General features: G+C 63.3%; 40 protein-coding genes, 1 tRNA gene and 1 pseudogene. 19 read left to right on the top strand and 23 right to left on the bottom strand.

From position 1 onward, the window contains the following. The 12 genes and pseudogenes from B0E41_RS26425 to B0E41_RS03010 all read right to left on the bottom strand — a co-directional run. Nucleotides 1–14,041 (bottom strand): tandem-95 repeat protein (locus tag B0E41_RS26425; protein ID WP_253194572.1); only part of this gene is annotated, 14,041 nt, incomplete at its 3' end. A gap of 60 nt (nucleotides 14,042–14,101) precedes the next feature. Then, nucleotides 14,102–14,218 (bottom strand): annotated as a pseudogene (locus B0E41_RS27795) (ESPR-type extended signal peptide-containing protein); the annotation flags it as partial. Between the two features lie 216 nt (nucleotides 14,219–14,434). Next, on the bottom strand, nucleotides 14,435–14,923 hold the full coding sequence (nudB, locus tag B0E41_RS03055) for a dihydroneopterin triphosphate diphosphatase (protein WP_077328695.1): 489 nt from the start codon (nucleotides 14,921–14,923) through the stop codon (nucleotides 14,435–14,437). 66 nt (nucleotides 14,924–14,989) lie between these two features. Then, a complete protein-coding gene (gene aspS, locus B0E41_RS03050) occupies nucleotides 14,990–16,792 on the bottom strand; it encodes an aspartate--tRNA ligase (RefSeq protein WP_077328693.1) in 1,803 nt (600 codons plus the stop codon). Nucleotides 16,793–16,838: 46 nt separating this feature from the next. Further along, nucleotides 16,839–17,519 carry a DUF502 domain-containing protein gene (locus B0E41_RS03045; RefSeq protein WP_077328691.1) on the bottom strand — a complete coding sequence of 227 codons (681 nt, stop codon included), beginning with the start codon at nucleotides 17,517–17,519 and terminating at the stop codon, nucleotides 16,839–16,841. An 11-nt stretch (nucleotides 17,520–17,530) separates the two neighbouring features. After that, nucleotides 17,531–17,875: an FmdB family zinc ribbon protein gene (locus B0E41_RS03040; protein ID WP_077328689.1), complete on the bottom strand. Its 345-nt coding sequence runs from the start codon at nucleotides 17,873–17,875 to the stop codon at nucleotides 17,531–17,533. Nucleotides 17,876–18,048: 173 nt separating this feature from the next. After that, nucleotides 18,049–19,614: a ubiquinone biosynthesis regulatory protein kinase UbiB gene (ubiB, locus tag B0E41_RS03035; RefSeq protein WP_077328687.1), complete on the bottom strand. Its 1,566-nt coding sequence runs from the start codon at nucleotides 19,612–19,614 to the stop codon at nucleotides 18,049–18,051. Next, the gene (locus tag B0E41_RS03030) at nucleotides 19,611–20,192 is read right to left on the bottom strand and encodes a hypothetical protein (RefSeq protein WP_077328685.1); all 582 of its coding nucleotides are present in this window, start codon (nucleotides 20,190–20,192) and stop codon (nucleotides 19,611–19,613) included. The genes ubiB and B0E41_RS03030 overlap by 4 nt, the downstream gene beginning before the upstream one ends. 84 nt (nucleotides 20,193–20,276) lie before the next feature. Next, a complete protein-coding gene (locus B0E41_RS03025) occupies nucleotides 20,277–21,221 on the bottom strand; it encodes a Tim44-like domain-containing protein (RefSeq protein ID WP_077328684.1) in 945 nt (314 codons plus the stop codon). Nucleotides 21,222–21,249: 28 nt separating this feature from the next. Continuing rightward, nucleotides 21,250–21,981, bottom strand: coding sequence for a bifunctional demethylmenaquinone methyltransferase/2-methoxy-6-polyprenyl-1,4-benzoquinol methylase UbiE (ubiE, locus tag B0E41_RS03020; protein WP_077328682.1), 732 nt, complete (start codon nucleotides 21,979–21,981; stop codon nucleotides 21,250–21,252). A gap of 9 nt (nucleotides 21,982–21,990) precedes the next feature. Continuing rightward, a complete protein-coding gene (locus B0E41_RS03015; protein WP_077328680.1) occupies nucleotides 21,991–22,410 on the bottom strand; it encodes a DUF971 domain-containing protein in 420 nt (139 codons plus the stop codon). Nucleotides 22,411–22,437: 27 nt separating this feature from the next. Next, complete coding sequence (locus B0E41_RS03010; protein ID WP_077328678.1) at nucleotides 22,438–26,331, bottom strand: FAD/FMN-binding oxidoreductase; 3,894 nt, start codon at nucleotides 26,329–26,331, stop codon at nucleotides 22,438–22,440. Nucleotides 26,332–26,507: 176 nt separating this feature from the next. Between B0E41_RS03010 and ugpB the strand changes: the two genes are divergently transcribed. The 5 genes from ugpB to ugpQ all read left to right on the top strand — a co-directional run bounded on the left by ugpB (nucleotide 26,508) and on the right by ugpQ (nucleotide 31,625). Then, complete coding sequence (gene ugpB, locus B0E41_RS03005) at nucleotides 26,508–27,824, top strand: sn-glycerol-3-phosphate ABC transporter substrate-binding protein UgpB (RefSeq protein WP_077328676.1); 1,317 nt, start codon at nucleotides 26,508–26,510, stop codon at nucleotides 27,822–27,824. A 17-nt stretch (nucleotides 27,825–27,841) separates the two neighbouring features. Next, nucleotides 27,842–28,729, top strand: coding sequence for a sn-glycerol-3-phosphate ABC transporter permease UgpA (ugpA, locus tag B0E41_RS03000; protein WP_077328674.1), 888 nt, complete (start codon nucleotides 27,842–27,844; stop codon nucleotides 28,727–28,729). A gap of 146 nt (nucleotides 28,730–28,875) precedes the next feature. Then, nucleotides 28,876–29,727 carry a sn-glycerol-3-phosphate ABC transporter permease UgpE gene (gene ugpE / locus B0E41_RS02995; RefSeq protein WP_077328672.1) on the top strand — a complete coding sequence of 284 codons (852 nt, stop codon included), beginning with the start codon at nucleotides 28,876–28,878 and terminating at the stop codon, nucleotides 29,725–29,727. A gap of 31 nt (nucleotides 29,728–29,758) precedes the next feature. Beyond that, nucleotides 29,759–30,775: a sn-glycerol-3-phosphate ABC transporter ATP-binding protein UgpC gene (gene ugpC / locus B0E41_RS02990; protein ID WP_077328669.1), complete on the top strand. Its 1,017-nt coding sequence runs from the start codon at nucleotides 29,759–29,761 to the stop codon at nucleotides 30,773–30,775. A 64-nt stretch (nucleotides 30,776–30,839) separates the two neighbouring features. After that, nucleotides 30,840–31,625, top strand: coding sequence for a glycerophosphodiester phosphodiesterase (ugpQ, locus tag B0E41_RS02985; RefSeq protein WP_077328705.1), 786 nt, complete (start codon nucleotides 30,840–30,842; stop codon nucleotides 31,623–31,625). A 20-nt stretch (nucleotides 31,626–31,645) separates the two neighbouring features. Here the strand turns inward: ugpQ and B0E41_RS02980 are convergent, their stop codons facing one another. Further along, nucleotides 31,646–31,915 carry a hypothetical protein gene (locus B0E41_RS02980; protein WP_077328667.1) on the bottom strand — a complete coding sequence of 90 codons (270 nt, stop codon included), beginning with the start codon at nucleotides 31,913–31,915 and terminating at the stop codon, nucleotides 31,646–31,648. Between the two features lie 50 nt (nucleotides 31,916–31,965). Between B0E41_RS02980 and hemA the strand changes: the two genes are divergently transcribed. The 5 genes from hemA to B0E41_RS02955 all read left to right on the top strand — a co-directional run bounded on the left by hemA (nucleotide 31,966) and on the right by B0E41_RS02955 (nucleotide 36,917). After that, nucleotides 31,966–33,240: a glutamyl-tRNA reductase gene (hemA, locus tag B0E41_RS02975; RefSeq protein WP_077328665.1), complete on the top strand. Its 1,275-nt coding sequence runs from the start codon at nucleotides 31,966–31,968 to the stop codon at nucleotides 33,238–33,240. Between the two features lie 87 nt (nucleotides 33,241–33,327). Further along, on the top strand, nucleotides 33,328–34,422 hold the full coding sequence (gene prfA / locus B0E41_RS02970) for a peptide chain release factor 1 (RefSeq protein WP_077328663.1): 1,095 nt from the start codon (nucleotides 33,328–33,330) through the stop codon (nucleotides 34,420–34,422). 94 nt (nucleotides 34,423–34,516) lie between these two features. Next, complete coding sequence (gene prmC, locus B0E41_RS02965) at nucleotides 34,517–35,344, top strand: peptide chain release factor N(5)-glutamine methyltransferase (RefSeq protein WP_077328661.1); 828 nt, start codon at nucleotides 34,517–34,519, stop codon at nucleotides 35,342–35,344. A gap of 52 nt (nucleotides 35,345–35,396) precedes the next feature. Continuing rightward, the gene (gene grxD, locus B0E41_RS02960) at nucleotides 35,397–35,720 is read left to right on the top strand and encodes a Grx4 family monothiol glutaredoxin (protein WP_077328659.1); all 324 of its coding nucleotides are present in this window, start codon (nucleotides 35,397–35,399) and stop codon (nucleotides 35,718–35,720) included. Between the two features lie 192 nt (nucleotides 35,721–35,912). After that, nucleotides 35,913–36,917 (top strand): AAA family ATPase, encoded by a 1,005-nt coding sequence (locus B0E41_RS02955; protein ID WP_077328703.1) that lies wholly within the window; start codon nucleotides 35,913–35,915, stop codon nucleotides 36,915–36,917. An 8-nt stretch (nucleotides 36,918–36,925) separates the two neighbouring features. Here B0E41_RS02955 and B0E41_RS02950 read toward each other — a convergent pair whose 3' ends face one another. Together B0E41_RS02950 and B0E41_RS02945 are read right to left on the bottom strand one after the other, a co-directional pair. Next, a complete protein-coding gene (locus B0E41_RS02950) occupies nucleotides 36,926–37,567 on the bottom strand; it encodes a lytic transglycosylase domain-containing protein (protein WP_077328701.1) in 642 nt (213 codons plus the stop codon). 23 nt (nucleotides 37,568–37,590) lie between these two features. Next, nucleotides 37,591–39,336 carry a proline--tRNA ligase gene (locus B0E41_RS02945; protein ID WP_077328656.1) on the bottom strand — a complete coding sequence of 582 codons (1,746 nt, stop codon included), beginning with the start codon at nucleotides 39,334–39,336 and terminating at the stop codon, nucleotides 37,591–37,593. A gap of 186 nt (nucleotides 39,337–39,522) precedes the next feature. Here B0E41_RS02945 and B0E41_RS02940 point away from each other — a divergent pair, with 186 nt between their 5' ends. Beyond that, the gene (locus tag B0E41_RS02940) at nucleotides 39,523–40,170 is read left to right on the top strand and encodes an RNA pyrophosphohydrolase (protein ID WP_077328654.1); all 648 of its coding nucleotides are present in this window, start codon (nucleotides 39,523–39,525) and stop codon (nucleotides 40,168–40,170) included. Nucleotides 40,171–40,183: 13 nt separating this feature from the next. Here the strand turns inward: B0E41_RS02940 and proB are convergent, their stop codons facing one another. From proB to rplU, 4 genes are all read right to left on the bottom strand, one after another. Then, nucleotides 40,184–41,347: a glutamate 5-kinase gene (gene proB / locus B0E41_RS02935; RefSeq protein ID WP_077328652.1), complete on the bottom strand. Its 1,164-nt coding sequence runs from the start codon at nucleotides 41,345–41,347 to the stop codon at nucleotides 40,184–40,186. 45 nt (nucleotides 41,348–41,392) lie between these two features. After that, the gene (cgtA, locus tag B0E41_RS02930; protein WP_077328650.1) at nucleotides 41,393–42,466 is read right to left on the bottom strand and encodes an Obg family GTPase CgtA; all 1,074 of its coding nucleotides are present in this window, start codon (nucleotides 42,464–42,466) and stop codon (nucleotides 41,393–41,395) included. A gap of 132 nt (nucleotides 42,467–42,598) precedes the next feature. Further along, a complete protein-coding gene (gene rpmA / locus B0E41_RS02925) occupies nucleotides 42,599–42,856 on the bottom strand; it encodes a 50S ribosomal protein L27 (protein ID WP_077328647.1) in 258 nt (85 codons plus the stop codon). A 13-nt stretch (nucleotides 42,857–42,869) separates the two neighbouring features. Continuing rightward, nucleotides 42,870–43,181, bottom strand: a complete 312-nt coding sequence (gene rplU / locus B0E41_RS02920) for a 50S ribosomal protein L21 (RefSeq protein WP_077328645.1) — start codon at nucleotides 43,179–43,181, stop codon at nucleotides 42,870–42,872. A 271-nt stretch (nucleotides 43,182–43,452) separates the two neighbouring features. On the opposite strand from rplU, the gene B0E41_RS02915 reads away from it, so the two are divergent. The 8 genes from B0E41_RS02915 to B0E41_RS02880 all read left to right on the top strand — a co-directional run bounded on the left by B0E41_RS02915 (nucleotide 43,453) and on the right by B0E41_RS02880 (nucleotide 50,105). After that, nucleotides 43,453–44,382, top strand: a complete 930-nt coding sequence (locus B0E41_RS02915; RefSeq protein WP_253194576.1) for a polyprenyl synthetase family protein — start codon at nucleotides 43,453–43,455, stop codon at nucleotides 44,380–44,382. A gap of 47 nt (nucleotides 44,383–44,429) precedes the next feature. Next, a tRNA-Pro gene (locus B0E41_RS02910) sits at nucleotides 44,430–44,506 on the top strand. 149 nt (nucleotides 44,507–44,655) lie between these two features. Beyond that, nucleotides 44,656–46,389, top strand: coding sequence for a type IV-A pilus assembly ATPase PilB (gene pilB / locus B0E41_RS02905; RefSeq protein ID WP_077328641.1), 1,734 nt, complete (start codon nucleotides 44,656–44,658; stop codon nucleotides 46,387–46,389). Nucleotides 46,390–46,420: 31 nt separating this feature from the next. Beyond that, nucleotides 46,421–47,638, top strand: a complete 1,218-nt coding sequence (locus B0E41_RS02900; protein ID WP_077328639.1) for a type II secretion system F family protein — start codon at nucleotides 46,421–46,423, stop codon at nucleotides 47,636–47,638. Continuing rightward, complete coding sequence (locus B0E41_RS02895) at nucleotides 47,638–48,495, top strand: A24 family peptidase (protein WP_143433633.1); 858 nt, start codon at nucleotides 47,638–47,640, stop codon at nucleotides 48,493–48,495. The genes B0E41_RS02900 and B0E41_RS02895 overlap by 1 nt, the downstream gene beginning before the upstream one ends. A 12-nt stretch (nucleotides 48,496–48,507) precedes the next feature. Then, nucleotides 48,508–49,098, top strand: a complete 591-nt coding sequence (coaE, locus tag B0E41_RS02890; protein ID WP_077328637.1) for a dephospho-CoA kinase — start codon at nucleotides 48,508–48,510, stop codon at nucleotides 49,096–49,098. Between the two features lie 45 nt (nucleotides 49,099–49,143). Then, nucleotides 49,144–49,899 carry a cell division protein ZapD gene (gene zapD, locus B0E41_RS02885; RefSeq protein WP_077328634.1) on the top strand — a complete coding sequence of 252 codons (756 nt, stop codon included), beginning with the start codon at nucleotides 49,144–49,146 and terminating at the stop codon, nucleotides 49,897–49,899. Between the two features lie 8 nt (nucleotides 49,900–49,907). Next, nucleotides 49,908–50,105, top strand: a complete 198-nt coding sequence (locus tag B0E41_RS02880; protein WP_077328632.1) for a DNA gyrase inhibitor YacG — start codon at nucleotides 49,908–49,910, stop codon at nucleotides 50,103–50,105. Between the two features lie 5 nt (nucleotides 50,106–50,110). Here B0E41_RS02880 and B0E41_RS02875 read toward each other — a convergent pair whose 3' ends face one another. The 4 genes from B0E41_RS02875 to secA form a co-directional block, all read right to left on the bottom strand. Continuing rightward, complete coding sequence (locus B0E41_RS02875) at nucleotides 50,111–50,602, bottom strand: NUDIX domain-containing protein (protein WP_363350135.1); 492 nt, start codon at nucleotides 50,600–50,602, stop codon at nucleotides 50,111–50,113. After that, complete coding sequence (locus B0E41_RS02870) at nucleotides 50,574–51,452, bottom strand: ATP-binding protein (RefSeq protein WP_077328697.1); 879 nt, start codon at nucleotides 51,450–51,452, stop codon at nucleotides 50,574–50,576. The genes B0E41_RS02875 and B0E41_RS02870 overlap by 29 nt, the downstream gene beginning before the upstream one ends. A 37-nt stretch (nucleotides 51,453–51,489) precedes the next feature. Next, on the bottom strand, nucleotides 51,490–52,737 hold the full coding sequence (argJ, locus tag B0E41_RS02865) for a bifunctional glutamate N-acetyltransferase/amino-acid acetyltransferase ArgJ (protein WP_077328630.1): 1,248 nt from the start codon (nucleotides 52,735–52,737) through the stop codon (nucleotides 51,490–51,492). A gap of 183 nt (nucleotides 52,738–52,920) precedes the next feature. After that, entirely contained in the window at nucleotides 52,921–55,665 is a 2,745-nt protein-coding gene (secA, locus tag B0E41_RS02860) for a preprotein translocase subunit SecA (RefSeq protein WP_077328628.1), read from the bottom strand. Nucleotides 55,666–56,006: the final 341 nt, after the last annotated feature.

Below are 56,006 nucleotides of genomic sequence, written 5' to 3'. Positions count from 1 at the left end.
GTGGCGGAGTGACCGGGACCGGTGTGCCCTCACGCGGTGGGGACGGATCTTCCGGAAGTGGCACGGGAGCGGGTGCAGGCGCAGGCGCGGGCGCCGGTGGCGGCGCCGGCTGGGGCGCGGGCGCCGGCGGGGGCACCGGTGTGCCCGCTTGCACCGTGATGTTCAGCGTGGCCGTGTCGGTCCCGCCGTTGCCGTCGCTCAAGGTGTACACCACCGCTGGCACCGCACCCACAAAGGTGGACACCGGGTCAAAGGTGTAGCTGCCGTTGGCATTGACCGTGAGCGTGCCCACGTTGGGGATGTTGAGCGGTGTGCCCGGCACCCCGATCAAACCGCCCACCGTGAAGCCGCTCACTGTCAACGTGTCGCCGTCGACGTCGCTGTCCACACCGTCTCCGGTGTTGTCCGTGATCAGGTTCCCGCTCACCGGCACGTCTTGCGTGGTCGTCTCCACGTTGTCCGTCGCCACCGGCGCATCGTTGACCGGGTCGATCAGGATGTGGATCGTGGCCGTGGAGGTCAGGCCGTCCGGGTCGGCGATGGTGTAGTCCACCGGGATCGGTGTCGTGGTGTTGTAGTTCGGATTCGGTGTGAACGTGAGCGTGCCGTTCGGGTTGAGCACCAGGGTGCCCACCGGCGTTCCGTTCGGATCGTTGATCACCACCGGCGTTCCCGTCACGATCGGGCTGCCGTTGATCTCCGTGATCGTCAGCGGCTGGCCTTCCGGATCGCTGTCGTTGGTCAGCGGGTTGAAGGTCACAGGCTGGTCTTCCAGACCCCGCACGTTGTCGTCCTGCGCCACCGGCGGATCGTTGGCCGCATCCACCAGGATGTTCAGCGCCGCCGAGTCACTGCCACCTTCACCGTCGCTGATGGTGTAGATCACCGGTGGGATCGCGCCCTCGAACCCGGGCACCGGGTCGAAGCTGTAGCTGCCGTCGCCACTGATCGTGAGCTCGCCCACGAAGGGAATGTTCACCGGTGTGCCCAGCACGCCCGGCACGCCGTTGACCGTGAAACCCGTGACGGTCAATGGGTCGCCATCGGGGTCGCTGTCCACACCACCCGCGGTGGTACCGTTGCCGTCGTCGGTCAGCAGGTTGCCGCTCACCGTCGTGTCGGGCGCCGTGATGGCGCTGTTGTCTTCCGCCACCGGCGCGTCGTTCACGCCCGTGAGCGTGATGGTCAGGGTCGTGGTGGCCGTCTGGCCGCTCGGGTCGGTCACGGTGTACGAGAACACGTCCGTCACCACTTCACCATCGGCCAGCGCCTGTGCCGCTGCCGTCGGGGTGTAGCTGTAGCTGCCGTCGGCGTTGAGCACCAGCGTGCCGTGGGTGCCCAGCACCGGCTGGCCCACGTCGCCTGCCACACCATCGACCGCGCTCACCGACAGGCTGTCGCCATTGGGGTCGCTGTCCACACCACCGGGGGTGCCGGTGCTCTGGATCACACCGTTGGCCGCCAGCACATTCAGCGGCGCCTCTTCGGTGGTCGCGTTGGTGTCGGCTTGTGCCACCGGCGCCAGGTTGGTCTGGCCGACGGTGACCGTCACCGTGGCCGTGGCCGTGGCGCCCGACGGGTCTTCCACCGTGTAGTCGAACGCCGCCGGGCCGGTGTAACCCGTCGTCGGGGTGAACACCAGCTCGCCGCCCACCAGCGACACCGTGCCGTTGGGCACGGGCACCGGCGCACCACCTTCGGTGATCGGCTGGCCTTGCACCTCGGTGACCGTCAGTGGATCGGCATCGGGGTCGCTGTCGTTGCTGAGCACGTCAATGCTCACGGGCGTGTTCAGCGGGGTGACCGTGGCATCGTCCGTGGCCACGGGGGGTTCGTTGACCGGGGTCACCTCCACCGTCACGGGCGCTTGCAGCTCGTTGCCCAGCCGGTCTTGCACCGTGTAGGTGAAGTCCACCGGGCCGTTGAAGCCCGGCTCTGGCGTGAACACCAGCACGTCGTCGGTCGGGTCGCCCGGCGTGCCGCCGTTGTTCAGGCTCACCTCGCCCACCGGCAGACCGGTGATCGGATCGTTCAGCACCACGGGCGTGCCCACCGCGATCGGCTGGCCGTTGATCTCCGTGATGGTCAGCGGTCCTTCGCTGCCCGGGGCGTCGTTGTTCAGCACGTCGATGGTCACCGGCGTGTCTTCGGGCGTCGTCGCGCTGTCGCCCACCAGCGAGGGTGTCTCGCTCAAGGGCTCCACCGTGAGGCTCAGGGTGGCCGTGTCGGTTGCGCCATCACCGTCGCTTAGCGTGTACACCATCGCAGGCACCGAACCCACAAAGGTGGGCAGCGGATCGAAGGTGTAGCTGCCGTCGGCGTTGACCGTGAGCGTGCCCACGTTGGTGATGTTCTGCGGCGTGCCCACCACGCCAGGCACACCCCCCACCGTGAAGCCGCTGACCGTCAACGGGTCGCCGTCGACGTCGCTGTCCACACCGTCTCCGGTGTTGTCCGTGATCAGGTTCCCGCTCACGGGCACATCCTGCGTGGTCGTCTCCACGTTGTCCGTCGCCACCGGCCCGGGGTTCACCGGGGTGATCGTGATCGTGCCGGTGAAGCTGCCACCGTTGCCGTCGTCCACCGTCACGGGAATGCTCACCGGGCCGGCGTTGTCCACTGGGGGTGTGCCGCCCAGCACGTGGGTCACCGGGTCGTACGTCACCCAGGCCGGTTGACCGGTCAGATCGGGTGTGAAGCTCAGCACGTCGCCCGTGTTCGGGTCCGTGAAGTAGCTGTCCAGGTCCACGGCCACCGGCACGTTGTCCACCGCCGGCACCAGGAGGTTGTTCGGGTCGCCCGGATCGATGCTTGGCGTGCCTGGCGTTGGGTCCGGATCGATCAGGATCGGTGGCAGGTTGGTCACATCCAAGGTGTGCGTCGCGCTGTCCGTGGCGCCGTCCTGGTCCACGATGCTGTAGTTGATCACCACCGGTCCACTCACGCCCGGGGCCGAGGTGAAGGTCCACACACCACCCACGTTGTTCAGTGTGCCCAGGGCCGGGTTGGCCAGCGTGGCCGTCGTCACCGTCAGTGGGTCCCCATCGGGGTCCGTGTCGTTCGCGAGCAGCGTCACCGCCGTGGCCACTTCCGAGGCCACCGCCTGCGTGTCGTTCACCGCATCCGGCCCGGGGTTCACCGGCGTGATCGTGATCGTGCCCGTGAAGCTGCCACCTTGGCCATCGTTCACCGTCACGGGAATGCTCACCGGACCGGCGTTGTCCACCGGGGGGGTGCCGCCCAGCACGTGGGTCACCGGGTCGTAGGTCACCCAGGCTGGTTGACCGGTCAGGTCTGGCGTGAAGCTCAGCACGTCGCCCGTGTTCGGGTCCGTGAAGTAGCTGTCCAGGTCCACGGCCACCGGCACGTTGTCCACCGCTGGAACCAAGAGGTTGTTCGGGTCGCCTGGATCGATGCTCGGGGTGCCCGGTGTTGGGTCCGGATCGATCAGCACTGGTGGTTGGTTCGCCACGTTGACCGTGTGCGTTGCGCTGTCTGTGGCGCCGTCCTGGTCCACGATGGTGTAGTTGATCACCACCGGTCCGGAGACCCCGGGTGCTGAGGTGAAGGTCCAGACGCCACCCACGTTGTTCAACGTGCCGAGGGCCGGGTTGGCCAGCGTGGCCGTCGTCACCGTCAGTGGGTCCCCATCGGGGTCCGTGTCATTGCCCAGCAGCGTCAATGCAGTTGGTGTTTCTGCGGCAGCGGCTTGCGTGTCGTTCACCGCGTCCGGCCCGGGGTTCACCGGCGTGATCGTGATCGTGCCCGTGAAGGTGCCACCTTGCCCGTCGTTCACCGTCACGGGGATGCTCACCGGACCGGCGTTGTCCACCGGCGGCGTGCCGCCCAGCACGTGGGTCACCGGGTCGTAGGTCACCCAGGCCGGTTGACCCGTCAGGTCCGGTGTGAAGCTCAGCACGTCGCCCGTGTTCGGGTCCGTGAAGTAGCTGTCCAGGTCCACGGCCACCGGCACGTTGTCCACGGCCGGCACCAAGAGGTTGTTCGGGTCGCCCGGGTCGATGCTTGGCGTGCCCGGTGTGGGGTCCGGATCGGTCAGCACTGGTGGCTGGTTCGCCACGGTGACCGTGTGCGTTGCGCTGTCTGTGGCGCCGTCCTGGTCCACGATGCTGTAGTTGATCACCACCGGTCCGGAGACACCCGGGGCCGAGGTGAAGGTCCACACACCGCCCACGTTGTTCAGCGTGCCCAGGGCGGGGTTGGCCAGCGTGGCCGTTGTCACCGTCAGCGGGTCCCCATCGGGGTCCGTGTCGTTCGCGAGCAGCGTCACCGCCGTGGCCACTTCCGGGGCCACCGCCTGCGTGTCGTTCACCGCGTCCGGTCCAGGGTTCACCGGCGTGATCGTGATCGTGCCGGTGAAGGTGCCACCTTGGCCGTCGTTCACGGTCACCGGCACCACCACAGGTGTGCCCGCGTTGTCCACGGGCGGCGTGCCGCCCAGCACATGGGTCACCGGGTCGTAGGTCACCCAGGCTGGCGCAGCGCTCAGATCGGGTGTGAACGTCAGCACGTCGCCCGTGTTCGGGTCCGTGAAGTAGCTGTCCAGGTCCACCGACACCGGCACGTTGTCCACCGCTGGAACCAAGAGGTTGTTCGGGTCGCCTGGATCAATGCTCGGCGTGCCCGGTGTTGGGTCCGGATCGGTCAGCACCGGTGGTTGGTTCGCCACGTTGACCGTGTGTGTTGCGCTGTCCGTGGCGCCGTCCTGGTCCACGATGCTGTAGTTGATCACCACCGGGCCACTCACGCCCGGGGCCGAGGTGAAGGTCCACACACCACCCACGTTGTTCAACGTGCCCAGCGCGGGGTTGGCCAGCGTGGCCGTTGTCACCGTCAGTGGGTCCCCATCGGGGTCCGTGTCGTTCGCGAGCAGCGTCACCGCCGTGGCCACTTCTGGCGCCACCGCCTGCGTGTCGGTCACCGCGTCCGGTCCGGGGTTCACCGGTGTGATCGTGATCGTGCCCGTGAAGCTGCCACCTTGGCCATCGTTCACCGTCACGGGAATGCTCACCGGACCGGCGTTGTCCACCGGCGGCGTGCCGCCCAGCACGTGGGTCACCGGGTTGTAGGTCACCCAGGCCGGTTGACCCGTCAGGTCCGGTGTGAAGCTCAACACATCACCCGTGTTCGGGTCCGTGAAGTAGCTGTCCAGGTCCACGGCCACCGGCACGTTGTCCACGGCCGGCACCAAGAGGTTGTTCGGGTCGCCTGGATCGATGCTCGGGGTGCCCGGTGTTGGGTCCGGATCGATCAGCACTGGTGGTTGGTTCGCCACGGTGATCGTGTGTGTTGCGCTGTCTGTGGCGCCGTCCTGGTCCACGATGGTGTAGTTGATCACCACCGTGCCACTCACCCCGGGGGCCGAGGTGAAGGTCCACACACCTCCGACGTTGCTCAGCGTGCCCAGCGCCGGGTTGGCCAGTGTGGCCGTCGTCACCGTCAGCGGATCCCCATCGGGGTCCGTGTCATTGCCCAGCAGCGTCAATGCAGTTGGTGTTTCTGCGGCAGCGGCTTGCGTGTCGTTCACCGCGTCCGGTCCAGGGTTCACCGGGGTGATCGTGATCGTGCCGGTGAAGCTGCCACCGTTGCCGTCGTCCACCGTCACGGGAATGCTCACCGGGCCGGCGTTGTCCACTGGGGGTGTGCCGCCCAGCACGTGGGTCACCGGGTTGTAGGTCACCCAGGCTGGCGCAGCGCTCAGATCGGGGGTGAACGTCAGCACGTCGCCCGTGTTCGGGTCCGTGAAGTAGCTGTCCAGGTCCACCGACACCGGCACGTTGTCCACCGCAGGTACCAGCAGGTTGTTCGGGTTGCCCGGATCAATGCTTGGCGTGCCCGGTGTTGGGTCCGGATCGATCAGCACTGGTGGTTGGTTCGCCACGTTGACCGTGTGTGTTGCGCTGTCTGTGGCGCCGTCCTGGTCCACGATGGTGTAGTTGATCACCACCGTGCCACTCACCCCGGGGGCCGAGGTGAAGGTCCACACACCACCCACGTTGTTCAGTGTGCCCAGGGCCGGATTGGCCAGCGTGGCCGTCGTCACCGTCAGCGGATCCCCATCGGGGTCCGTGTCATTGCCCAGCAGCGTCAATGCGGTTGGCGTTTCTGCGGCAGCGGCTTGCGTGTCGTTCACCGCGTCCGGCCCGGGGTTCACCGGCGTGATCGTGATCGTGCCTGTGAAGGTTCCACCTTGGCCGTCGTTCACCGTCACGGGCACCACCACGGGTGTGCCCGCGTTGTCCACCGGCGGCGTGCCGCCCAGCACATGGGTCACCGGGTCGTAGGTCACCCAGGCTGGTTGACCCGTCAGATCGGGTGTGAACGTCAGCACGTCGCCCGTGTTCGGGTCCGTGAAGTAGCTGTCCAGGTCCACCGACACCGGCACGTTGTCCACCGCCGGAACCAAGAGGTTGTTCGGGTCGCCCGGGTCGATGCTTGGCGTGCCCGGTGTCGGGTCCGGATCGGTCAGCACCGGTGGCTGGTTCGCCACGTTGACCGTGTGCGTTGCGCTGTCTGTGGCACCTGTGGGATCGCTGATCGTGTAGTTGATCACCACCGGGCCACTCACGCCCGGGGCCGAGGTGAAGGTCCACACGCCGCCCACGTTGTTCAGTGTGCCCAGGGCGGGGTTGGCCAGTGTGGCTGTTGTCACCGTCAGTGGTGAGTCACCATCCACATCAGAGTCGTTGGCCAGCAATGTCAATGCGGTTGGCGTTTCTGCGACGGCGGCTTGCGTGTCGTCAACCGCATCGGGTGGATCGTTCGCCGGCGCCATCGTCAGCGTGAGCGTGGAAGTGTCGGTACCGCCAGCGCCATCGCTCACCGTGTAGGTGACCACGGGAATGGCACCGGTGTAGTCGGTGGCCGGCGCAAAGTTGTACGAACCGTTGGCGTTGATCGTGAGCGCGCCAACACCCGCGATGGTCGCGGTCTGGCCCGCCGTCAGCGTGTTGCCATTCACCGTGAAGTCTGTGATCGTCAGCGGGTTGCCGTCAATGTCCGTGGCGTTGGCCAGCAGGTCTTGCGGCGAACCATCGACCACCGTCAGCGTGATGTCTTCCGTGACCGTGTTGGTCTCGTTGCCGTCCACTGGCGCGTCATTCACGGGCGCCATGCTCAACGTGAGCGTGGAGGTGTCCGTGCCGCCCTGCCCGTCACTGACCGTGTAGCTGGCCACCGGAATGGCACCGGTGTAGTTGGTTGCCGGCGCAAAGCTGTACGAGCCGTTGGCGTTGATCGTCAGGTTGCCCACGCCCGCGATGCTCGCGGTCTGGCCGGCTGTCAGCGTGTTGCCGTCGACCGTAAAGTCCGTGATCGTCGGCGGGTTGCCTTCGATGTCGCTGTAGTTGTTCAGCAGGTCGCCTTGTGCGCCTGGGGCGCCGTCGGCCACCGTCAGCGTGATGTCTTCCGTGACCGTGTTGGTCTCGTTGCCGTCCACCGGTGCGTCGTTGACGGGTGCCATGGTCAACGTGAGCGCGGAGGTGTCGGTGCCGCCCTGGCCGTCGCTCACCGTGTAGGTGGCCACCGGAATGGCACCGGTGTAGTTGACTACCGGCGCAAAGCTGTACGAGCCGTTGGCGTTGATCGTCAGGTTGCCCACACCCACGATGGTCGCGGTCTGGCCCGCCGTCAGCGTGTTGCCATTCACCGTGAAGTCCGTGATCGTCGGCGGGTTGCCTTCGATGTCGCTGTAGTTGTTGAGCAGGTCACCCTGCGGGCCGGCCGCACCGTCGACCACCGTCAGGGTGGTGTCTTCCGTGACCGTGTTGGTCTCGTTGCCGTCCACTGGCGCATCGTTGACGGGTGCCATCGTCAGCGTGAGCGTGGAGGTGTCGGTGCCGCCCTGGCCGTCGCTCACCGTGTAGCTGGCCACCGGAATGGCACCGGTGTAGTTGGTGGCCGGCGCAAAGCTGTAGCTGCCGTTGGCGTTGATCGTCAGGTTGCCCACGCCCACGATGGTCGCGGTCTGGCCCGCCGTCAGTGTGTTGCCGTTGACCGTGAAGTCCGTGATCGTCGGCGTGCCGCCTTCGATGTCGCTGTAGTTGTTGAGCAGGTCGCCCTGCGGTCCTGCCGCACCGTCGGCCACCGTCAGCGTGATGTCTTCCGTGACCGTGTTGGTCTCGTTGCCGTCCACTGGCGCATCGTTGACCGGAACCACATGGATGGTGGTGGTTGCGGTGTTTGAATTGAATGTACCGTCGTTGACGACGACCTCGACCATTCGATCTGTCACATCGGGTGTGTCAGAGGTGTTTTCGAAGCGCAGCGCTTCGAGCGCAGTCTCATACTGCGCCAGCGTTGCAGAGCCGGTCAACGTCACAGTGATTTGCCCGGGAACACTGGTGTCGATGCTGGCCGCAATACCTGCTGGCAAGCTGCCGCCCACCGACAGCACATCACCCGTCTGTGCGTTTGTCAGGACCACCGTGGCCGACTCAATGTGGGTATCGTCCACGTCTGTGACAGATGAGTCCAGATCGGCAATGGCGACCGCCGGGCCGTTTTCCGTGAAGGTGGTCACATAGTTCGGGTTGGAGCTGACCACCACCTCGTTGAGTGCAAAACCCGTCACTGCGAGATCATTGCCATCCCCAGCACCCGAGGCTGTGGACATGGCCAGCGTCACGCTGGTGGCTGCGCCCGAATTCCAGGTGCCTGAAAACTGCTCCCACACACCGGCCGTGAGGTAAGACAGCTGCCCGGAAGCGACCACGACGCCGTCAATGCGCAATTCAAATTGCGGGTCTGCGGACCCATCGCCGGTCGGACCTGCCCAGTCGTTCACATTGGTGGCCCACACGGAAAACTCGTAGTCGGTGTTGGGCTCCACCGTCAGCGTTTGCGACCAATAGACATCCCCTGCCGTGGGTGAGCCATTGATGTACATCATCTGACCTGTCGTGCTGCCAAACGGATCTGCAGTCACCAGGTCGGACCCGTTGGGCATCCAGTTCACACTGGCATCGCCAATGAAATACTGCCCTTCGTTAAACAAGACGAAGGATCCGCCGCCGGTCGTGTAAACGGACGAAAAGCCGGAATTTCCAGCCGCGAAGTCGCCATTCACCACCAGGTTGGAGCCCAAGGTCGTGCCCCCACCCAATGCACCGCTGGAGTCGTCGCCATCCAGGTCCAGCACTGGCGGGTCGTTGTCTGGAACCATGGTCAGTGTCAGCGTGGAGGTGTCTGTGCCTCCAGCACCGTCGCTCACCGTGTAGGTCGCCACCGGAATCGCACCGGTGTAGTTGGTGGTCGGCGCAAAGCTGTACGAGCCGTTGGCGTTGATCGTCAGGTTGCCCACACCCACGATGGTCGCGGTCTGGCCTGCCGTCAGCGTGTTGCCGTTCACCGTGAAGTCCGTGATCGTCGGCGTGCCGCCTTCGATGTCGCTGTAGTTGTTGAGCAGGTCGCCCTGCGGTCCTGCCGCACCATCGACCACCGTCAGTGTGATGTCTTCTGTGACCGTGTTGCTCTCATCGCCGTCCACCGGGGCGTCGTTGACGGGCGCCATCGTCAGCGTGAGCGTGGAGGTGTCGGTGCCGCCCTGGCCGTCGCTCACCGTGTAGCTGGCCACCGGAATCGCGCCGGTGTAGTTGGTGGCCGGCGCAAAGCTGTACGAGCCGTTGGCGTTGATCGTCAGGTCGCCCACACCCACGATGGTCGCGGTCTGGCCCGCCGTCAGCGTGTTGCCGTTCACCGTGAAGTCCGTGATCGTCAGCGGGTTGCCGTCCACGTCGGTGGCGTTGGCCAGCAGGTCTTGCGGCGAACCATCGGTCACCGTCAACAGCGTGTCTTCCTGTACCGTGTTGGTCTCGTTGCCGTCCACCGGTGCGTCGTTGACATCCCTGAACAACAAGTCGGTCGTCAACGGAACCGCATTGGAGCCATCGGCCGCCAACGCAGGAACACCGTCCAGATTGAAGGTGGTGCCCGTCAGGTTTTCGTCGTTGGTGTCGACGCCATCGTTGACATCGCTCCCTTCAAATGTGTCGAACAGGCCATCACCGTCTGTATCGGTGGTGCTGGTGACAGAGGTCGGGCCACCGTCTCCACGCTCGGCCACATCCGCCGTGCCGTCGGCGTCGCTGTCGGCGTCGAGATAGTCATCCGCGGTGTCACCGTCGGTGTCGACCGGGGTCAATCCCTCGCCAGCACCCGGTGCGCTTTCGTAAATGTCATCCAGCCCGTTGCTGTCGCTGTCGGTGCCCGAGGGAGCGATGTATCCCGCCGTGGTTTGTGCCTCGACGTTGTCGGTGATGCCATCATCATCCGCGTCGATGTCCCGCGAAGTGCCCAAAGGCACGGTGACCACCCCGAAAATCAGACCGTGTGGGTCGTTACCGGTGTAGGTCAGTGTGAAGCTGGAGATGTCCCCGGCGATCTCGTAAAAGGTGTAGCCGTTGGCCACGGTGGACAGATTGGAGCTGACGACGGTGCCCGTCATGCCCGGCGTGGTGGATTCCACGCCATCGAGCAGGGAATACTGGTTGGATCCAAAGACGTCTGCGTTGGCCAGGACGGTGAGGTTGGTGCTGGACGTGATGGTGGTGAACGCCGTTCCGCCGAACTCTTGGGCCAGTCCGGCGATGCCAATCACGAAGTGGTACTCGTGATCAGCGGTATCGAGGCTGTCGGCCGTCGCGCCGTAGTCGATCTCGATCACGCGCGGAATCGAGCCGATCAAGTCCAGGTACTGCGTCGGCATGGTCACGGAGGTGCCATACATTTCGACCGTCATCGAGGTGATCGGAGGTTGATATCCCTGCCACTGATTACCTCCTCCCACGTCCCCTGACAACACGGTGACGGTGACACCCCCATCCGGGAGGGTGGCCGCGCCTGCCGGGTCGAGCGGAAAGGTGTGGCTGAATGGCGCGTTTTCCAGCACGTCGGCCTGCACCGTGGTGGGAGACACCATGGCGACAAGGGGGGTCCCTGCCTCCACCGAATCGATGATGCCGTCGTCGTCGTCGTCGATGTCGTCGTCGTCGTTGACGCCGTCACTGTCGAAGTCGGGGACAACGGTGATGTTCAGAATGCCCGTGTCCGAGGCCGTGCCATCGGTCACCGTGTAGCCCACGCTGTCGGTGCCTGAGTAATTGGCCGGTGGTGTGTAGGTGTAGCTGCCATCCACTGCCATCACGATGGTGCCTCCTTGCACTGTCGTGAAGCTGCCCGGCACCACCGTCAGGGCGTCGCCGTCCATGTCGATGTCGTTGGCATCCAAATCGACCACCGAAGTGAACGGCGTGTCTTCGGTCACCGTGATGCTGTCATTGATCGCCACCGGCGCATCGTTCACCGGCGTGATCACCAGCGTCAGCGTGGAGGTGTCGGTCCCGCCGGCACCGTCGGACACGGTGTAGGTGGTCACAGGGATCGCACCGGCGTAGTTCAGCACGGGCACAAAGACGTAGCTGCCGTTGACATTGACCGTGAGAGTGCCCACGCCCGCGATGGTCGCGGTCTGACCGGCCGTCAGCGTATTGCCGTTGACCGTGAACTGTGTGATGGTCGGCGTGCCGCCATCCACATCGGTCACGTTGTTCAGCAAGTCGCCCGCCGCGCCATTGGCCACGGTCAGTGTCGTGTCTTCGATGACCGTGTTGGTCTCGTTGCCATCCACCGGGGGATCATTGACGGCCGAGACCGTGATGTTGACGGTGTCGGTGTCCTGGAGCCCCGCCACGTCGGTCGATCGGACGGTCAACACCGCCGGGCCAAAGTAGTTGGAGGTCGGCAGGTAATTGATCGAAGCCAGTGCAGCGTTGATCTGGGCAGCGGTGCCCGAGAGGGTGAGCGAGCCCGTGCCGTTCCCTCCCGAAGAGATGGTGGCGCCACCGGCCAGGTTCACATTGAGCGTGCCGTTGGTCACCGTCAGCTGGGTGGTGCTCAGATTGCCGTCGGGATCGTTGGCCGACACGCCGGTGATGGTCAGTGTGGTGTCTTCGGCAATGGTTTGTGCGCCAGGAACCACGTTCAGGGGTGGTCGGTTGTTCAACCCGAAGTCGAGGTTCAGATTGGTGGCCCCGATCAGCGTGATGTCGCCATTGGCATTGGTGGCACCGCCCGCCGTGGTGTAGACACGCCCGCCGCCCAACACGCCACCCGTGTCCGTGACTTGCACGATGTAGTTGCCGGGCAACACGCCCGTGAACATGTATTCGCCGTTGGCGTTCGTGGTGTCGATCGCCAGCTCGCGTTCACCGACATCCGCGATGCCGTTGTTGTTGACGTCGTCGACCAACCTCACGGTCACGCCGGCAATGCCAGTGTCGGTACCGTCAAACGTGCCGTTGGCATTGGTGTCGGTGAACACCCGGTCGCCCAGCGTGGCGGTGGGCGGCGTCCAGCTGGCCGCGTCGCTCAACGAACTAGCCAGCGCCGTGGTGCCGTTGGTGGTGATCGCCACCGGAGAGTCGATCAAGGCGCCGGTGACCGGGTTGTATTGCTGCACCGTGGTGCTGAGCAGGTACGTTCCACCCACCTGACTCTGAGCACCTTGGGAAGCGGTGGTGGCCACCGCGACGGTGTTGGTTGCGGTGACCGCCGTTCCGCCCGTGTTCAGGGTGTAGCGTGTCATGTTCACGGCCGTCTGGGCCGCGTTCAGCGTCGAACTTTGCAAGGTGTTGGTGGCCGAGTCATAGGCCAGGTCACCCCAGTCGTTGTTGGTGATGTTCAGCACCAGGGACGCACCTGACACCACCGAAAGACCGTTCGCAGACATGGTCAACCGGTAAATCGAGTCGTCCGTGACGGTGCCGAACCCATCACCACCACTGTTGTTCTCGATGCCGATGTACAGGAGCCCGTTGGCAAACGTGGCCGCGCCGCTGCCCACGCCAGTGGCACCCACCTGCACGCCGTTGTCGGTGAGGTTGGCGTCGATCAGGACGTGGGTGTTGGTGATGAAGTTGTAGGCGAACAGCGCCGTGTTGGCGGCGTTCGCCGTGTTGGACATGTAGTAGATCAGCCCGTTGGCCTGATCCACGGCCAACGAGTTCAGGCCGTCGGCGGCGGCGAGTGCAATGCCACCGACGGTGGCTGGGACCGTGGTCAGCGGCGTGGCCTTGCCGGTGGTGAGGTCGATGCTGTAGATGGTCATGCCCTGGACGCCCAGGACAGCGCCGGCGCCGTTGATGACCGCCGTGGTGAGCAGGCCCGCCATCTGGGAGACCGTGATCACAGCGGTCTCGATGGTGCCGCCCACCTGCGTCTCCAGCACCCAGTCACCGCCCAGCGCCTCTGCGCCGGTGTCGTCGTTGGACGCAGCGACATCGGCGCCCGTGGCTTCGGACAGCGCCTCGACAAAGGCCACGCCGGCATCGGTGGACGACACGTCGCACCCGTACAGCAGCAGGTCGGCATCGTCAGACAACGCGGCGCGGATGGCGGCCAGCTCGTCGGCGTGGTCGCCGGCCATGGAGGTCGCATCCAGTGTCGTGTTGCCCAACTCCAGGCGACCCGGGGTGCCGTGGCTGAGGATGTGAATCGCATCGATCCCTGTGCGGCCGTTCAGGATTTCAGCCATCTGCTCGACGCCATCACGGTTGGCGTCCAGCACATAGACCTCACCGGAGTGCCAGCTCAGGTCATCGGCGATGTCCGCCACCACGGCGTCTACAAAGATGATCTCGACACGTTCTTCGGATGCCTCCGCCGCCAAAGCCTCGGTGGTCGCTGCATCGGTTTCGGCAGGGTCCAGCTCAGGCGCTTCGGCTGTTTCGGGCGAATCGGCTTCGTCTGGTGAAGCCACAACCTCAACCGTCTCTTCCTCTGCAACGTCGGCATCCGCCACGTCATCCGCCCCCGCCACTGGCGCTGCACCGCCCTCCTCTTCGTCAGCAGAAGGGGTAGCAACCACCACGGTGGACGCAGGCGATGCAGCGGGCTCGGGAGCCTCAACCTCTGCCACAGGCTCGTCCGCCTGTGCATCGTCTGCCTCCAGTCGGTCCAGGTCTTCCAGCAAGGCGGTATCGCCCGGCGCCTTGTCTGTCTGGGTGTCGATCATGGTGGCAGGCATGGCGGCATCGAAAACGATGCGTTGCTCCAAAGCGATCTGGCTCGAATGGGCCCGCAATGGCGCCCTTCGTGACTTGCGTGCAGACGACACCTTTCGACCACTGGAGGTGGATGTCTCAGCTGCAGCCACATAAGTGCCGAGGGTTTCGTTCCAGATCGATTTGTATGACGTGTTCATGCTGGTGCGCAAAAATGTAATCGGATGTTTCCAGACACCCTCATTTGTTACCTAGGCTCAATCCCGTCGAGGGTACCAAAGCCTTAAGGTTCTATTGCCATTTTTCGAGACGAACCCAGCATATCTACACCTTTTTCGTAACTTGTCGCACAGTTTTGAAGCGCAGGCGTCGCAGCGAAAGGACACAATATTCCACCCATCAGCAACCGCCAAAGGTCAAAATCTCACGTCTTTCATGGGATGTGGTGCACCAAAAAAGGGCAGATTCAGAATGGCTTCGGCATTGGAAGGCGAAAAACACCGGTCGGCCGCTGCGGTCCATGGCAACCACACCTGTTCACGGTGTTCCCTCGGGTTCAGCTGCACGGGCAACGCCTGCGGCACACAAAGACCAAAGAGGTGCTCGGTGTTCTGTGCGACCCCTGGCGCATAGCGATGCCGCCATTGGGGATAGATGTCGTAGACATTCTCCAGCGCCCAGTCGCGCAACACATGGTGCGGCGCGTGGGCATCCAGGCCCGTTTCCTCGAAAACCTCCCGAACCGCTGTGACCTCGAAGGACTCGTTCACATGGTCCTTGGAGCCAGTCACAGACTGCCAGAACCCCGGGGCATCGGAGCGCTCGATCAGCAACACCTCCAGCGCCGAGGTGTGGATCACCACCAACACGGATTGCGGGATCTTGTGAGGCCGGATCGGTGTCATCGGGCAGGTCCAGGCAAAGAAAAAGGGCGCTGAATCAGCGCCCTTGCATTTTGAATCCGTCGGCGATCAGGCCGTCTTGGCCAGGTCCGTGTTGCGCAGGCGGATGTGCAGTTCGCGCAGCTGCTTCTCGTCGACAAGGCTGGGCGCCTGCGTCAGCAGACACTGAGCGCGTTGGGTCTTGGGGAAGGCGATCACGTCGCGGATCGAGTCGGCGCCGGTCATCAGCGTGACGATGCGGTCCAGACCGAAAGCCAGGCCACCGTGCGGCGGCGCGCCGTATTGCAGCGCGTCCAGCAGGAAGCCAAATTTGACTTGCGCTTCTTCGGGCGTGATCTTCAGCGCGTCAAACACCTTCTGCTGCACCGCCGCGGTGTGAATACGGACCGAGCCACCACCGATCTCCCAGCCGTTGAGCACCATGTCGTAGCCCTTGGCGATGCACTTCTCGGGCGCGGTGACCATCCAGTCTTCGTGGCCGTCTTTCGGCGCGGTGAAGGGGTGGTGCACGGCGGTCCAGCGGTCGGCTTCTTCGTCGTGTTCGAACATGGGGAAGTCCACCACCCACATCGGCGCCCAACGGGCTTCGAACAGGCCGTTTTTCTTGCCCAGTTCGCTGTGGCCGATCTTCAGGCGCAGCGCGCCGATGGCGTCGTTGACGATCTTTTCCTTGTCGGCGCCGAAGAAGATGATGTCGCCGTCTTGCGCGCCGGTGCGCTTGAGGATCTCGGCAATGGCTTTGTCGTGCAGGTTCTTGACGATGGGCGACTGCAGACCGTCTTTGCCCTTGGCCACTTCGTTGACCTTGATCCAGGCCAGGCCCTTGGCGCCGTAGATCTTGACGAACTCGGTGTAGGCGTCGATCTCGCTGCGGCTGATCTCGGCACCACCGCGCACGCACAGGGCGACCACACGGCCGTTCTTCATGGTGGCGGGCGCGCTGAAGACCTTGAAGTCCACGTCGGCCATCACGTCGGTCAGTTCGGTGAATTCGAGCTTGACGCGCAGGTCGGGCTTGTCGGAGCCGAAGCGAAACATGGCTTCGCTGTAGGCCATGATGGGGAACTCGCCCAGATCCACGCCCAGGGTGTTCTGGAACACCGTCTTGATCATGCCCTGGAACATGTCGCGGATGTCTTCCTCGGTCAGGAACGAGGTTTCGATATCGATCTGTGTGAACTCGGGCTGGCGGTCGGCGCGCAGGTCTTCGTCGCGGAAGCACTTGGTGATCTGGTAGTAGCGGTCGAAGCCCGCCACCATCAGCAACTGCTTGAACAGCTGGGGCGACTGCGGCAGCGCAAAGAAGTGACCGTCGTGCACGCGGCTGGGCACGAGGTAGTCGCGCGCACCTTCGGGCGTGCTCTTGGTCAGCATCGGCGTTTCGATGTCGATGAAGCCATTGGCGTCCAGAAACTTGCGCACTTCCATCGCCACGCGGTAGCGCAGCATCAGGTTGTTCTGCATGTAGGGGCGACGCAGGTCGAGCACGCGGTGCGTGAGGCGAGTCGTCTCGCTCAGGTTGTCGTCGTCCAGTTGGAACGGTGGCGTGACCGACGCGTTGAGCACCTTGAGCTCATGGCACAAGATTTCGATCTGGCCGCTCTTGAGCTTGTCGTTGGTCGTGCCCTCGGGGCGCGCGCGCACCAGGCCGGTGACCTGCACGCAGAACTCGTTGCGCACGTCTTCGGCGGTCTTGAACATCTCGGCGCGGTCGGGGTCGCAGACCACCTGTACGTAGCCTTCGCGGTCGCGCAGGTCGATGAAGATCACGCCACCGTGGTCACGGCGGCGGTTGACCCAGCCACAGAGTTGCACGGTTTGGCCCAGCAGGGCTTCGGTCACCAGACCGCAATAGTGGGAGCGCATGGCCATATCAATTCTTCTTTCAGCAGGTTCGCCGTGTGACACGGCGGGGTCATCAGGTCGGGGTCGAGGCGGTGCCGGGCGCCATCACTTTGGGAGGCAAGGTTTTCGGCGCACCGGGCGCGATCACACCCATGGAAACAATGTAGGTCAGCGCTTCATCCACGCTCATCTGCAGCTCCAGGCATTCGCTCCTGCGCACCACCACGAAATAGCCACCCGTGGGGTTGGGCGTGGTGGGCACAAACACGCTCAGGAACTCATCGTGATCGCTGGCGCTGCCTGGCTGGGCCTGCAGGTGCGCAAGCACTTCGCCATTGGGAGCACCGGTCTGAAATCCGATGGTCCACATGCCGGCGTGCGGCCACTGCACCAGCAAGGCCTTGCGAAAGGCATTGCCCTTCTCGGAAAACAGCGTGTCGGAAATCTGCTTCACGCCCGAGTAGATGGAGCGCACCACCGGAATGCGGTGCAGCAGCGCGTGCCACCAGTTGATCAGGCGGTTGCCGATGATGTTGGACGCCAGGGCACCGATGGACAACACCACCACCAGCGCAAAGATCACACCCAGACCAGGAATGTGGACCCCAAACAACTGGTCGGGCTGCCAGGTTTGCGGCAGGATGTGCAGCGTCTGGTCGAGCGTGCCCACCACCCAGTCCAGCACCCACAAGGTGATGATCAGGGGCACCAGAACCAGCAGGCCAGCGAGCAGCCATTTGCGCAAAGACAGCATGCGGGGCGCGCTCAGGTGGACGATGTCGGGGGTGGCGTGCTGGTGGCCGGGGCCGCTGCCGGCGCGGCAACCGCAGGCGCAGCGGCTGACGTGGCGGCGGGAGCTGCCGCTGCACCGTCGGTGCCGCCCGCGGCTTCACCACCCGCCACTGCGGGCGCGGGCGCGCCCGTGTTGCCACCACGGAAATCGGTCACGTACCAGCCCGAGCCCTTGAGCTGGAAGCCTGCAGCGGTAAGTTGTTTCTGGAAACTGGACTGACCGCAGGCCGGACAAACGGTCAACGGGTCGTCGGACATCTTCTGCAACACGTCCTTGGCATGGCCGCAGGACGCGCACTTGTAGGCATAAATCGGCATGGCGGAACCTGTAGGTGAGCCGGAAAATGGGCCGGCAATGCGCCCGGTGTCTGTCAATGCAGGCCGAACCGGGCCGGGCCCGACAGACGCTGTCTGTCAGGCGGTCGAACAAAACCTGACATTATAAATTGAGCCCTGCCCCTCTGAACGCAATGGCCGGGAACCCCGTGTCTTCACCAGATGCGCACGCGCACCAGCACTTGCATCAGGAGCAACCCCAGAAGGAACCCCACGCCCCCCCAGACAATGCCTTGCAGCAGCCGGTTGGTGCGGCGCTGCTCGATGAGCAGTGCATCCAGCTCCTGGCGCAGCTCGTGTGGCTTGTGCTGCAAAAAATCGTGCATCAGGCGGGGCAAGGCGGGGATCAGCTTGGCGTACTGCGGGGCCTCGGCCTTCAGCTGTTCCAGCAGCTTTTTGGGACCGATTTGCTCCAGCATCCACTTCTCTAGAAAGGGCTTGGCGGTGTTCCAGAGATCCAGTTCCGGGTCCAGTTCTCGCCCCAGTCCTTCGATGTTGAGCAGTGTTTTCTGTAGCAGCACCAATTGAGGCTGGATTTCCACGTGGAAGCGGCGCGAGGTCTGGAACAAGCGCATGAGCACCATGCCGAGCGAGATTTCCTTCAACGGCCGATCAAAATACGGCTCGCAAACCGCACGGATCGCCGACTCGAGTTCGTCCACCCGCGTGTCCGCCGGCACCCAGCCGCTCTCGATGTGCAGCTCGGCCACGCGCTTGTAGTCGCGCCGGAAAAAGGCGGTGAAGTTCTGCGCCAGGTATTCCTTGTCGAACTCGGTCAGCGTGCCAACGATGCCGAAATCCAGCGAGATGTAGCGCCCGAAGGTGGCCGGATCGACGCTGACCTGGATGTTGCCCGGGTGCATGTCGGCGTGGAAAAAGCCGTCCCGGAACACCTGGGTGAAAAAGATGGTGACACCGTCGCGTGCCAGCTTGGGGATGTCGACCCCTTGTTGACGCAACTCGTCCACCCGGTTGATGGGCAGGCCGTGCATGCGCTCCATCACCATCACTTCGGTGTGGCAATAGTCCCAGAACATTTCCGGGATCAACACCAGGTCCAGCCCGGCCATGTTGCGGCGCAACTGGGCGGCGTTGGCCGCCTCACGCAGCAGGTCGAGCTCATCGTGCAGGTATTTGTCGAACTCCGCCACCACCTCCAGCGGTTTCAGGCGCTTCCCGTCCGAAGAGAGCTTTTCAACCCAACCGGCCATCATGCGCATGAGGCCAATGTCCTTGTCGATCACCGGGCCCATGTGAGGCCGCAGCACCTTCACCGCCACCTCACGCCCGCCATGGCGGCCGTCGCGCAAGGTGGCAAAGTGCACCTGGGCGATGGAAGCGCTGGCCACCGGCACCTGCTCGAAGTGGGTAAACACCGCGTCCAGCGGTTTGCCGAAGGCGCGTTCGATGGTCGCCACCGCCACCGCGCTGGGGAACGGCGGCACCCGGTCTTGCAGGCGGGCCAGCTCGTCGGCGATGTCGGGCGGCAACAGGTCGCGCCGGGTGGACAGCACCTGGCCGAACTTCACGAAGATGGGCCCGAGCCGCTCGAGTGCCTCGCGCAACCGCTCGCCACGCGGTGCGTCCAGGTTGCGGCCAATGGAAACGATGCGCGTGATCAGCCGCAGCGCCGGCCGCTGGAAGCTGGAGAGCACCAGCTCGTCCAGCCCATAACGAAACACCACCCAGACGATAAAGACGCCGCGAAACAGGCGACTCATGCCGCGTGTCCGTCACCGTGCCCAGGAGCGTCCGCAGCAGGCCGGCGCCCGGCAAATCCCTTGACCGCCGAGGCCGCACTGCGCGCGAAACGAACCAGGGTGTGCGCCGCCGCATCACCGAGAAAACGCGAGAGGTCTTCCTCCACGTCCCAGCGCACGTTGTCGACCAGCCACGCCACTTCGGCGGCCAGTTGCACGTCACCCTGAATGTCCACGCCCGGCTTGTCGCCCGACAACACCCGTTGGGCCATGTCAAAAGGCGAGGACTGGGTCAGGGTGACATTCAGCTCAGGCTGTGCGGCCCCCGAGGGGCGCTCCAGCAGACCGGCGGCCGTGGCCGCGAGCGTCAGATGAAAGTCGCCCCACTGCACCTTGACCGGCTTCCCCTTCTGGCGCTTGAGCCGCTGCTGTGCCTGCGGCTCCTGCATCAGCACATGGTTCAGAAACAGGACAACGCGGTTTTGCACCTCGTCCACCACCCATTCAGGGGGGCGGACGCTGCCCAGCAGGGACTGCAAAAAACCCAGCGGAGACGTGGCGCTGGACCCGGGCGGAGAAACGGGGGATTCATTTTTCATGGTTGCTCCGATTTTGAGGGATAACGCCCGCGGCTCCGGGAATCGGGACCGAACCACCGGCTGCGACACCGGCGCCGCACCGCCTCATTGCAGGGCTTGAACGCCCGCCACCAGCCAGCCACCGGCGTTCGACTTGGGCCGGGTGATGTTCCACACCTCGCGAAACGGGTTGGGCCCAGACGACATGTCTTCGCGAATCAGGCCGGAGAACTCGACACTGGCCATGTAGTCGCTCGCCAGTTCTTCGATGCCCAGGAGCCGTGCCTCCAGCATCACCACCTCGGTCTTGTTGTCGCCGGCGCCGGCGTGCTCCCGTTCGACCAGTTGACTGCGGATCTCGGCAAGCATGCCGTCGGTCATCATGGCGCGCAAATTGGGGATGTCGGCCCGGTCCCAGGCGTCCTGCAGACTGACAAAATTCGCCTTGGACGCCTGCAGGAACCCGGCGGTGTCAAAGCCCTCCGGCACCCCCCATGGCGTGGCGTCCGCCAGCGCTGCGCCGGTCTTCGTGCCGTCGACCGGCGACACGGCCTGGTTTTCCCAAGGGCGGGCCGAAGCGTCGTTGCCCACGTTTTTCGGGCTGTAGCCCCGTGGCACGGGAACCGGGTCACCACCCTCTGAGGAGGAGGCATACGCGCCCGTTGTGGCCAGCGCGGGGGTGCTGCGGCGAGCCAATGTGCGGAACAGCGTCACCGCCAACAGCACCAGCGCCCCCCAGAGAAGCACCTGAGCAAACCCCTCGCCCAGACCCAGCGAAGACGCCAGCCAGACCAGACCCAACCCGGCGGCCACACCGCCCAACACCGTCCCCCAGGGTCGTCGAGAAGCGACGGTGGCAGCGGGACCCGCCACAGCCGGAGCTGCCGGGGACACGGCTGGCGACACGGGTGCCTGGGCAGCGGAGGGGTGTGTCACCTGACCCGACTGTTGGCCCACCGACGTGCCACTGCCCAGGCGTTTGGTCACCGCCTGCGACGAGCCCAGCACCATCATCAAGCCCACCAGCACCAACGACCACCACCTGCTCATTGCCCTTGCCCCTTGAATCTTGTTGTGCTCAACACTTGATGCCCACATGCAGCGCCACCACACCGGCGCTGAGGTTGTGCACATCCACGTGACCAAAGCCCACGGCCTTCATCAACTGCCTCAGTTCCTCTTGCCCTGGATGCATGCGGATGGACTCGGCGAGGTAGCGGTAGCTGTGCTCGTCGTTGGCCACCAGCTTGCCCAGCTTGGGAAGGATGTTGAACGAGTACCAGTCGTAGACTTTTTCAAGCGGCTTGGCCACCCGGGAGAACTCCAGCACCAGCAACTTGCCCCCAGGTTTGAGGCAACGCAGCATTTCGCCCAGCGCGTGGTCTTTGTTGGTCATGTTGCGCAGGCCGAAAGCCACCGTGATGATGTCAAACGACCCGCTGGCGAATGGCAACTTTTCGGCATCACACACCATGGTGGGCAATACCACGCCGAGGTCCAGCAGGCGGTTGCGCCCCTCGCTGAGCATCGCTTCGTTGATGTCGGTGTGCACCACACGCCCCGAGGGCCCGACCTTCTTGGCGAAGGCCAGCGACAGATCACCCGTTCCGCCGGCGATGTCGAGCACCTGATCGCCGGGCTGGGGATTCGCCACCGTGATCGTGTATCGCTTCCAAACGCGATGCAGGCCTGCCGACATGAGATCGTTCATCACGTCGTACTTGGACGCGACGGAATCGAACACGCTGCGCACGTGTTTCGCTTTGTCCTGCTCGTCGACCGTCTTGAATCCGAAATGGGTGGAGGCCATGGTGCTGTCCTAGTGAGAGTGGCTGCCGCAGGCCGAGCCTGGTTTTTCCGGCATGGCAGCGTCGCGGTCAACCCCCGCTTTCAAGAGGCGCTCCTGGTAGTCGGCCCACAACTCGTCCTGCTTCACACCGAGAAAGTACAGGTAGTCCCAGGAAAAGATGCCGCTGTCATGCCCGTCGCTGAAGGTCGGCTGCACCGCGTAGTTGCCCACAGCCTCCAGCGCCAGAATGCCGACCTCGCGTTTTCCGGTCTGCAGCACCTCCTGCCCCGGGCCGTGGCCCTGCACCTCGGCCGATGGCGAATACACCCGCATCAGCTCGAAAGGGATGCGGAAGTCGCTGCCGTCAGAGAAGCTCACCTGGAGCACACGCGACTGGCTGTGCACCGTGATGTCCTGCGGTGTCGGGGTGTTCTTGTCGAGTCCGGCCATGGCTGTCTCCTGTTGCGTTGCTTGTGATCAGACCAGCACGCGTTCGATGCCGCCCTGGTTGGCTTGTGCCACGTACTGTTGAAGCCAGTCTTTGCCCAGTATCTGGTTGGCCATCTCGACCACGATGTAGTCGGCTTCGAGCAGGCCGCTGTTCAGGTCGTCGCCATAGCGCGTCAGGCCTTGCAGACAGCTCGGGCACGAGGTCAGCATCTTGATGTTGTCCTGGGCGCCCACGGTGCCGGCGGCACGCAGCTGCGCCTCGCCCTTCTTGATTTCTTCTTCCTTGCGAAAGCGGATTTGGGTCGAAATGTCGGGCCGCGTCACGCCCAGCGTGCCGCTCTCACCGCAGCAGCGCTTGCTCTCGATCACGTTGTCGCCCACCAGCGCCTTCACCGTCTTCATCGGGTCCTGCAGCTTCATGGGCGTGTGGCAGGGGTCGTGGTACAGGTAACCACCCTGCCCGGCCGGCAGCGTGATGCCCTTTTCCAGCAGGTATTCGTGGATGTCGATGATGCGGCAGCCGGGGAAAATCTTGTCGAACTCGTAGCCCTGCAGCTGGTCGTAGCAGGTGCCGCAGCTCACGACCACGGTTTTGATGTCCAGGTAGTTCAGCGTGTTGGCCACGCGGTGGAACAGCACGCGGTTGTCCGTGATGATCTTCTCGGCCTTGTCGAATTGGCCCGAGCCGCGCTGCGGATAGCCGCAGCACAGGTAACCGGGTGGCAGCACGGTCTGCACGCCCGCGTGCCAGAGCATGGCCTGCGTGGCCAGGCCGACCTGGCTGAACAGGCGCTCCGAGCCGCAGCCGGGGAAATAGAACACCGCCTCGGTCTCGGCGGTGGTGCCCACCGGGTTGCGGATGATGGGCACGTAGTCCTTGTCTTCGATGTCCAGCAGCGCGCGCGCCGTCTTCTTGGGCAGGCCGCCCGGCATCTTCTTGTTGATGAAGTGGATCACCTGCTCTTTGATCGGCGCGGGGCCGAGCGTGGCCGGCGGCGCGCTGGTCTGCTTGCGCGCGGCGAGCGTCATCACCTTGTTGGCCAGGCGCTGGGCCTTGAAGCCCACGTCCACCATGGCCGAGCGCATGAACTTGATGGTCTCGGGGTTGGTGGCATTCAGAAAGAACATGGCCGCGGCGTTGCCCGGGCGGAAACTCTTCTGCCCCATCTTGCGCAACAGGTTGCGCATGTTCATGGTCACGTCGCCGAAGTCGATCTTGACCGGGCACGGACTCAGGCACTTGTGGCAGACCGTGCAGTGGTCGGCCACGTCTTCGAACTCTTCCCAGTGCTTGATGCTGATGCCACGCCGCGTCTGCTCTTCGTACAGGAAGGCCTCGACCAGCAGCGAGGTGGCCAGGATCTTGTTGCGCGGCGAATAGAGCAGGTTGGCGCGCGGCACGTGCGTGGCGCAAACCGGTTTGCACTTGCCGCAGCGCAGGCAGTCCTTGACCGAATCGGCAATGGCGCCGATGTCGCTCTGCTGCATGATCAGCGACTCATGGCCCATCAGGCCGAAGCTGGGCGTGTAGGCGTTTGAGAGGTCCGCGCTGCGAAGGTTGGCATCGGCGGCCAGACCGTTCACGCCCGACAGGTCGCGCAGCAGTTTGCCCTTGTTGAAGCGGCCTTCCGGGTCCACCTTGGCTTTGTATTCCGCGAACGGACGCAGCTCGTCGTCGGTCAAAAATTCCAGCTTGGTGATGCCGATGCCGTGCTCACCCGAGATCACGCCGTCCAGGCTGCGCGCCAGCACCATGATGCGGCCCACCGCTTCGTGCGCGGTCTGCAGCATCTGATAGTCGTCGCTGTTGACCGGGATGTTGGTGTGCACGTTGCCGTCACCGGCGTGCATGTGCAGCGCTACCCAGACCCGCCCCTTGAGCACGCGCTGGTGGATGGCCGTGCATTCGGTCAGGATCGTGGCGAACGCCGCGCCATTGAAGATGCCTTGCAGCGGCGCACGGATCTGCGTCTTCCAGCTCGCGCGCAAGGTATGGTCCTGCAGCTGAGGGAACAGGGTGTCCACGTCTCGCAGCCAGCCAGCCCACAGCGAGCGCACCTCGCGCACCAGCGCCAGCGCCTGCTGCACGCGGTCTTCCAGCAGTTCGGCGCTGGGGATGTCGTTGGCGTCGTCCGTCTTGCCCAGCGGCAACTGGCCGCGGGTGAAGAACGCCTCCAGCGCCTCACAGAGCTTGAGCTTGTTGCGCAGCGAGAGCTCGATGTTGATGCGCTCAATGCCTTCGGTGTACTCGCCCATGCGCGGCAGCGGGATCACCACGTCTTCGTTCACCTTGAAGGCGTTGGTGTGTTTGCTGATGGCCGCGGTGCGCTTGCGGTCGAGCCAGAATTTCTTGCGCGCTTCGGCGCTGATGGCCACGAAGCCTTCGCCACTGCGGCCGTTGGCCAGGCGGATCACCTCGCTGGTGGCACGGGCCACGGCGTCGGCGTCGTCGCCCACGATGTCGCCCACCAGCACCATCTTGGGCAGCGTGCCGCGCTTGCTCTTGGTCGCGTAGCCCACGGCCTTGAGGTAACGGTCGTCCAGGTGCTCCAGGCCGGCGAGGATGGCACCGCCAGGGCGCTTCATCTCGGCGAACATGAAGTCCTTGATGTCCACGATGGACGGCACGCAGTCCTTGGGATTGCCGAAGAACTCCAGGCACACGGTGCGCACGTGTTGCGGCATGCGGTGCACCAGCCAGCGCGCACTGGTGATCAGGCCGTCGCAGCCTTCCTTCTGGATGCCCGGCAGGCCGGCCAGGAACTTGTCGGTCACGTCCTTGCCCAGGCCTTCCTTACGGAAGGTCGAGCCGGGAATCACCAATTGCTCGGTGCGCAGCAGCGTCTTGCCGTTGGCTTCGAAGTACTTGAGTTCAAAGGTGGCAACTTTGGCATCGTGAATCTTGCCGCGGTTGTGGTCCAGGCGCGTGACTTCGAGCCATTGCGCCTGCGGCGTCACCATGCGCCAGCTCACCAGGTTGTCCAGCGCCGTGCCCCAGAGCACGGCCTTCTTGCCGCCAGCGTTCATGGCGATGTTGCCGCCCACGCACGAGGCTTCTGCCGAAGTCGGGTCCACCGCGAACACATGGCCGGCGCGCTCGGCCGCATCGGCCACGCGCTGCGTCACCACACCGGCTTCGGTCCAGATCGTGGGCAGCGGCTCGGCGTGGCCGGGTACGGTCACGAACTCCACCTCGGTCATGGCTTCGAGCTTTTCGGTGTTGATCACCGCGCTCTTCCAGGTCAGCGGGATCGCGCCACCGGTGTAGCCGGTGCCGCCGCCGCGCGGCACGATGGTCAGGCCGAGTTCGAAACAGCCACGCACCAGCTCGGCCATCTCGACCTCGGTGTCGGGGGTCAGCACCACGAACGGGTATTCCACGCGCCAGTCGGTGGCGTCGGTCACGTGCGACACGCGCGACAGGCCATCGAACTTGATGTTGTCTTTGGCGGTCAGGCGGCGCAGCGCCTTGGTGGCGCGCTGGCGCAGCGCGGCCATCTCCTCGAACGAGCGGGCAAAACTGTCCACCGCCCCACGGGCCGCCGTCAGCAGCTCGGCCACCAGCGCGTCGCGCGCGGCATCGTCCTGCGGCGTGCGGCGCTTCTGCACCTCCCCCAGGCGGTGGTGCAAGGCGTCCACCAGCGCGCCGCGGCGCTTGGGGTTGTCCAGCAGATCGTCCTGCAAATACGGGTTGCGCTGCACCACCCAGATGTCGCCCAGCACCTCGTACAACATGCGCGCCGAACGGCCGGTGCGGCGTTCGCCCCGCAGACCATCCAGCAGGCTCCAGGCCCGGGCACCGAGCAGCCGAAGCACAATTTCACGATCTGAAAACGACGTGTAGTTGTAGGGGATTTCGCGCAGGCGCGGCGCGTCCTCGGTGGTGGTTTCCAGGAGCGAGAGCGGCGTGGGGGCGTTCATTTGAGATGGCAAACGATCAGCAGAAAACGCTGAACCGACGATGGTACCGCAGCGCAACAAGACACACCCTTCTCATGGAAACCCCGTGTTGTCACGCCACTGAAACGGCTGTGCAATGGTTTGGTACGCAAAGCCCCTAGGCTCGGCCGATTCATTCAACCCCCCAGGAGCATCCCATGCGCCAGCGCTTCACCCGCATCGCCACCGCCGTGGCACTGACCGCCGTCTTTGGTGGCACCGCCCAGGCACAAACCGACATCCAGTGGTGGCACTCCATGACGGCGGTCAACGGCGAATGGGTGAACGACCTCGCCAAGCAGTTCAATGAGAGGCAGAAGGACTACCGCATCGTGCCCACCTTCAAGGGCACCTACGACGAGTCCATGACGGCGGCCATCGCGGCCTTCCGCGCCGGCAACGCGCCCCACATCCTGCAGGTGTTCGAAGTGGGCACGGCGACCATGATGGCCAGCAAGAGCGCCATCGTGCCGGTCGGTCAGGTGATGAAAGACGCTGGCTACAAGTTCGACCCCTCGGTCTACATCCCGGCCGTGGCGGGCTACTACACCGCGCCCAACGGCCAGATGCTGAGCTTCCCGTTCAACAGCTCGACCACGGTGTTCTACATCAACAAGGACGCCTTCAAGGCTGCTGGCATGGACGCCAGCCAGCCACCCACGACCTGGCCCGAGGTGGCCCTGGCGGCGGCCAAGCTCAAAGCCAGCGGCCACAAGTGCCCCTTCACCACCGCCTGGCAGGGCTGGACCCAGCTGGAGAGTTTCTCGACGTGGCACAACGTCGAACTCGCCACCCAGCGCAACGGCCTGGGCGGCGCCAGCGCGCGGCTGGTGGCCAACTCGCCGCTGCACGTGCGCCACATCGAAAACCTCTCGAACATGGCCAAGCAAGGCCTGTTTGTCTACAAGGGCCGAGCCAACGTGCCCGAGGCGAGCTTTGTGTCGGGCGAGTGCGCCATGATTTCAACCTCGTCAGGTTTCTACGGCAACGTGGCCAAGAACGCCAAGTTCGCCTACGGTCTGGCCACCCTGCCCTACTACCCCGACGTGCCGGGCGCACCCCAGAACACCGTGATCGGCGGCGCCAGCCTCTGGGTGCTTTCGGGCAAGAAGGCGCCTGAATACAAGGGCGTGGCCGCCTTCTTCGACTTCCTGTCCAACGCCGATGTGCAATCCGCCAGCCACAAGCGCACCGGCTACCTGCCCATCACCATGGCCGCGTTCAAGCTGACCGAGCAGTCGGGTTTCTACAAGCAGAACCCCGGCACCGACACCGCCGTCAACCAGATGATCCGCAAAACCACCGACAAGTCGCGCGGCATCCGCCTGGGCAACTACGTGCAGATCCGCGCCATCGAGGACGAAGAGCTGGAGCAGGTCTGGGCCGGCAAGAAGTCGGCCAAGGAAGCGCTGGACGCGGTGGTCAAACGCGGCAACGAGTTGCTCGAACGTTTCGAAAAGGCCAACAAGTCCTGACCCCGGGCGACTGACCCGTGGCCGCAGAAAAGAAGGTCGTATTCCGGTCGGCCTGGTTGCCCTGGCTGCTGATCGCGCCGCAGCTGCTGGTGGTGTCGGTGTTCTTCTTCTGGCCTGCCGGCCAGGCGCTGCTGCAGTCCCTGCAGCAGTCGGACGCCTTCGGCACGACGGTGGAATGGGTCGGGCTGGAGAACTTCCGCAACCTCTGGAACGACGAGAGCTACCTCGCATCGTTCCAGACCACCGCCATCTTCTCGGTGCTGGTGGCCTTCTTCGGCATCAGCCTGGCGCTGCTGCTGGCCGTGTTTGCCGACCGGGTGGTCAAAGGCACCCTGATCTACCGCACCCTGCTGATCTGGCCCTATGCGGTGGCGCCGGCAGTGGCGGGTGTGGTGTGGCTGTTTCTGTTCTCGCCAGGCATCGGCGTGCTGCCCTACGCCCTGCGCCACATCGGCTTCGAGTGGAACTCGCTGCTCAACAGCAACCATGCCATGGCGCTGATCGTGATGGCGTCGGTGTGGAAGCAGATCTCCTACAACTTCCTGTTTTTCCTGGCCGGCCTGCAGTCCATTCCCAAGTCGCTGATCGAGGCGGCAGCCATCGACGGCGCGCGCCCCTGGCGCCGCTTCTGGACCATCCAGTTCCCGCTGCTCTCGCCGACCACCTTCTTCCTGCTGGTGATCAATATCGTCTACGCCTTCTTCGACACCTTCGCCATCGTCGACGCCGCCACCAAGGGCGGCCCAGGCAAGGACACGGCCATTCTGGTCTACAAGGTGTATTTCGACGGCTTCAAGGCCATGGACCTCGGCGGTTCGGCCGCGCAGTCGGTGGTGCTGATGGTGATCGTAATTGCGCTCACCGTGGTGCAGTTCCGCTTCGTCGAAAAGAAAGTGACGTATTGATCCCCCCCGCGCCGCTTCGCGTCACCCCCCAGGGGGCGGCACTGGCCGTCTGGCAAAGCCAGTCCGGCGGTGCCCTGGGAGGCGCTTTTTCTTGCGAAGCGGGATGGGGCTCTGGCACCGCAAAAAAGTGAACGAGAACACACACCATGGTTGAACAACGCGGCGGCCTGCGCTGGCTGGCCCATGCCATCCTGGTCTTGGGGGTGCTGGTCATGGCGCTGCCGGTCTACATCACCTTCATCGCCTCGACCCACACCATGGACGCGGTGGTGCAGGTGCCCATGCCCCTGCTGCCCGGCGCGGAGCTGGTGGACAACTACCGCATCGCGCTGTTCGGCGGGCGCACCGGCACCGGCACCCACGCCGCCGTGGGCCGCATGATGACGGTCAGCTTCATCAGCGCCATGGTGATCGCGCTGGGCAAGATCGGCATCTCGCTGCTCTCGGCCTTTGCCATCGTCTACTTCCGCTTCCCGCTGCGGCAGTTCTTCTTCTGGGCGATTTTTGTCACGCTCATGCTGCCGGTCGAGGTGCGCATTGGGCCGACCTACCAGGTGGTCGCCGACCTGGGGCTTCTCAACACCTACGCAGGCCTGACCGTGCCGCTGATCGCGTCGGCCACCGCCACCTTCCTGTTCCGCCAGTTCTTCCTGACCGTGCCTGACGAGCTGGTCGAGGCGGCGCGCATCGACGGCGCGGGCCCGATGCGCTTCTTCTTTGACGTGCTGCTGCCGCTCTCGGCCACCACCATGGCCGCGCTGTTCGTGATCCAGTTCATCTACGGCTGGAACCAGTACCTCTGGCCGCTGCTCGTGACCACCGAAGAAAACATGTACCCGGTGGTGATCGGCATCAAGCAGATGATTTCCGGCGGAGACGCGCAAACCGAATGGAACATCGTCATGGCCACCGCCATGCTCGCCATGCTGCCGCCGGTGGCGGTGGTGCTGCTGATGCAGAAATGGTTCGTCAAGGGCCTGGTCGACACCGAGAAATGAGGGCCACCGAGGCGCTCAGGAACACATCCACATGGCATCCATCCAGCTCACCCAACTGATCAAGCGCTACGGCAAAGGCCTGGGCGCCAACCAGGTGATCCACGGCGTCAACGCGCTCATCCACGACGGCGAGTTCGTCGTGATCGTCGGGCCCTCGGGTTGCGGCAAATCCACCCTGCTGCGCATGGTGGCCGGGCTGGAAGAGGTGAGCGAGGGCGAGATCCGCATCGGCGACCGTGTGGTGAACCGGCTGGAGCCCGCCGACCGCGACATCGCCATGGTGTTCCAGAACTACGCGCTGTACCCGCACATGAGCGTGTACGACAACATGGCCTATGGCCTGAAGATCCAGAAGATGCCGGCGGGCGAGATCCGCCAGCGCGTGGACAAGGCCGCTGCGATCCTGGAGCTGGGCCACCTGTTGCAGCGCAAGCCGCGCGAGCTCTCGGGCGGGCAGCGCCAGCGCGTGGCCATGGGCCGCGCCATCGTGCGCCAGCCTCAGGTGTTTCTGTTCGACGAACCGCTGTCCAACCTCGATGCCAAGCTGCGCGCGCAGACCCGGCTCGAAATCCAGAAGCTGCACCGCGAGCTGGGCATCACCTCGCTGTTCGTCACCCACGACCAGGTTGAGGCCATGACACTGGCGCAGCGCATGATCGTCATGAACGCCGGGCGCATGGAGCAGTTCGGCACGCCCGAAGACGTGTACGCCCGCCCCGCCACCACCTTCGTGGCCAGCTTCATGGGCTCACCGCCGATGAACCTGCTGAAAGACGTGCCCGGTGGCCGGGCCGGTGCGGTGCTGGGCGTGCGCCCCGAGCACCTGGACATCGGCGACGGGGGCTGGGCGGTGCAGATCGAAGCCGTGGAAATGCTGGGCGCCGAGCGGCTGGTGTATGCCCGGCTGGGCGACGAGAGCCTGGTGATCCGCATCCACGAGGACCAGGGTGCCCCTGCGCTGGGCGCTACCATCCATGTTCAGCCGCGCGCTGATCGTCTGCACTGGTTCGACGCCGCGAGCGGCCAGCGACGACCCGACGCTCCCTGAGACGAGCGCCGGGCCGTTCCCCAACCCGCCTGCACCGCACAGCCCACAGGGCGAAGGCATGCCCATGACCGCCACCGACAACGCTCTCCAATCCTGGCCCTACCCCTGCTGGATCGCCCACCGCGGCGCCGGCAAGCTGGCCCCGGAAAACACCCTCGCCGCCTTCCGCCTCGGCGCGGCCCACGGCTACCGCATGTACGAATGCGACGCCAAACTGAGCGCCGACGGCGTGGTCTTCCTGCTGCACGACGACACGCTGGAGCGCACCAGCAACGGCCACGGCGTCGCAGGCGACCAGCCGTGGACGGCGCTGAGCCAGCTCGACGCCGGTGGCTGGCACTCGCGCAGGCACGCGGGCGAACCGCTGCCCACCCTGGAGGCCGTAGCGCGGTTCTGCCAGGCCAACCACCATGCGCTCAACATCGAGATCAAGCCGACCACGGGCACCGAACTGGTCACCGGGCGCGCAGTGGCCCAAGCGGTTCTGCGGCTCTGGCACCTGCCGCCGAACGGCAGCGCGACCCTGCCCGACGGGCGCCCCACACCACTGCTGACCTCGTTCCAGCCCGAGGCGCTCGCGGGCGCACAGGCGGTGGCGCCCGGTGTGCGCAGGGGCCTGCTGCTCGAATCGCTGTGGACCGGCTGGCTGGACGTGGCGGTCGGGCTCGGCTGCGAAGCCGTGGTGTGCGATCAGGTGCTGTGGGACGCCATCACAGTCGCGCAGGTGCGGCAGGCGGGCATGCGCTGCCTGGCCTACACCGTCAACGAGCCGGCAGCGGCCCAGCGCCTGCTGGACCTGGGTCTCGACGGAATCATCACCGACCGGGTTGATCTGTTCCCGCCGGGCTGATCACCCCTGCAGCCCGCAAGTCAGCGGCTTCGGTTCCACCAGGCCACCGAGGCCTGCACCAGCACCAGGGCGGTGTAGGTGAACATCTTGCCGTCGCGCCCGAAAACGATCAGGCCCGCCACCAACACCGCCAAGCCCGAACCCAACAGCATCAGCGCCTCGGTGCGTGACGACCAGCGGGCTGAGCGTGCCCGTTTCCACAGGCGGGGCGCGATCCACAACACCGTGGCCAGGCCCAGGGCCGGCGCCAGAAAGCCGGCCAGATGCCCCAACAAGTCGAAAAAAGTCATTCTTTGTGGTCCGGGGCGTTCATAGGGAGGCGCAATTTTATAATCGGCCCATGTCTGTCTGGACGCTCGGCATCAATCACCACACGGCTCCGCTCGATCTGCGGGGCCGTTTTGCGTTCGCGCTCGACCAGATCCAGCCCACCTTGAACGGCTACCGCCAGAGCCTGGTCCGCCAGCCCGAGGCCACGCTGCTCTCCACCTGCAACCGCACCGAGCTGTACGGCGCGGGCGACCAGTCCGCCGTGGAGCCCACCCTGGTCTGGCTGGCCCAGACCGGCGGCGTGAGCACCCATGTGCTCAAAGAACATGCCTATGTGTTGCGTGAAGGCGAGGCGGCGCGCCACGCCTTCCGCGTCGCCAGCGGCCTGGACAGCATGGTGCTGGGCGAGGCGCAGATCCTCGGTCAGATGAAAGACGCCGTGCGCGCCGCCGACGAGGCCGGCGCCCTCGGCACCACGTTGCACCAGTTGTTCCAGCGCTCCTTCTCGGTGGCCAAGCAGGTGCGCAGCTCCACCGAAATCGGCGCCCACTCGATCAGCATGACCGCCGCCGCCGTGCGCCTGGCCAGCCAGCTGTTCGAAGACCTGAAAGACATCAAGGTGCTGTTTGTCGGCGCCGGCGAGATGATCGAACTCGCCGCCACCCACTTCGCCGCCAAGACGCCCAAAGCCATGGCCATCGCCAACCGCACGCTGGAGCGCGGCGAGAAGCTGGCCGGGCGCTTCGGCGCCGAGGTGCTGCGCCTGGCCGACATCCCGGATCGCCTCCACGAATACGACGCCGTGATCAGCTGCACCGCCAGCACCCTGCCCATCATCGGGCTCGGTGCTGTGGAGCGCGCGCTCAAGAAGCGCAAACACCGTCCCATGTTCATGGTCGATCTGGCCGTGCCGCGCGACATCGAGATCGAGGTCAAGGGCCTGAGCGACGTCTATCTGTACACCGTGGACGATCTGGCCAGCGTGGTCCAGACGGGCAAAGACAACCGCCAGGCCGCCGTGGCGCAGGCCGAGGCCATCATCGACGCGGGCGTGCTCAGCTTCATGCACTGGCTGGACCAGCGCGACCCGGACAAGGGCGGCGTGGTGCCACTGATCCAGCAGATCAACGCCCAGGCCGACAGCTGGCGCGCGGCGGAACTGGCCCGTGCGAAAAAACTGCTGGCCAAAGGTGAGCCGGTCGAAGCCGTGCTCGAAGCCCTGTCCAAGGGCCTGACGCAGAAAATGCTGCACGGCACCCTGGCCGAGCTGCACGCGGGCGACGCCCAGACCCGCGCCGCCACCGCGCACACCGTCTCGCGCCTGTTCCTGCGCGAAAAGTCCTAGCGACGGGGCCCCGGGCGCCCGGCGCCCCGGCACGGCCCGTCGGCCCCGTGCATCCACCCCGCTGCCGTCGCCTTTCTTCTTTCCCGCATGAAACCCTTTGTCCGTGACACCCTCCTGCGCCAGCGCGCCCGCCTGCACGAACTGGACGCCCTGCTCTCGGCACCCGACGTGGTCAGCGACATGGAGCGCTTTCGCGCGCTGAGCCGTGAGCACGCCGACGCCTCGGTGATCGTCGAGGTGTTCAACCGCCACGAACAGCGCGAGGCCGACCTGGACGCCGCAAACGGCATGCTGACCGACCCCGACATGGCCGAGATGGCCGAAGAAGAAGTCGGCGCCGCCAAGGTCGACCTGGAGCGGATCGACGCCGAACTGCAGCAACTGCTGCTGCCCAAGGACCCCGACGATGCGCGCCCGGCCTTCGTCGAAATCCGCGCCGGCACCGGCGGCGACGAGTCAGCGCTGTTTGCGGGCGACCTGGCGCGCATGTACACCCGCTACGCCGACAGCCAGGGCTGGACCACCGAGATCGTGAGCGAGTCGCCCAGCGAACTGGGCGGCTACAAGGAGGTGGTGCTGCGCATGGCGGGGCGCGGCCCGGGTGCCGCCGTCTACGGTCAGATGCGCTTTGAATCGGGCGGCCACCGCGTGCAGCGCGTGCCCGTGACCGAAACCCAGGGCCGCATCCACACCAGCGCAGCCACCGTGGCCGTGATGCCCGAGCCGGATGAGGCCTTCGCGGTCAAGCTCAACCCCGCCGAACTGCGCATAGACACCTACCGTGCCAGCGGCGCCGGTGGTCAGCACATCAACAAGACCGACTCGGCCGTGCGCGTGACGCACTTGCCCACCGGCATCACCGCCGAGTGCCAGGACGGCCGCAGCCAGCACAGCAACAAGGCCAAGGCCCTGCAGGTGTTGCAGGCCCGCCTGCAGGAAAAAGACCGCAGTGAGCGCGCCGCCAAAGAAGCCGCCACGCGCAAGGGCCTGGTGGGCAGCGGCGACCGCAGCGACCGCATCCGCACCTACAACTTCCCTCAGGGCCGCCTCACCGACCACCGCATCAACCTCACGCTGTACAAGCTGCTGATGGTGATGGAAGGTGATCTGGGCGACGTGATCCATGCGCTGCAGGTGGCGCGAGGCACGGAACTGCTGGCGGAACTGGAAGGGAAAATATGACCCCCCTGCGCCGCTTCGCGGCTTCCCCCCAGGGGGACGCACTTGGTGGCCCGGCAAAGCCGGTTCCACGGGCGCCCTGGATGGGGCTCCCCCCATGACGCTGGCCGACGCTCTGAAACAAGCAGCAGCCGCAGGTCTGGACCGGCTCGACGCCCAGATGCTGCTGCTGCTGGCGCTGGGGCGCGACATGAATGATCGCGCCTGGCTGTTAGCGCACGACACCGACCCCATGCCCACCGACGCCGCAGCGCGCTGCGCCGAACTGGTGCACCGCCGCCTGGCCGGTGAACCTGTCGCCTACCTGGCAGGCGAAAAGGACTTCTTCGGCCTGCACCTTCGGGTGGACGCCCGCGTGCTGGTGCCCCGTCCCGACACCGAAACGCTGGTGCAGTGGGCGCTGGACGCCTTGCCCCTCAACGCCGCGCGGTGTCTGGACCTGGGCACCGGCAGCGGCGCCATCGCCCTGGCCGTGAAATCGCAGCGACCCGACGTGGCGGTGACCGCCACCGACACCAGCACGGGCGCCCTGGCGGTGGCCCGCGCCAACGCGGAACGCCTGGGTCTCACGGTGGATTTTTGCAGCGGCTTCTGGCTGCAGGCCGTGCCCGGCCAGCGCTTCGACGTGATCGCCAGCAACCCGCCTTACATCGCTGAAGGCGACCAGCACCTGGCCGCCCTCACGCACGAACCCATGAGCGCACTCACGGCAGGGCCCGACGGGCTGGACGACATCCGCACCATCGTGGCGCAGGCGCCGGGTGCCCTGCTCCCCGGTGGGTGGCTGCTGCTGGAGCACGGACACGATCAGGCGGCCGCCGTGCGCGCCCTGCTGCAGCAGCAAGGCTTCGAGCGGGTTGGCAGCCGCACCGATCTGGCGGGCATCGAACGCTGCAGCGGCGGCATCTGGCCGCAGCAGCGATAATCATGGCCATCCCGAGCCACGACCGGCCCGCCCCGATCAGGAGTTTTTTGCCATGAGCGACGCCCAGACCCAAATCGACCAACTGGTCAAATCCAATGACATCGTGCTCTTCATGAAGGGCAACGCCAGCTTTCCGATGTGCGGCTTCTCTGGCCGCGCGATCCAGATCATCAAAGCCTGCGGCGTCGATCCCAAAACGGTGAAAACCGTCAACGTGCTGGAAGACGAAGGCATCCGCCAGGGCATCAAGACCTACAGCAGCTGGCCCACCATCCCGCAGCTCTATGTCAAGGGCGAGTTCATTGGCGGCTCCGACATCATGATGGAGATGTACGAGTCGGGTGAACTGCAAAAAGTCATCAACGGCCAAGCCTGACACCGCCTTCACCTAGCGACAGCCGCCTTCGGGCGGCTTTGTTGTTTCTGGACGGCTCACGGGCTGAGGCATTTCACACGGCCCGGGCCGATTCAAAAGAATGCGCGGTCTTTCAAGGGTTCATTCCGCATTGAGGCCAGGCATGTCTTGTGCTTGAATGAAAGCGTTGCCGAACCCTTCAAGGAGAACCGCATGAGCTCACGCAGCCTGGTCGCTTCACCCTCCCTCGGACTGCCCATCGCCCAGATGCGCAGCGTGTTCAGTGCCAGCGAGGTCGAGCGCAAGCTCGCCCACCTGCAGGCCAGCGGCAACGAACGCGAATACGAAGGCCTGCGCAACACATGGCAGCGCATGCTGGAACGCGGTTCGCAACGCTTCGCCGTCAAGCCCTCAGGTGTGCCCGACATGGCACCGCTCTACGACCTGCTGCCCAATTTTGGTGAGGTGCTGGACGACGTGAAGCGCCACGTTGCCCTGAGCCAGGACAGCCACGATGGCCTGGAGGTCACGCCCATCCTGCTGCTCGGCCCGCCCGGCGTGGGCAAAACCCACTTCGCCAAACAGATCGCCGACCTGCTGGGTACCAGCATGAGCTTGGTACCCATGAGTTCCATGACGGCCGGCTGGTTGCTCTCGGGCTCCTCATCCCAGTGGAAAGGCGCCAAGCCTGGCAAGGTGTTCGAGGCGCTGGTCGATGGCCAGTACGCCAACCCCGTGATCGTGGTGGACGAAATTGACAAGGCCAGCGCCGACGCGCAGTACGACCCGCTGGGCGCGCTGTACAGTCTGCTGGAGCACGACACGGCACAGAACTTCGTGGACGAGTTCGCCGAGGTGCCCATCGATGCGAGTCAGGTGATCTGGATTACCACCGCCAACGACGAACGCACCATTCCCGCGCCGATCCGCAATCGCATGAACGTGTTCGAAATCGCGACGCCCTCGCCCGAAGCGGCTCGCAAGATCGCGGCCCACCTGTACCGCGGCATCCTCGGTGAACACGACTGGGGACAACGATTCGATCCCGAACCCTCCAGCGACGTGCTGGACCAGCTCGCCATCATGGCCCCGCGCGAGATGCGCCGCGCGCTGGTCACCGCATTCGGCAATGCGCGACTGGACAACCGCTACTGCGTGGAGGCCGATGACCTTCCGAAGACGGGCTCAGGCAAGGCGCGGATCGGATTCCTGCAATGAGCTGAGACTCAAGCGTCTTGGTGAACCCAGTTCTTCGCCGCTGCATACACGGCGTTCGGATACTGCGGTTGCCCCCGGCTGCCGTTGTAGCGACCCAGCGCCAGATGGGTGTTGCCCCGCTCGCGGTCCAGATAGTGGCGCAGGATCACGCAGCCGAAGCGGATGTTGGTCTGCATGTGGAACAACCGCGTCGGGTCGCCGTCGCCGATCACGCGCGACCAAAACGGCATGATCTGCATGTAGCCGCGAGCGCCCACGCGTGAAATGGCGAACTTGCGGAACGCGCTCTCAACCTGGATCAAACCCATCACCATGGTGGTGTCCAGGCCGGCGCGGCGCGACTCGTACCAGACGGTCTGCAGGAACTCGATGCGGGTCTGGAAATCGGGCTTCTTTTTCTTCAGGCGCTCACTCATGGTGCCCAGCCAGCGCAGATAGGCGAGGCGCTGATTGATGTCGAAGAACTCGGGCACCGGCGGCGCGCTGTTGGCAATGGCCGAGCTGAGTGCCGAGCGAACCGAATCGGCCAGCGGCTCTTCTGCCTGGCGGCCGGCCTGGGCCGGGCCAGCGGTCAGCCAGCCGGCCGCACCGAGGGCCGCGCCGCGCAGCAGCCAGAGACGGCGGCTGGTCCCGGACGCTTCGGCATCCATCACCACATCAAAGGGCTGCAAGCTCACACGCCCAGACGGTCTCGCATGAAGGCCATCGCCTCGGCCACCGGCACCTTCGTTGCTGCCGCATCGCGGCGGTGCTGGTACTCGAGCATGCCCTCTTTGAGACCGCGATCACCAATGGTCACGCGGTGCGGCACGCCGATCAGTTCCCAGTCGGCAAACATGGCGCCCGGGCGCTCGCCGCGGTCGTCAATGATCACGTCGATGCCCGCAGCCAGAAGACCTTGGTAGAGATCGTCAGCGGCGGCCTTCACCGCCTCGCTGCGATCAGCACCCACGGGGCACACCACCACGGTGAAAGGCGCGATGGCGTCGGGCCAGATGATGCCGCGCTCATCGTGGTTCTGCTCGATGGCCGCCGCCGGCAGGCGCGTGATGCCAATGCCGTAACAGCCCATCTCGAAGTGCCGGGGCTTGCCGTCGTCGGCAAGAAAGGTGGCGTTCATGGCCTTGCTGTACTTGGTGCCCAGGTAGAACACATGGCCCACCTCGATGCCGCGCTCGATGGCGAGCACGCCTTGGCCGTCGGGCGAGGCGTCGCCTTCGACCACGTTGCGGATATCAGCCACGAATTCGGGCTCGGGCAGGTCACGCCCCCAGTTGACACCCGTCATGTGGAAGTCCGGCTCATTGGCGCCACAGATCCAGTCGGCCAGCACGGCCGCCTCCCGGTCCACCACCACCTTCACCGGCAGCTTCAGACCAATGGGGCCGAGGTACCCGGGCTTGCAGCCGAAGTGAGCATCGATTTCAGACAGGGTGGCAAAGCGGAAGCCGGCGCTCAGGCCCGGCAGCTTGTTGACCTTGACCTCGTTCATGCCGTGGTCACCGCGCAGCAGCAGCAGCCAGACCTGGCTCCGCGCGATTTCGCCTGCCTCGTTGAGCTCGTCGGTGGCCAGCACCAGCGACTTCACCGTGGTGGCCAGCGGCACACCCAGGAACTCCGCCACATCGGCGCAGGTGCTCTTGCCCGGTGTCGGCGTCTTGGCCATGGCGTTCGACGCCACAGCGCGCGGGCCGGTGGGCGCCAGCGCCTCGGCTTTTTCCATGTTGGCCGCGTAGTCGCTGGCCGGGCAGTAGACGATGGCGTCTTCACCCGTGGCCGCGATCACCTGGAACTCTTCGCTCAAGTCACCTCCGATGGCGCCACTGTCGGCCGCCACCGCACGGTAGCGCAAACCAAATCGGTCGAAGATGCGGCGGTAGGTGGCAGCCATCACCTGGTAGCTCGTCTTGGCGGCCGCTTCGTCGCGATCGAAGCTGTAGGCGTCCTTCATGATGAATTCCCGCCCGCGCATCAGGCCAAAACGCGGACGGCGCTCGTCGCGAAACTTGGTCTGGATCTGGTAGAAATTTTTCGGCAGCTGTTTGTGGCTGCGCAACTCCTGGCGAGCGATATCGGTGACCACTTCCTCGCTCGTGGGCTGCACGATGAAGTCGCGACCATGGCGGTCCTTGATGCGAAGCAACTCAGGGCCCATCTTGTCGAAACGCCCCGTCTCTTGCCAGTACTCCGCGGGCTGAACCACCGGCATGGCCAGCTCCACCGCACCGGCCCGGTTCATTTCCTCGCGGACAATCTTCTCCACCTTCTGGATCACCCGCAATCCCATCGGCATGTAGTTGTAGATGCCGGCGCCCAGCTTCTTGATCAGGCCTGCGCGGGTCATGAGCTGATGGCTGACCACTTCTGCATCGGCCGGCGCTTCTTTGAGGGTGGAGATAAAAAACTGCGAGGCTTTCATGGGCGAGGGCCGCCACAGGCGGCTGCGTGGGTCTGGACAATGGGAGGCACAAGGCCTGGAAGACGTCTTCGATGTCATCAAGACATCGGGATAAACCCGTCATTGCATCGCAACGGGAGAGCATCGCTTCGCAAGCCGCGAGGGGCGATGCATAATCCAGACAGTTCAAAAAATTTGGGGTTGATTATGCTTGACAGAGAAGGCTTCAGGCCCAATGTCGGCATCATTCTGCTCAACCAGAGAAACCAGGTGTTTTGGGGCAAGAGGATCCGATCCCACTCCTGGCAGTTTCCGCAAGGTGGCATAGACCGGGGCGAAACCCCCGAGCAGGCCATGTTCCGCGAGCTGCACGAAGAAGTGGGCCTCATGCCCGAACACGTGAACATCGTTGCCCGCACGCGGGACTGGTTGCGCTATGAAGTGCCGGACCGCTTCATCCGCCGCGATGCACGCGGGCATTACAAAGGTCAGAAACAGATCTGGTATTTGCTGCGACTGGTCGCACAAGACTGGAACTTGAACCTGCGCGCCACCAGCCATCCCGAGTTCGACGCCTGGCGCTGGCACGACTACTGGGTGCCACTGGACGTGGTCGTGGAATTCAAGCGGGGCGTGTACGAAATGGCGCTGACCGAGCTCGCGCGGTATTTGCCCAAGAACGAGCACCGGAACCGCTATTTGCGCGGTGCGGGCCGCCCGCGCTCACCAGAAGATGCCAACGACCTGATGCCCTTCATGGCCCAGAGTCCGCCCGGCATGGAGTTGCCACCCGGCGCCATGTTTGATCCAGATCCCCAGTTTGACTTGCGGAGCAACGGCCCCAAACCCTCCTGAAAAGGGTAGGCTCTCAAGACCGCGACAGCACCAGGTTGTCGCGGTGGATCATTTCCGGTTCGGCCGCATAACCCAGCAGGCGTTCGAAGTCACCTGAAGATCTGCGGCAAATCAGACGCGCCTCGGAGCTGGCGTAGTTGGCCAGCCCACGGGCGATTTCAGCACCCCGCGCGTCCCGCACCGCAATCACGTCGCCGCGTGAGAAATCGCCGGTGACTTCGGTCATACCGATCGGCAGCAGACTTTTGCCCTCCCCGGTGATCTTGTCCACCGCGCCATCATCCACCACCACCGCGCCGCGCATCTGAAGGTGGTCGGCCATCCACTGCTTGCGCGCCTGGTTCTTTCCGGTCTGCGCCACGAGACAGGTACCGATGGCCTCGCCCTCGCACAAGCGCTGCAACACGCGCGGCTCACGCCCCCAAGCGATGACGGTCGACGCGCCCGATCCGGCAGCGCGCTTGGCAGCCAGGATTTTGGTGATCATGCCGCCCTTGCCGATCCCGGAGCCAGCACCACCGGCCATGGTTTCGAGCTGTGGGTCGCCCGCACGGGCCAGATGCACGAAAGTGGCAGAAGGATCTCGGCGCGGATCGGCCGTGTACAGACCTTTTTGATCGGTCAGGATCACCAGTGCGTCGGCCTCCACCAAGTTGGCCACCAACGCGCCCAGGGTGTCGTTGTCACCGAACTTGATTTCGTCGTTGACGACGGTGTCGTTCTCATTGATGACGGGCACCACGCCCAGTTGCAACAAGGTCAACAGGGTGGACCGGGCGTTGAGGTAGCGCTCGCGGTCGGCAAGGTCGGCGTGGGTCAGCAGCACCTGCGCGCTGCCCACGCCACATTCGCGCAGCTTGGTTTCATACATCTGCACCAAGCCCATCTGGCCCACGGCCGCGGCGGCTTGCAGCTCGTTGATTTCTTTCGGTCGTGTGGTCCATCCCAGACGCTTCATACCCTCGGCCACGGCACCGCTGCTGACCATGATCAACTCACGGCCCTGCTTGACCAGCAAGGCCAGTTCTTCACTCCACTGCCCGATGGCCTGCTCGTCCAGCCCCCGACCCTCGTTGGTCACAAGGCTGGAGCCCACTTTGACCACAATGCGGCGCGCGGTCTTCAACACACTGGACACTTCAACCCGTTCGTTCACATTCGCAGCAACATCGGCCATGGGGTGTTTGGCTTTTCAGATGAATCAGACAAAAAAGACCGTGGCTCAGATACCGCGCGGATCATCCACAAAGCGGGGATCCACATCGACGGGCGCCTGGTGCGACTGGAACTCCCGTGCAAGGTACTCGTACACCGCCTGCACCAGCCGCTCGCAACCCTCACGGGTCAGCGCTGAAATCTCGAAAACGGGCCCTTTGTACTTGAGCCGTTTGACGATGTCCTTCACCAGCGCCTCACGCCCTTCTGCAGGAACCATGTCCAGCTTGTTGAGCACCAACCAGCGCGGTTTTTCAACCAGCTTGGCATCGAACTTCTTGAGCTCGGACACGATGGCCTTGGCCTGCACCACAGGATCAACACCTTCATCAAACGGCGCCACATCGAGCATGTGCAACAACACCCGGGTGCGCTGCAGGTGCCGCAAGAACTGATGACCCAGTCCTGCACCCTCGGAGGCGCCCTCGATCAGACCTGGCACATCGGCCACCACAAAGCTCTTTTCAGGCGCCACACGCACCACACCCAGGTTCGGGTAGAGGGTGGTGAACGGGTAGTCGGCGATCTTTGGTCGGGCGTTGGAAATGGCGGCGATCAGCGTGGACTTGCCCGCGTTGGGCATGCCCAGCAACCCCACATCGGCCAGCACCTTGAGTTCAAGTTTGAGCGAGCGTTTTTCACCCGACCAGCCCGGTGTCTTTTGCCTGGGCGCCCGATTGGTCGAACTCTTGTAATGCATGTTGCCAAACCCGCCGTCGCCGCCCTTGGCAATGACGATCTGCTCACCGGGCTGCAACAACTCGAACAGCACTTCATCGGTCTCGGCGTCCGCAATGATGGTGCCCACCGGCATCTTGAGCACGATGTCGTTGCCCTTGACACCAAACATGTCCGAGCCCTTGCCGTGTTCGCCACGCTCCGCCTCGAAACGCCGCGTGTAGCGAAAGTCGACCAAGGTGTTCAGGCTGGCATCGGCCACCGCGAAAACATGCCCACCGCGACCACCATCGCCACCGTCAGGTCCGCCAAATTCCTTGTACTTTTCATGCCGGAACGAGGCGCAGCCGTTGCCGCCATCGCCCGCAGCAACTTCAATCGTGGCCTCGTCAACAAATTTCATGACCTGTGTACCTGTAAAAACCAACACAAAAGGCCCGCATCGGCGGGCCTTTTACCTTCAAGACATCACCTGTGCCGCTTGAACCACCCCAGATTCATTGAATCAGAGGCGTTGCGACGACACAAACCGACCTCAGACCGGCGTGATGCTCACCACGTGACGGTTCAACTCGCCCTTGATGGCGAAGTTGACGTGACCATCGGCCGTGGCGAACAGGGTGTGGTCTTTGCCCACGCCCACGTTCAAACCAGGGTGAAACTTGGTGCCGCGTTGGCGCACGATGATGGAGCCGGCGCTGACCAGCTCACCACCAAACGCCTTCACACCGAGCATCTTGGGCTTGGAATCGCGCCCGTTTCGCGTTGAGCCGCCGCCTTTTTTCTGTGCCATGCTGACCTACTCCTCAGGCTGCGATCGACGAGATCTGCAGTTCGGTGAAATTTTGACGGTGACCTTGGCGCTTTTGGTAGTGCTTGCGACGGCGCATCTTGAAGATGCTGACCTTGTCGTGCCTACCATGAGCCAACACCGTGACCGTGACTGTTGCGCCGGAAACCAAGGGAGTGCCCACCTTGATCTCGCTGCCGTTACCGACAGCCAGAACCTGGTCAAACACGATCTCTTGGCCCACATCCGCAGCAATCTGTTCTACTTTAATTTTTTCGCCGGCAGCAACACGATATTGCTTGCCACCGGTTTTTATGACCGCGTACATATGAACCTCTTGAAAATTTTCCACGAATGGAATCCCGAAAGACGAATTTCTGCCGAGCTCGCGATTCTAGCATGGCCGGCCACTTGATTCAAGTCTGCGGAAATTGTGCATGCGGGCGCGCGGCAGCAAGAGGAATTGGAAGCCAGCCCCGAGGTGCAGCGGTGGTTCCTATAATCCATGCGAACAACCCGACCAACGGCCTTTGCCACCGCGCACTTTGACCTCCACCGAACTATCCACAGCCCACCCTCTGGACCTGATTCAGGAGGAAATGAAACACGTCGATTTGGTCATCGGCGCAAGGCTAAATACCGAGGTCCCTCTGGTGCGCGAGGTGGCGCAGTACATCATTTCAGCCGGCGGAAAGCGCTTGCGCCCTGCGCTTCTTTTGCTCGTTAGCGGCGCCCTCGGCAGCCGTCATGCGCACCGCCACACCTTGGCTGCGGTGATTGAGTTCATTCACACGGCAACGCTCTTGCACGATGATGTGGTCGACGAGTCGACGTTGCGAAGGGGTCGTGCCACTGCCAACGAACGGTTCGGCAATGCGCCAAGTGTCCTGGTGGGAGATTTCCTGTACTCACGCGCATTCCAGATGATGGTGGACGTGAACGACATGCGCATCATGCAAGTGCTCTCCGACGCCACCAACGTGATCGCCGAAGGCGAAGTGCAACAACTCATGAACATGCATGACACATCGCTGAACGAAGCCTCCTACCTCAAAGTCATACGCTCCAAGACCGCGAAGCTGTTCGAGGCCAGCGCAAGGCTTGCGCCCATTTTGGCGAGAGCCAACAGCGAGACAGAAGCTGTCTGTGCGACATACGGACAGGCACTGGGCACAGCGTTTCAAGTCATCGACGATGTGCTGGATTACGAGGGCAGCGCTGATGTTCTGGGCAAAAATTTGGGCGACGACTTGCGAGAAGGTAAGGTCACTTTGCCTATCATTTGTGCTTTGCGAAGTGCAAACACCAGCCAACAGACACTTATTCGAAGCGCGATCGAGGAAGGTGATGCCTCCCATTTGGAAGACATTGTCAGCATCATCCGGGACACCGGAGCACTCGATGCTGCGCGAGCCAGCGCAGCCGCAGAAGCGCAGCGCGCCATGGATGCCGCGAGCCATCTTCCCGTAAATGAATACAGTTCGGCTTTGCTACAATTAGCGGCTGGCTTATTGGAGCGCCGCTCCTGAGGCCATTTGGCATCTTGCGGCCGCGCCGTGCGGCCCTTGTGATCCATCGGGGTGTAGCTTAGCCAGGTAGAGCGCTACGTTCGGGACGTAGAGGCCGGAGGTTCGAATCCTCTCACCCCGACCAGTTGATCGTACTCACGAACGGTCGCTGTTCCTTACCGAGGTCTTTTCGATACCTCGTTACAACGCTGGCCTTGCCAGAATGCGCAATTTCGGCACAGATTGCGTGAATTGTGTCTTCCAAGTCGTTGATTTACGATAGATTACGCAGTTATGGCATCTGTCGATACAGTACTCCAAGATACACCGGCCGTGGCCCTGCCTGGCCTCGGTCGTGCGCTCGTTTCAGCGGGAAAGCTGGGGCAAAAGGCAGCAGAAGATCTCTACAAGAAAGCCCAGAGTGGCCGCACCAGCTTCATTGCAGAACTGACCGGGTCTGGAGCGGTATCGCCTTCGGACCTCGCTCACACGATGTCGACGGCATTTGCCGCACCGCTCCTGGATCTTGACGCAATCGATCTCCCGCGCCTTCCCAAAGGCTTGCTAGACGCCAAGATCTGCAGCGACTATCGCATCGTTGTTCTAAGCAAGCGCAACAACCGCTTGATGGTCGCGACAGCGGACCCAGCAGACCAGCAGGCGGCAGAGAAGATCAAGTTCGCGACCCAGTTGGGCGTTGACTGGGTCATTGCCGAATACGACAAACTCAGCAAGTTGGTAGAGAGTCAGTCGACAACGGCCAATGAAGCGATGGACAACATCGTCGGCGGTGATTTCGAGTTCGACGACATCCCCATTGATGCGCAAGATGCTCCAGACAAGAATGCAGTGTCGGAGGTTGATGACGCGCCGGTCGTCAAGTTTCTCCACAAGATGCTGCTGGATGCGTTCAACATGCGCGCATCCGACCTTCATTTTGAGCCCTACGAACACACCTACCGGGTGCGTTTTCGCGTCGATGGCGAACTAAGGGAAATCGCGTCTCCGCCCATCGCGATCAAGGACAAGCTTGCCTCCCGCATCAAGGTGATTTCCCGCATGGACATCTCCGAGAAACGGGTGCCGCAGGATGGACGCATGAAGCTCAAGGTGGGGCCTGAACGCGTGATCGATTTTCGTGTCAGCACGCTGCCCACGTTGTTTGGCGAGAAGATCGTGATCCGTATCCTGGACCCGAGCAGCGCCAAAGTGGGCATTGATGCCTTGGGCTATGAGCCGGAAGAGAAGGAGCGGTTGCTGAGCGCCATTTCCAGACCCTACGGCATGGTTCTCGTAACGGGCCCTACCGGTTCCGGGAAGACCGTGTCGCTCTATACCTGCCTGAACCTGCTGAACAAACCGGGTATCAACATCTCAACGGCGGAAGATCCATCGGAAATCAACCTGCCTGGGGTTAATCAGGTCAACGTCAACGAAAAAGCAGGCCTGACGTTTGCGGCGGCCCTCAAGGCATTCTTGCGCCAGGATCCCGATGTGATCATGGTGGGTGAAATTCGCGATCTGGAAACCGCCGACATTTCGATCAAGGCCGCGCAGACCGGTCACATGGTGCTGTCGACATTGCACACCAATGACGCTCCCACCACGCTGACGCGGATGATGAACATGGGCATTCCCACGTTCAACATCGCCTCCAGCGTGATCCTCATCACCGCGCAACGATTGGCTCGTCGCCTGTGCCCCAACTGCAAAACGACGCTGGATGTACCCCGAAAGGCTTTGCTGGGCGCGGGGTTCAAAGCCGAGGACCTGGATGGCACGTGGACCCCATACAAGGCTGTTGGCTGTTCTGCTTGCAACAATGGCTACAAAGGCCGGGTCGGTATCTATCAGGTGATGCCCATCACGGAAGAGATTCAAAGAATCATTCTTAAAGGCGGCAGCGCGCTTGATATCGCGCAACAGGCCACACGGGAAGGCGTCCGGTCCTTGCGTGAGTCGGGCCTTCTCAAGGTCAGGCAAGGCATGACTTCGCTGGAAGAAGTGCTCAGCGTCACCAACGAATAAGTCCGTATCCGGCCCAGAACCCGAGGATCACATGGCAACCGCAGCAAGTAAAACCACCAAGGACTTCGTTTTCGAATGGGAAGGCAAGGACCGCAACGGCAAACCGGTTCGCGGTGAGACGCGTGCTGTTGGCGAGAATCAAGTGTCGGCTGCCCTGCGCAGACAAGGCATTGTGGCGACGAAGGTCAAAAAGCGGCGCATGAGCTCGGGCAAGCGCATCAAGCCCAAGGACATCGCCATTTTCACGCGGCAACTGGCCACCATGATGAAGGCGGGCGTCCCGCTTTTGCAAGCCTTCGACATTGTAGGAAGAGGGAATCCCAATCCCAGCGTGTCCAAGCTCCTCAACGACATTCGGTCCGATGTGGAAACAGGTACCTCGTTGAGTGCGGCTTTCAGAAAAAATCCGCTGTACTTCGACAGTCTCTATTGCAACCTTGTGGAAGCTGGGGAAGCAGCCGGTATTCTGGAAGAGCTGCTGGACAGGCTCGCTGTCTACATGGAGAAAACCGAAGCGATCAAGTCAAAGATCAAGTCGGCGCTCATGTACCCAGTGGCGGTGATCATCGTGGCCTTTGTTGTCGTCGCGGTGATCATGATTTTTGTGATCCCCTCCTTCAAGCAGGTGTTCACCTCGTTTGGAGCCGATCTGCCGGGCCCCACATTGTTCGTGATCGCCATGAGTGAGTTTTTCACCGAGTACTGGTGGCTCATTTTTGGAGGTCTGGGAGGTGGCATCTACTTTTTCATGCAGGCTTGGAGGCGCAATGAAAAGGTCCAGATGTTCATGGACCGGGTGATGCTGAGAATGCCGATTTTCGGCACGCTCGTGGAAAAATCTGTCATCGCCAGGTGGACGCGCACGCTGTCTACGATGTTTGCAGCGGGTGTGCCCTTGGTTGAGGCCCTGGACTCTGTCGGTGGGGCCTCCGGGAACTCGGTGTATGCGAAGGCAACCGAAAGAATCCAGCAAGAAGTCTCTACGGGCACCAGTCTCACCAATGCGATGAGCAACGCCAATCTCTTCCCTTCGATGGTTCTGCAGATGTGCGCGATCGGCGAAGAGTCGGGCTCTATCGACCACATGCTCGGAAAAGCGGCCGATTTTTATGAGGCTGAAGTCGATGACATGGTTGCCGGCCTCTCCAGTTTGATGGAGCCCATCATCATCGTGGTTCTGGGCACCATCATCGGCGGCATTGTGGTGTCGATGTACCTGCCCATCTTCAAGTTGGGCCAGGTGGTTTGATCAACGCAGCGAGCCTGCTCGATGCGTCCATTCTTGGCGTGCTTGGGCTGTTGGTTGGGAGCTTCCTGAACGTGGTCGTCCACCGTCTGCCCAAGATGATGGAGATGCGGTGGGCGGCTGAGTGCGCCGAACTCCAGGGAACCGCGTCGCTGGATGAGCCCGCGAAGAAGGCTCCACCTTTCAACTTGATGGTGCCTCGATCACGCTGCCCTCATTGCGGCCATCAAATCCGCTGGTTTGAAAACATTCCGGTGGCCAGCTACATGGTTTTGAGGGGCAAGTGCTCCAACTGCCGCGCACTGATCAGCCCACGCTACCCGCTGATTGAACTTGTCAATGGCGCCTTGTTTGCCTGGTGCGGCTGGACCTGGGGACTGGACGGGACTGCGCTCGCATGGTGTGGTTTTGCTGCCGCCATCCTTGCTTTGGCGTGGATTGACTGGGACACGACGCTGCTACCCGACGACATCACACTGCCCTTGTTATGGGCCGGCTTGTGTGCCGCTGCCCTGCGCGTCACCGAGACACCACTTCCCGATGCCTTGTGGGGCGCGGTGGGGGGATACCTGTCGCTGTGGCTGGTGTACTGGGCCTTCAAGCTCGCCACGGGCAAAGAAGGTATGGGCTATGGCGACTTCAAACTGTTTGCGGCGCTGGGCGCCTGGTTTGGATGGCAAGCGCTGATTCCCATCATCCTCATGGCATCGCTGATCGGTGCTGCCATCGGTATTGGCATGAAGGTGTTTGCTCAGCTCAGAGAAGGTGGGTACCTGCCCTTTGGTCCTTTTCTCGCATTGGCGGGCCTGACGTCCCTCTTGTTTGGTCCCCAATCGATCCTGGCGGTGATCGGTCTTTGACGGAGCAATCCAGTGCTGCGCTTGGGACTTACCGGGGGGATTGGCAGCGGTAAAAGCACCGTGGCACGTGAACTGCAGAGCATGGGAGCTGCGCTGATCGACGCGGATGACATCTCCCGCCGCTGCACGATGGTCAAGGGCTTGGCCATGCCTGCCATCACACACCAATTCGGCGCCCACTTCGTGACACCTGAGGGCGCCATGGACCGCAACCGCATGCGGGAGCATGTCTTTGCGCATCCCGAAGCCCGCCAGACGCTGGAGGCCATCATTCATCCGCTGGTTCAGCAGGAAATCCGACGTCAGTCGGAATTGGTCTGCTCACCGTGCCTGGTTTTCGACATACCGTTGCTGGTGGAGTCGCCCCACTGGCGGCGTCAGCTGGACCGCATCCTGGTCGTTGATTGCGCTGAAGACACACAGATCCGCCGTGTGCAGGCGCGCAATGGCTGGGACAGAGCCACCGTTGAAGCCATCATTCGCCAACAGAGCCCCCGAGAACATCGGCTGGCAGCAGCTGATTGGGTGCTTTGGAACGACCACACTGACTTGCAGGTCCTTCGTCATGAGGTGCAGCTAATGGCCTCCCGGTTGGGGCTATGATGCCTCTCCAATGAACGACGCTCTTCTCCGCGAACCGCCGCCGCCGTGATCCTGTACGAATACCCCTTCAACGAACGCGTTCGGACCTACCTCCGGCTGGAGCAATTGTTTGCACGGCTCTCCGAACTGATGTCTCGAGCCACCCCACTCGATCATCACTTCGCCATTCAAACCATCTTTGAAGTCATGGATGTGGCTGCGCGCGCGGATATGAAGTCCGACGTACTGAAGGATATCGACCGACACCGTCTTCAACTCAACAGCTATCGGGGCAACCCGGCAATTTCGGAACGTGTGCTGGACGAGGTCATCGGCCAACTGGATGCCTGCTTCACCCAACTCAGCGGGCTGGCCGGTAAGACGGGGCAGTCGCTCACCGAAAACGACTGGCTGATGTCCATACGCAGTCGCATTGGCATCCCCGGTGGCACCTGTGAGTTCGATCTGCCCGCGTATTTCCATTGGCAACATCGCCCCGCACAGCAGCGCCAAGCGGACCTTCAGCGCTGGGTTCAGGTTCTGGTGCCCTTGGCCGAGGCCATTTCCCTGTTGATGAAGATGATGCGGGACTCGGGTTCTCCCCACAAGGTGATGGCACCTGCCGGGCAGTTTCAACAGAACCTGCCGCAAGGCCGGACCTACCAGTTGCTGCGCCTGGCCATTGACCCCTTGATGGGCTTGATACCTGAAATCAGTGGCAACCGGTTGATGCTGTCGGTGCGACTGCTGCGGCAGGGAGACGACGAGCGTCTTCACCCGGCGCAGGATGATGCAGCATTCGAACTGACGCTTTGCATCTGAGGTTTCGGATGAGTTCGCCGGACGTTCCTTTGAAACAGGTTCGCTGCCCTGCCTGTGGCGGTCAGAGCATTTACGCCCCATCCAACCCCTACCGGCCGTTTTGTGGTGAGCGCTGCAAAAACCTGGATCTGGGTGCATGGGCCAGCGAACGGTTTTCGCTGCCAGAACAAGAGGCCAGTAGCGATCCGGGCTTTGAGAGCAGCTGATCTCGTCAACCCTTCATTTCGTCGCTGAGCCACCCCAGCACAGGCACCGTACCGGGCAATACCGGTTCGCAACTCACGGGAAGCCGCTCCCAGCCAAAGCGCTGGCCTTCGTGCATCTGCAATGCACCCTCCCAACTGAACACTTTGCAGAAGTGCAAGCGCACCAGCGCATGCGGGTAGTCCACCATGGAGGTCTTCCAAAGGTGGGCCGGTCCGATCATGACGCCAATTTCCTCTTGCAGTTCGCGCCGGAGCGCTTGCTCAATCGTTTCGCCCGCTTCCAGCTTGCCCCCCGGAAATTCCCAGTAACCAGCATAAGCTTTGCCTTCCGGGCGTGAAGTGAGCAGGAAGCGCCCGTCGGTGTCGATAAGCACCCCCACCGCCACCTCCGTCACGGGGCGGTGATCGACACCAAGGACGCCGCCGCCCCCATCCACCACCAGCAAGGGTTCACCCCCGCGCAGACGCTCAGGTACCTGCGCCATGAGATCCAGCATAGTCACGCGCGAACTGGTAGGCCACACGACCGCTGCGCGAGCCACGCTCCAAGGCCCAGACCAATGCCTGTGGACGAGCCGCTTCAATGGCAACAGCAGGAACGTCGAAAGACGAGAGCCATTGCTTCACGATGGTCAGGTATTCGTCCTGACTGAATGGATAAAAGCTGACCCACAGTCCGAACCGTTCGGACAGCGAAATCTTTTCTTCCACCACTTCGCCCGGGTGCACTTCACCGTCGGGCGTGTGTGTGTAGCTGAGGTTTTCCTTCATGTACTCAGGCAATAAATGGCGGCGGTTGCTGGTTGCATAGATCAGCACGTTGTGACCAACAGCAGACACCGAGCCATCCAGAACGGATTTCAGCGCCTTGTAGCCCGCCTCTCCGTCCTCAAAACTGAGGTCATCACAAAACACGATGAAGCGCTCGGGTCGGTTGGCCACCACATCGACAATGTCGGGCAAATCCACCAGATCAGCTTTATCGACCTCGATCAGACGGACCCCTTGAGACGCGTACTCCTGCAAACAGGCTTTGACCAGCGACGACTTCCCGGTGCCCCTGGCACCGGTGAGTAACACGTTATTGGCCGGCAGGCCCCTGACGAACTGCAGCGTATTGCGCTGGATCTTTTCTTTCTGGCCGTCGATTTCTTGCAGATCAGACAGCTGCATCTGAGCCACTTGCCGAACCGGCTCCAACGCGCCATGCCCGCTGCTGCGCTTGCGGTAGCGATAAGCGACTGACGCCGACCAGTCAGGCGCACCCAGCGGCTGGGGCAGCACCGACTCGATGCGGTCAATCAGCTGTTCAACCCGCTGAATGAGCCGTTCAAAATGTTCGTTCATCTGCAGCGTCCAGAGAAACAAGCCCGCAAGCCTGGGCTCAAGACCGGTAGTCGGCGTTGATCGTCACGTAGTCGTGGCTGAAATCGCAGGTCCAGACCGTCTCGGTAACGTCGCCACGTCCGAGCCCGATGCGCACCAGAATCTCAGCCGCTTTCATCACGCGCTGACCTTGTTCTTCGCGATAGTCGGGGTGGCGACCGCCTTGTCGGACCACGTGCACATCACCCAGATGCAGCTCGATCTTCGTCGCGTCCAGATCGGTGATGCCCGCATACCCCACAGCCGCCAGGATGCGGCCAAGGTTCGGGTCACTCGCAAAGAAAGCCGTCTTCACGAGCGGAGAGTGGGCCACGGCATAGGCGGCCTTGAGGCACTCCTCGCTGTTCTGCCCCCCTTCGACACGCACCGTGATGAACTTGGTGGCCCCTTCGCCATCGCGCACGATGGCGTGTGCGAGGAACTGAGCCACTTCCGTCAGTGCCAGCAGCAGCGCCTGGCCATCGGGGCCGTCCAGATCAGTCACCGGGGCATTGCCGGCTTTGCCCGTGGCAACAACGACAAAGGAATCGTTGGTGGACGTGTCCCCATCCACGGTCACGCGGTTGAAGGACACATCGGCCAGGCGCTTGGCCAGCGTGTTCATGATCGCCGGCGAGACGGCTGCATCGGTGGCCACGTAGCCCAGCATGGTTGCCATGTTGGGCCGAATCATGCCCGCGCCCTTGGCGATGCCGCTCATGGACACGGTTTTGCCGCCCACGCTCACACGGCGGCTGATGGCCTTGGGCAAGGTGTCGGTGGTCATGATGCCTTCGGCCGCCTTGAGCCATTGAGCACCCGAGGCACCCTGGGCGCTTGCAGCGTCGGCAAGAGCCGCCGGCAAACCTGCAATCAGACGGTCCACCGGCAGGGGTTCCATAATGACACCGGTGGAAAATGGCAGCACCTGTTCGTGTTTGACGCCCAAGGCCAAGGCGAGTGCATGGGCCGTCAGGCGCGCGTGACTGAGGCCTGACTCACCCGTGCCCGCATTGGCGTTCCCTGTGTTGATCACCATGGCACGGATGCCTTGCCCTGCGGACAGGTGTTCGCGGCACACTTGCACCGGTGCGGCCGCGTAGCGGTTCTGGGTGAACACAGCACCCACCACGCTGCCTTCGTCCAACAAAAACACCGTGAGGTCTTTGCGGTTGACTTTGCGGATGCCTGCCTCGGCCACACCAATGCGCACGCCAGCGACAGGCAGAAGGTTCGAGGCTTGGGGTGCGGTGTAATTCACAGCCATGTCAAAGGGTTCCTGTCAGATGAATCGCGTCGAGCGCGGCGAAGTGGTTCCAGAACACCGTTGAACTGGCTTCGCCAGACCACAGGCGGTCGCCAAACGATGCCGGCCGCACAGCGCTCACTGGAGTACCTTTGCCCTGCGGGCTGCGGTGCGAGCAGGCTTGGGAACGGCCCGGCGCTACGCTCATGTCAGCGCGCCGTGGCAATGCTTGTACTTCTTCCCGCTACCGCAGGGACAGGGATCGTTGCGACCCACGCGCTGCACGTCTGCCACAACAGTACTCGGCTCGGTGCTGCTTTCCACCTCACCGGTTTCGGTGGGGGCGGTGTAGGTCACGTTGGCGATCTGTTCGCCCCGGGCTTCCATTTGCTCGGCCGCCTCGGAGATCTGTTCGGCTGACTGAACTCGCACATTCACCAACACCCGCGTGACATCGTTCTTCACGCTGTCCAGCAACTGCCCAAACAACTGGAAAGCTTCACGTTTGTATTCCTGCTTGGGCTGTTTCTGGGCGTAGCCGCGCAGGTGAATGCCCTGGCGCAGATAGTCCAACGCTGACAGGTGATCGCGCCACTGGCTGTCAATGGTCTGCAGCAGCACCATGCGCTCGAACCGAGTGAAGTTCTCGTCGCCCACCTGGGCCACCTTGTCATCGAACACCTGCTTCGACGCGGCCAGCACACGCGCCACCACCTCATCAGCATCCATGGACTCCGCATCCGACACCCATGAAGCCACAGGGACGTCCACCGCCCACTCCTCGCGCAGCACCCGCTCCAGCCCCGGCAGATCCCATTGCTCTTCCACGCTGCCCTCAGGCACGAACTGGTGAACCATATCGGTGAAGCAGCCTTCACGCAGCGAGTCGATCTGCGCACGCAAACTTTGCGCATCGAGAATGTCGTTGCGTTGCTGATAAATGACCTTGCGCTGGTCGTTCGACACATCGTCGTACTCCAGCAGTTGTTTGCGGATGTCGAAGTTGCGCGCTTCCACCTTGCGCTGAGCGCTTTCAATGCTGCGCGTGACGATGCCGGCCTCAATGGCTTCGCCCTCGGGCATCTTCAAGCGGTCCATGATGGCCCGCACCTTGTCGCCAGCAAAGATGCGCATCAGCGAATCGTCAAGGCTCAGGTAAAAGCGAGACGACCCCGGGTCACCCTGGCGACCCGAACGGCCGCGCAGCTGGTTGTCGATGCGGCGACTCTCGTGGCGTTCCGTGGCAATGATGCGAAGACCCCCCAGCGACTTCACCTTGTCGTGGTCCTGCTGCCACTGCTGACGAAGGGCATCGATGCGCGACGCCTTGGTCGAGTCATCCAGTGACTCGTCGGACTCGATGGCCGCGCTCATCTTTTCCAGGTTACCTCCCAGCACGATGTCGGTACCGCGCCCCGCCATGTTGGTGGCGATCGTGATCGCACCAGGACGACCCGCCTGCACGATGATGTCGGCCTCGCGGGCGTGCTGTTTGGCGTTCAGAACTTCGTGAGGCAGCTTCTCGGCCACCAGCAATTCGGCAATGATTTCCGAATTTTCAATCGAAGAGGTCCCCACCAGCACAGGCTGGCCACGCTCGTGACACTCGCGGATGTCCTGGATTGCGGCAACGTACTTCTCTTTGGTCGTCTTGTACACGCGGTCGAGCTGATCGGTGCGCTTGCTGATCCGATTGGGCGGGATCACCACCGTCTCCAGACCGTAGATTTCCTGAAATTCGTAGGCTTCGGTGTCGGCGGTGCCGGTCATACCGGAAAGCTTGCTGTAAAGGCGGAAGTAGTTCTGGAACGTGATCGACGCCATCGTCTGGTTTTCTGGCTGGATAGCAACACCTTCCTTGGCTTCCACCGCCTGGTGCAAGCCATCGCTCCAGCGTCGACCCGACATGAGACGCCCTGTGAACTCGTCAACGATGACGATCTCGCCACCCTGGTTCACATAGTGCTGGTCACGGTGATAAAGATGGTGGGCCTTGAGCGAGGTCACCAGGTGATGCATCAGTGCAATGTTGGCGGGGTCGTACAGCGAGGCGCCTTCGGGCAGCAAGCCGGCCTGGCTGAGCAGGCGCTCGGCGTTCTCGTGACCCTGCTCCGTCATGTGGATGGAATGCGCCTTCTCGTCGACGGTGAAGTCGCCAGGCTTGATGACGCCCTCTCCCGTGCGAGGATCGGCTTCGCCCTCCTGACGGGTCAAATAGGGGATCAGCTGTTTGATGGCGTTGTAGACAGGCGTCTGGTCTTCGGCCTGACCACTGATGATCAGCGGCGTGCGAGCCTCGTCGATCAGGATGGAGTCCACTTCGTCAACAATCGCGTAATTCAGGCTGCGCTGTACGCGGTCTGCCGCCTCGTACACCATGTTGTCACGGAGGTAGTCGAAGCCGTACTCGTTGTTGGTCCCGTAAGTAATGTCCGAGCGGTACGCGGCCTGCTTGTCTTCACGCGGGGCTTGCGGCAGGTTGATACCCACCGTAAGTCCCAGGAAGTTGTAGAGCCGACCCATCCACTGTGCATCGCGACTGGCCAGGTAGTCGTTCACCGTCACGACATGCACGCCTTTGCCGGTCAACGCGTTGAGATAAACGGGCAAAGTGGCGGTCAGGGTCTTGCCCTCACCAGTTCGCATCTCTGCCACCTTGCCGTGGTGCAGCGCCAGTCCCCCCACCAATTGCACGTCAAAGTGACGCATTTTCATCACGCGCTTGCTGGCCTCACGCACCACGGCAAAGGCCTCTGGAAGGATGGACTCCAGAGAAGCCCCTTCAGTGACACGGCGTTTGAAGGTCTCCGTCTGCGCCTTCAATTCCTCATCGGTGAACTTTTCGAACTGGGGTTCCAGGCCATTGATGTGCTCCACCGTTTTGCGGTAGGTCTTGAGCAACCGGTCATTGCGGCTACCAAATATTTTGGTGAGAATGTTTGTGGCCATAGGTGCAGCCCACCCCCAGACAAACATCCGGGCAGGCAAAAAACTCGTTAATCCCCTACCAGCCTGAGCGGCACAGCGGCTACACAGAATGTGCCGGCGAACGCTGCTGATTCAAGAGCAAAATCGCGATTTTACCCGGCGCCCCGGGCGTGCCTTCAGGGCTTGCGCTGGGCGCCTGGAACGAGTTGCGCGGCCACCAGGCTTTCGCCTGCCGCCCTGATGGCCAGTCAAATTCCCCCGTCTATGGCCACCTCAAACTCCCCCACCTGAACTGATCGGGGATAGGGGTTAAACGCCGGCGTCGTCGGCACCTGTTGGCAGGACATTGATCCAGTCTTCCC

This window comes from Hydrogenophaga sp. A37, assembly GCF_002001205.1.
In the GTDB taxonomy this organism is placed as follows: domain Bacteria; phylum Pseudomonadota; class Gammaproteobacteria; order Burkholderiales; family Burkholderiaceae_C; genus Hydrogenophaga.
The sequence above is the reverse complement of the archived record's forward strand: the minus strand, read 5'-3'. Positions and strand labels throughout refer to the sequence as shown.

Excerpts from the sequence above, each read along its gene's own strand:
- ubiE (WP_077328682.1), bottom strand. The coding sequence starts at position 21,981 with ATGGCCTCCACCCATTTCGGATTCAAGACGGTCGACGAGCAGGACAAA.
- B0E41_RS03030 (WP_077328685.1), bottom strand. The coding sequence starts at position 20,192 with ATGAAAAATGAATCCCCCGTTTCTCCGCCCGGGTCCAGCGCCACGTCT.
- argJ (WP_077328630.1), bottom strand. The coding sequence starts at position 52,737 with ATGGCTGTGAATTACACCGCACCCCAAGCCTCGAACCTTCTGCCTGTC.
- B0E41_RS02880 (WP_077328632.1), top strand. The coding sequence starts at position 49,908 with ATGAGTTCGCCGGACGTTCCTTTGAAACAGGTTCGCTGCCCTGCCTGT.
- ugpE (WP_077328672.1), top strand. The coding sequence starts at position 28,876 with ATGGTTGAACAACGCGGCGGCCTGCGCTGGCTGGCCCATGCCATCCTG.
- B0E41_RS02870 (WP_077328697.1), bottom strand. The coding sequence starts at position 51,452 with ATGAACGAACATTTTGAACGGCTCATTCAGCGGGTTGAACAGCTGATT.
- B0E41_RS02875 (WP_363350135.1), bottom strand. The coding sequence starts at position 50,602 with ATGCTGGATCTCATGGCGCAGGTACCTGAGCGTCTGCGCGGGGGTGAA.
- B0E41_RS02945 (WP_077328656.1), bottom strand. The coding sequence starts at position 39,336 with ATGAAAGCCTCGCAGTTTTTTATCTCCACCCTCAAAGAAGCGCCGGCC.
- B0E41_RS02950 (WP_077328701.1), bottom strand. The coding sequence starts at position 37,567 with ATGGATGCCGAAGCGTCCGGGACCAGCCGCCGTCTCTGGCTGCTGCGC.
- hemA (WP_077328665.1), top strand. The coding sequence starts at position 31,966 with ATGTCTGTCTGGACGCTCGGCATCAATCACCACACGGCTCCGCTCGAT.
- rpmA (WP_077328647.1), bottom strand. The coding sequence starts at position 42,856 with ATGGCACAGAAAAAAGGCGGCGGCTCAACGCGAAACGGGCGCGATTCC.
- pilB (WP_077328641.1), top strand. The coding sequence starts at position 44,656 with ATGGCATCTGTCGATACAGTACTCCAAGATACACCGGCCGTGGCCCTG.
- B0E41_RS02980 (WP_077328667.1), bottom strand. The coding sequence starts at position 31,915 with ATGACTTTTTTCGACTTGTTGGGGCATCTGGCCGGCTTTCTGGCGCCG.
- ugpC (WP_077328669.1), top strand. The coding sequence starts at position 29,759 with ATGGCATCCATCCAGCTCACCCAACTGATCAAGCGCTACGGCAAAGGC.
- ugpQ (WP_077328705.1), top strand. The coding sequence starts at position 30,840 with ATGACCGCCACCGACAACGCTCTCCAATCCTGGCCCTACCCCTGCTGG.
- prmC (WP_077328661.1), top strand. The coding sequence starts at position 34,517 with ATGACGCTGGCCGACGCTCTGAAACAAGCAGCAGCCGCAGGTCTGGAC.
- B0E41_RS02955 (WP_077328703.1), top strand. The coding sequence starts at position 35,913 with ATGAGCTCACGCAGCCTGGTCGCTTCACCCTCCCTCGGACTGCCCATC.
- rplU (WP_077328645.1), bottom strand. The coding sequence starts at position 43,181 with ATGTACGCGGTCATAAAAACCGGTGGCAAGCAATATCGTGTTGCTGCC.
- B0E41_RS03040 (WP_077328689.1), bottom strand. The coding sequence starts at position 17,875 with ATGCCGATTTATGCCTACAAGTGCGCGTCCTGCGGCCATGCCAAGGAC.
- B0E41_RS02900 (WP_077328639.1), top strand. The coding sequence starts at position 46,421 with ATGGCAACCGCAGCAAGTAAAACCACCAAGGACTTCGTTTTCGAATGG.
- cgtA (WP_077328650.1), bottom strand. The coding sequence starts at position 42,466 with ATGAAATTTGTTGACGAGGCCACGATTGAAGTTGCTGCGGGCGATGGC.
- B0E41_RS02940 (WP_077328654.1), top strand. The coding sequence starts at position 39,523 with ATGCTTGACAGAGAAGGCTTCAGGCCCAATGTCGGCATCATTCTGCTC.
- B0E41_RS03045 (WP_077328691.1), bottom strand. The coding sequence starts at position 17,519 with ATGCTGTCTTTGCGCAAATGGCTGCTCGCTGGCCTGCTGGTTCTGGTG.
- prfA (WP_077328663.1), top strand. The coding sequence starts at position 33,328 with ATGAAACCCTTTGTCCGTGACACCCTCCTGCGCCAGCGCGCCCGCCTG.
- B0E41_RS03015 (WP_077328680.1), bottom strand. The coding sequence starts at position 22,410 with ATGGCCGGACTCGACAAGAACACCCCGACACCGCAGGACATCACGGTG.
- proB (WP_077328652.1), bottom strand. The coding sequence starts at position 41,347 with ATGGCCGATGTTGCTGCGAATGTGAACGAACGGGTTGAAGTGTCCAGT.
- ugpB (WP_077328676.1), top strand. The coding sequence starts at position 26,508 with ATGCGCCAGCGCTTCACCCGCATCGCCACCGCCGTGGCACTGACCGCC.
- B0E41_RS02915 (WP_253194576.1), top strand. The coding sequence starts at position 43,453 with ATGAAACACGTCGATTTGGTCATCGGCGCAAGGCTAAATACCGAGGTC.
- grxD (WP_077328659.1), top strand. The coding sequence starts at position 35,397 with ATGAGCGACGCCCAGACCCAAATCGACCAACTGGTCAAATCCAATGAC.
- B0E41_RS03010 (WP_077328678.1), bottom strand. The coding sequence starts at position 26,331 with ATGAACGCCCCCACGCCGCTCTCGCTCCTGGAAACCACCACCGAGGAC.
- ubiB (WP_077328687.1), bottom strand. The coding sequence starts at position 19,614 with ATGAGTCGCCTGTTTCGCGGCGTCTTTATCGTCTGGGTGGTGTTTCGT.
- nudB (WP_077328695.1), bottom strand. The coding sequence starts at position 14,923 with ATGACACCGATCCGGCCTCACAAGATCCCGCAATCCGTGTTGGTGGTG.
- secA (WP_077328628.1), bottom strand. The coding sequence starts at position 55,665 with ATGGCCACAAACATTCTCACCAAAATATTTGGTAGCCGCAATGACCGG.
- B0E41_RS03025 (WP_077328684.1), bottom strand. The coding sequence starts at position 21,221 with ATGAGCAGGTGGTGGTCGTTGGTGCTGGTGGGCTTGATGATGGTGCTG.
- aspS (WP_077328693.1), bottom strand. The coding sequence starts at position 16,792 with ATGGCCATGCGCTCCCACTATTGCGGTCTGGTGACCGAAGCCCTGCTG.